56 protein-coding genes and 1 riboswitch (2 of these 57 cut by a window edge) are annotated in these 57671 nt (G+C 41.1%); of the genes, 13 read left to right on the forward strand and 43 right to left on the reverse strand.

Translation table 11 applies throughout. The features are described from left to right. The 3 genes from speB to AABS66_RS11800 all read right to left on the reverse strand — a co-directional run. Positions 1 to 374: the 5' portion of an agmatinase gene (speB, locus tag AABS66_RS11790; protein ID WP_206082723.1), read on the reverse strand. Its footprint begins 547 nt before the window's first position; only the first 374 of its 921 coding nucleotides appear in the window; it begins with the start codon at positions 372 to 374; its stop codon lies beyond the left edge, outside the window. Between the two features lie 272 nt (positions 375 to 646). Beyond that, a complete protein-coding gene (gene speA / locus AABS66_RS11795; RefSeq protein WP_206082724.1) occupies positions 647 to 2551 on the reverse strand; it encodes a biosynthetic arginine decarboxylase in 1905 nt (634 codons plus the stop codon). A 168-nt stretch (positions 2552 to 2719) separates the two neighbouring features. Continuing rightward, positions 2720 to 2863, reverse strand: a complete 144-nt coding sequence (locus AABS66_RS11800; RefSeq protein ID WP_272539105.1) for a hypothetical protein — start codon at positions 2861 to 2863, stop codon at positions 2720 to 2722. A gap of 592 nt (positions 2864 to 3455) precedes the next feature. Between AABS66_RS11800 and metK the strand changes: the two genes are divergently transcribed. Beyond that, a complete protein-coding gene (gene metK / locus AABS66_RS11805) occupies positions 3456 to 4607 on the forward strand; it encodes a methionine adenosyltransferase (RefSeq protein ID WP_206082725.1) in 1152 nt (383 codons plus the stop codon). A gap of 85 nt (positions 4608 to 4692) precedes the next feature. On the opposite strand, the gene AABS66_RS11810 is transcribed toward metK, so the two are convergent. From AABS66_RS11810 to AABS66_RS11820, 3 genes are read right to left on the reverse strand one after another with little or no spacing between them, the layout of a single operon-like run. Next, positions 4693 to 5103 (reverse strand): DUF6691 family protein, encoded by a 411-nt coding sequence (locus AABS66_RS11810; protein WP_206082726.1) that lies wholly within the window; start codon positions 5101 to 5103, stop codon positions 4693 to 4695. A 4-nt stretch (positions 5104 to 5107) separates the two neighbouring features. Further along, the gene (locus AABS66_RS11815) at positions 5108 to 5545 is read right to left on the reverse strand and encodes a YeeE/YedE family protein (RefSeq protein ID WP_206082727.1); all 438 of its coding nucleotides are present in this window, start codon (positions 5543 to 5545) and stop codon (positions 5108 to 5110) included. A gap of 1 nt (position 5546) precedes the next feature. Next, the gene (locus AABS66_RS11820) at positions 5547 to 5873 is read right to left on the reverse strand and encodes an ArsR/SmtB family transcription factor (protein ID WP_206082728.1); all 327 of its coding nucleotides are present in this window, start codon (positions 5871 to 5873) and stop codon (positions 5547 to 5549) included. A 109-nt stretch (positions 5874 to 5982) separates the two neighbouring features. Between AABS66_RS11820 and AABS66_RS11825 the strand changes: the two genes are divergently transcribed. After that, positions 5983 to 6516 (forward strand): SprT family zinc-dependent metalloprotease, encoded by a 534-nt coding sequence (locus tag AABS66_RS11825; protein WP_206082729.1) that lies wholly within the window; start codon positions 5983 to 5985, stop codon positions 6514 to 6516. 31 nt (positions 6517 to 6547) lie between these two features. On the opposite strand, the gene AABS66_RS11830 is transcribed toward AABS66_RS11825, so the two are convergent. Beyond that, entirely contained in the window at positions 6548 to 7618 is a 1071-nt protein-coding gene (locus tag AABS66_RS11830; protein WP_206082730.1) for a magnesium transporter, read from the reverse strand. A 74-nt stretch (positions 7619 to 7692) separates the two neighbouring features. Next, positions 7693 to 7865: riboswitch (M-box (ykoK) riboswitch) on the reverse strand. 576 nt (positions 7866 to 8441) lie between these two features. On the opposite strand from AABS66_RS11830, the gene AABS66_RS11835 reads away from it, so the two are divergent. Further along, a complete protein-coding gene (locus AABS66_RS11835; protein WP_206082731.1) occupies positions 8442 to 8678 on the forward strand; it encodes a HEAT repeat domain-containing protein in 237 nt (78 codons plus the stop codon). Positions 8679 to 8780: 102 nt separating this feature from the next. Here the strand turns inward: AABS66_RS11835 and hcr are convergent, their stop codons facing one another. Both hcr and hcp read right to left on the reverse strand, forming a co-directional pair. Next, complete coding sequence (gene hcr, locus AABS66_RS11840; RefSeq protein WP_272573413.1) at positions 8781 to 9785, reverse strand: NADH oxidoreductase; 1005 nt, start codon at positions 9783 to 9785, stop codon at positions 8781 to 8783. A gap of 77 nt (positions 9786 to 9862) precedes the next feature. Then, entirely contained in the window at positions 9863 to 11515 is a 1653-nt protein-coding gene (gene hcp / locus AABS66_RS11845) for a hydroxylamine reductase (RefSeq protein WP_430224943.1), read from the reverse strand. Between the two features lie 307 nt (positions 11516 to 11822). On the opposite strand from hcp, the gene clcA reads away from it, so the two are divergent. Continuing rightward, the gene (gene clcA / locus AABS66_RS11850) at positions 11823 to 13208 is read left to right on the forward strand and encodes a H(+)/Cl(-) exchange transporter ClcA (RefSeq protein WP_272539102.1); all 1386 of its coding nucleotides are present in this window, start codon (positions 11823 to 11825) and stop codon (positions 13206 to 13208) included. Positions 13209 to 13251: 43 nt separating this feature from the next. Here clcA and tehB read toward each other — a convergent pair whose 3' ends face one another. The 5 genes from tehB to AABS66_RS11875 all read right to left on the reverse strand — a co-directional run bounded on the left by tehB (position 13252) and on the right by AABS66_RS11875 (position 17752). Continuing rightward, complete coding sequence (tehB, locus tag AABS66_RS11855) at positions 13252 to 14139, reverse strand: SAM-dependent methyltransferase TehB (RefSeq protein WP_430224944.1); 888 nt, start codon at positions 14137 to 14139, stop codon at positions 13252 to 13254. A gap of 120 nt (positions 14140 to 14259) precedes the next feature. Beyond that, positions 14260 to 15339: a linear amide C-N hydrolase gene (locus AABS66_RS11860; RefSeq protein ID WP_272539101.1), complete on the reverse strand. Its 1080-nt coding sequence runs from the start codon at positions 15337 to 15339 to the stop codon at positions 14260 to 14262. Positions 15340 to 15518: 179 nt separating this feature from the next. Beyond that, positions 15519 to 16292: a topoisomerase IV gene (locus AABS66_RS11865; protein ID WP_430224945.1), complete on the reverse strand. Its 774-nt coding sequence runs from the start codon at positions 16290 to 16292 to the stop codon at positions 15519 to 15521. A 310-nt stretch (positions 16293 to 16602) separates the two neighbouring features. Continuing rightward, entirely contained in the window at positions 16603 to 17181 is a 579-nt protein-coding gene (locus tag AABS66_RS11870; RefSeq protein ID WP_206082738.1) for a YceI family protein, read from the reverse strand. A 13-nt stretch (positions 17182 to 17194) separates the two neighbouring features. Further along, complete coding sequence (locus AABS66_RS11875; RefSeq protein WP_047756889.1) at positions 17195 to 17752, reverse strand: cytochrome b; 558 nt, start codon at positions 17750 to 17752, stop codon at positions 17195 to 17197. 366 nt (positions 17753 to 18118) lie between these two features. Between AABS66_RS11875 and AABS66_RS11880 the strand changes: the two genes are divergently transcribed. After that, positions 18119 to 18748: a glutathione S-transferase family protein gene (locus AABS66_RS11880; RefSeq protein WP_206082740.1), complete on the forward strand. Its 630-nt coding sequence runs from the start codon at positions 18119 to 18121 to the stop codon at positions 18746 to 18748. A 147-nt stretch (positions 18749 to 18895) separates the two neighbouring features. Here the strand turns inward: AABS66_RS11880 and AABS66_RS11885 are convergent, their stop codons facing one another. After that, complete coding sequence (locus AABS66_RS11885) at positions 18896 to 19516, reverse strand: malonate decarboxylase holo-ACP synthase (RefSeq protein ID WP_206082741.1); 621 nt, start codon at positions 19514 to 19516, stop codon at positions 18896 to 18898. Between the two features lie 208 nt (positions 19517 to 19724). On the opposite strand from AABS66_RS11885, the gene AABS66_RS11890 reads away from it, so the two are divergent. After that, positions 19725 to 20720: an FUSC family protein gene (locus AABS66_RS11890; protein WP_272573410.1), complete on the forward strand. Its 996-nt coding sequence runs from the start codon at positions 19725 to 19727 to the stop codon at positions 20718 to 20720. A gap of 19 nt (positions 20721 to 20739) precedes the next feature. Here AABS66_RS11890 and AABS66_RS11895 read toward each other — a convergent pair whose 3' ends face one another. Further along, a complete protein-coding gene (locus AABS66_RS11895) occupies positions 20740 to 21432 on the reverse strand; it encodes a DAPG hydrolase family protein (protein ID WP_430224946.1) in 693 nt (230 codons plus the stop codon). Positions 21433 to 21523: 91 nt separating this feature from the next. On the opposite strand from AABS66_RS11895, the gene AABS66_RS11900 reads away from it, so the two are divergent. Next, positions 21524 to 22165, forward strand: a complete 642-nt coding sequence (locus AABS66_RS11900) for a TetR/AcrR family transcriptional regulator (RefSeq protein ID WP_206082744.1) — start codon at positions 21524 to 21526, stop codon at positions 22163 to 22165. A 129-nt stretch (positions 22166 to 22294) separates the two neighbouring features. Continuing rightward, a complete protein-coding gene (locus tag AABS66_RS11905) occupies positions 22295 to 22936 on the forward strand; it encodes an NAD(P)-dependent oxidoreductase (protein WP_206082745.1) in 642 nt (213 codons plus the stop codon). A gap of 181 nt (positions 22937 to 23117) precedes the next feature. Here the strand turns inward: AABS66_RS11905 and iolB are convergent, their stop codons facing one another. The 4 genes from iolB to AABS66_RS11925 all read right to left on the reverse strand — a co-directional run bounded on the left by iolB (position 23118) and on the right by AABS66_RS11925 (position 28110). Further along, the gene (iolB, locus tag AABS66_RS11910; protein WP_430224947.1) at positions 23118 to 23948 is read right to left on the reverse strand and encodes a 5-deoxy-glucuronate isomerase; all 831 of its coding nucleotides are present in this window, start codon (positions 23946 to 23948) and stop codon (positions 23118 to 23120) included. A 174-nt stretch (positions 23949 to 24122) separates the two neighbouring features. Continuing rightward, positions 24123 to 25016: a myo-inosose-2 dehydratase gene (gene iolE, locus AABS66_RS11915; RefSeq protein WP_206082747.1), complete on the reverse strand. Its 894-nt coding sequence runs from the start codon at positions 25014 to 25016 to the stop codon at positions 24123 to 24125. A 30-nt stretch (positions 25017 to 25046) separates the two neighbouring features. Next, a complete protein-coding gene (locus tag AABS66_RS11920; RefSeq protein WP_430224948.1) occupies positions 25047 to 26951 on the reverse strand; it encodes a bifunctional 5-dehydro-2-deoxygluconokinase/5-dehydro-2-deoxyphosphogluconate aldolase in 1905 nt (634 codons plus the stop codon). Positions 26952 to 26976: 25 nt separating this feature from the next. After that, complete coding sequence (locus tag AABS66_RS11925) at positions 26977 to 28110, reverse strand: Gfo/Idh/MocA family protein (RefSeq protein WP_430224949.1); 1134 nt, start codon at positions 28108 to 28110, stop codon at positions 26977 to 26979. 390 nt (positions 28111 to 28500) lie between these two features. Between AABS66_RS11925 and AABS66_RS11930 the strand changes: the two genes are divergently transcribed. Both AABS66_RS11930 and AABS66_RS11935 read left to right on the forward strand, forming a co-directional pair. Further along, positions 28501 to 28734 (forward strand): type II toxin-antitoxin system RelE/ParE family toxin, encoded by a 234-nt coding sequence (locus AABS66_RS11930; RefSeq protein ID WP_430224950.1) that lies wholly within the window; start codon positions 28501 to 28503, stop codon positions 28732 to 28734. 101 nt (positions 28735 to 28835) lie between these two features. Continuing rightward, a complete protein-coding gene (locus tag AABS66_RS11935) occupies positions 28836 to 29003 on the forward strand; it encodes a helix-turn-helix domain-containing protein (RefSeq protein WP_241016782.1) in 168 nt (55 codons plus the stop codon). Between the two features lie 67 nt (positions 29004 to 29070). On the opposite strand, the gene AABS66_RS11940 is transcribed toward AABS66_RS11935, so the two are convergent. From AABS66_RS11940 to AABS66_RS11960, 5 genes are all read right to left on the reverse strand, one after another. Further along, complete coding sequence (locus tag AABS66_RS11940) at positions 29071 to 29499, reverse strand: PTS sugar transporter subunit IIA (protein ID WP_206082750.1); 429 nt, start codon at positions 29497 to 29499, stop codon at positions 29071 to 29073. A gap of 54 nt (positions 29500 to 29553) precedes the next feature. Next, a complete protein-coding gene (locus AABS66_RS11945; protein WP_206082751.1) occupies positions 29554 to 30960 on the reverse strand; it encodes a sugar porter family MFS transporter in 1407 nt (468 codons plus the stop codon). A 408-nt stretch (positions 30961 to 31368) separates the two neighbouring features. Further along, a complete protein-coding gene (gene iolG / locus AABS66_RS11950; RefSeq protein ID WP_206082752.1) occupies positions 31369 to 32355 on the reverse strand; it encodes an inositol 2-dehydrogenase in 987 nt (328 codons plus the stop codon). A 509-nt stretch (positions 32356 to 32864) separates the two neighbouring features. Continuing rightward, complete coding sequence (gene iolD, locus AABS66_RS11955; protein WP_430224951.1) at positions 32865 to 34802, reverse strand: 3D-(3,5/4)-trihydroxycyclohexane-1,2-dione acylhydrolase (decyclizing); 1938 nt, start codon at positions 34800 to 34802, stop codon at positions 32865 to 32867. Between the two features lie 12 nt (positions 34803 to 34814). Further along, positions 34815 to 36326, reverse strand: a complete 1512-nt coding sequence (locus AABS66_RS11960) for a CoA-acylating methylmalonate-semialdehyde dehydrogenase (RefSeq protein ID WP_206082754.1) — start codon at positions 36324 to 36326, stop codon at positions 34815 to 34817. A gap of 394 nt (positions 36327 to 36720) precedes the next feature. Here AABS66_RS11960 and AABS66_RS11965 point away from each other — a divergent pair, with 394 nt between their 5' ends. Next, positions 36721 to 37557, forward strand: a complete 837-nt coding sequence (locus AABS66_RS11965; RefSeq protein WP_206082755.1) for a MurR/RpiR family transcriptional regulator — start codon at positions 36721 to 36723, stop codon at positions 37555 to 37557. Positions 37558 to 37813: 256 nt separating this feature from the next. Further along, entirely contained in the window at positions 37814 to 38809 is a 996-nt protein-coding gene (locus tag AABS66_RS11970; RefSeq protein WP_430224952.1) for a hypothetical protein, read from the forward strand. Between the two features lie 150 nt (positions 38810 to 38959). On the opposite strand, the gene AABS66_RS11975 is transcribed toward AABS66_RS11970, so the two are convergent. Further along, positions 38960 to 39214 (reverse strand): helix-turn-helix domain-containing protein, encoded by a 255-nt coding sequence (locus tag AABS66_RS11975; RefSeq protein WP_206082756.1) that lies wholly within the window; start codon positions 39212 to 39214, stop codon positions 38960 to 38962. A gap of 924 nt (positions 39215 to 40138) precedes the next feature. On the opposite strand from AABS66_RS11975, the gene AABS66_RS11980 reads away from it, so the two are divergent. Then, the gene (locus AABS66_RS11980; protein ID WP_206082757.1) at positions 40139 to 41023 is read left to right on the forward strand and encodes a helix-turn-helix domain-containing protein; all 885 of its coding nucleotides are present in this window, start codon (positions 40139 to 40141) and stop codon (positions 41021 to 41023) included. A 52-nt stretch (positions 41024 to 41075) separates the two neighbouring features. Here the strand turns inward: AABS66_RS11980 and AABS66_RS11985 are convergent, their stop codons facing one another. From AABS66_RS11985 to napA, 17 genes are all read right to left on the reverse strand, one after another. Continuing rightward, the gene (locus AABS66_RS11985; protein WP_430224953.1) at positions 41076 to 43112 is read right to left on the reverse strand and encodes a TonB-dependent copper receptor; all 2037 of its coding nucleotides are present in this window, start codon (positions 43110 to 43112) and stop codon (positions 41076 to 41078) included. A 178-nt stretch (positions 43113 to 43290) separates the two neighbouring features. Beyond that, complete coding sequence (locus AABS66_RS11990) at positions 43291 to 43770, reverse strand: DUF2946 domain-containing protein (RefSeq protein ID WP_430224954.1); 480 nt, start codon at positions 43768 to 43770, stop codon at positions 43291 to 43293. Between the two features lie 250 nt (positions 43771 to 44020). Then, positions 44021 to 45052 (reverse strand): phosphotriesterase family protein, encoded by a 1032-nt coding sequence (locus AABS66_RS11995; RefSeq protein ID WP_206082759.1) that lies wholly within the window; start codon positions 45050 to 45052, stop codon positions 44021 to 44023. 2 nt (positions 45053 to 45054) lie between these two features. Continuing rightward, a complete protein-coding gene (locus AABS66_RS12000) occupies positions 45055 to 46020 on the reverse strand; it encodes a DMT family transporter (RefSeq protein WP_430224955.1) in 966 nt (321 codons plus the stop codon). 121 nt (positions 46021 to 46141) lie between these two features. Then, positions 46142 to 46879, reverse strand: coding sequence for a glutamine amidotransferase (locus AABS66_RS12005; protein ID WP_430224956.1), 738 nt, complete (start codon positions 46877 to 46879; stop codon positions 46142 to 46144). 26 nt (positions 46880 to 46905) lie between these two features. After that, positions 46906 to 48126 carry a PfkB family carbohydrate kinase gene (locus tag AABS66_RS12010; protein WP_430224957.1) on the reverse strand — a complete coding sequence of 407 codons (1221 nt, stop codon included), beginning with the start codon at positions 48124 to 48126 and terminating at the stop codon, positions 46906 to 46908. 625 nt (positions 48127 to 48751) lie between these two features. Then, a complete protein-coding gene (locus AABS66_RS12015; protein ID WP_206082763.1) occupies positions 48752 to 49822 on the reverse strand; it encodes a cytochrome c-type biogenesis protein CcmH in 1071 nt (356 codons plus the stop codon). Beyond that, positions 49819 to 50376 carry a DsbE family thiol:disulfide interchange protein gene (locus tag AABS66_RS12020; RefSeq protein WP_206082764.1) on the reverse strand — a complete coding sequence of 186 codons (558 nt, stop codon included), beginning with the start codon at positions 50374 to 50376 and terminating at the stop codon, positions 49819 to 49821. The genes AABS66_RS12015 and AABS66_RS12020 overlap by 4 nt, the downstream gene beginning before the upstream one ends. Continuing rightward, positions 50373 to 52304 carry a heme lyase CcmF/NrfE family subunit gene (locus tag AABS66_RS12025; protein WP_430224959.1) on the reverse strand — a complete coding sequence of 644 codons (1932 nt, stop codon included), beginning with the start codon at positions 52302 to 52304 and terminating at the stop codon, positions 50373 to 50375. Before AABS66_RS12025 ends, AABS66_RS12020 begins: the two co-directional genes overlap by 4 nt. Continuing rightward, positions 52301 to 52786: a cytochrome c maturation protein CcmE gene (gene ccmE / locus AABS66_RS12030; RefSeq protein WP_206082766.1), complete on the reverse strand. Its 486-nt coding sequence runs from the start codon at positions 52784 to 52786 to the stop codon at positions 52301 to 52303. Before ccmE ends, AABS66_RS12025 begins: the two co-directional genes overlap by 4 nt. Further along, a complete protein-coding gene (gene ccmD / locus AABS66_RS12035; protein WP_206082767.1) occupies positions 52783 to 52995 on the reverse strand; it encodes a heme exporter protein CcmD in 213 nt (70 codons plus the stop codon). The genes ccmE and ccmD overlap by 4 nt, the downstream gene beginning before the upstream one ends. Further along, entirely contained in the window at positions 52992 to 53732 is a 741-nt protein-coding gene (locus tag AABS66_RS12040; protein WP_272539087.1) for a heme ABC transporter permease, read from the reverse strand. Before AABS66_RS12040 ends, ccmD begins: the two co-directional genes overlap by 4 nt. Positions 53733 to 53929: 197 nt before the next feature. Beyond that, entirely contained in the window at positions 53930 to 54568 is a 639-nt protein-coding gene (gene napC, locus AABS66_RS12045; protein ID WP_349415689.1) for a cytochrome c-type protein NapC, read from the reverse strand. A 9-nt stretch (positions 54569 to 54577) separates the two neighbouring features. After that, on the reverse strand, positions 54578 to 55027 hold the full coding sequence (napB, locus tag AABS66_RS12050; RefSeq protein ID WP_206082770.1) for a nitrate reductase cytochrome c-type subunit: 450 nt from the start codon (positions 55025 to 55027) through the stop codon (positions 54578 to 54580). Then, positions 55024 to 55887 (reverse strand): quinol dehydrogenase ferredoxin subunit NapH, encoded by an 864-nt coding sequence (gene napH / locus AABS66_RS12055; RefSeq protein ID WP_272539086.1) that lies wholly within the window; start codon positions 55885 to 55887, stop codon positions 55024 to 55026. Before napH ends, napB begins: the two co-directional genes overlap by 4 nt. Beyond that, the gene (napG, locus tag AABS66_RS12060; RefSeq protein ID WP_206082772.1) at positions 55874 to 56584 is read right to left on the reverse strand and encodes a ferredoxin-type protein NapG; all 711 of its coding nucleotides are present in this window, start codon (positions 56582 to 56584) and stop codon (positions 55874 to 55876) included. Before napG ends, napH begins: the two co-directional genes overlap by 14 nt. A gap of 6 nt (positions 56585 to 56590) precedes the next feature. Further along, on the reverse strand, positions 56591 to 57671 hold the final stretch of the coding sequence (gene napA, locus AABS66_RS12065) for a nitrate reductase catalytic subunit NapA (protein WP_206082773.1). Its footprint extends 1406 nt past the window's final position; 1081 of the gene's 2487 nt are visible here — the last part of the coding sequence; its start codon lies off the right edge, out of view — the gene reads right to left on this strand; its stop codon occupies positions 56591 to 56593.

Raw genomic sequence — 57671 nt, forward strand, 5'->3', positions numbered from 1 at the left:
CCAAAGGTTAAGCAACGTTTGCCTGACTCTAACAGTTTTTCAGTATGTGCTTGCAGTTTATCGCACATGTCTTGTGCATCACCAAAAGCAAACACGACATCGCCGCAATCTACCACGTTTAAACGTTCTGTCAGTTTGAAGTTCCACGGCCAACGATGGCTTTCCCATGCTAGGTTAGTAGATACTTGACGGATTGCCGCAGGCCCATGACGGCTACCTGCACGGCCAGAGGTTGCCATATCAAATGGCACACCTGTAATAACCCACTCAGCGTCTGAGCTATATGGTTGAAAATTCAGTGGGAAACGTAAAAAACCAAATGCGTTAGAAACCAGTGAATTATCAACTTGATTACCTAAAGTACTATTAATCATTTTTTATTCCTCAAAATAGACCCGCCTATTAGCAAGCCCCTTTAATATTTGGTTCGAATGGTTTTTACCTAATCAACTTCGCACAGTATAAATAACAAGTCATGTTATGCGCATAAAGTTATTATCTATTCACCTTCTTGATGCGCTAAATAGTTCGCGTTGTGGCTAGGCGGCAAGAGAGGATATCTCGGGGAGCATACAAGAGTATGTGACCCGAGTAGCCGAGTGCAGCCAACACCGCCACAGCACGAAATATGACGAGCATTAAGTATTTATTCGTCTTCGAGATAAGTATAACCATACAACCCATTTTCGAATTCTGCCACAAAGTCTTTTTGCAGCTGCTCGCTCAGCCCCGTACCTTTGACTTGCTCTGTAAAACTGTCTAACAGTACCTCTGGCACCAGTTTGACGTATTGCAGCATATCTGCCACTGAGTCGCCTTCTTCACTTTGTAGGTAACGAATATTACCTTGGCTATCGACCCACACATCAATTGCTGCAGTATCTCCGAATAGGTTATGCATGTTGCCTAAGATTTCTTGATAGGCACCTATCATAAAGAAACCAATCATTGGTGGGTTTTCTGGATCATATGCTGGCATTGGCATGGTGGTTTCGACACCATCACCATCAACGTAATGGTCGATGATCCCATCAGAGTCACACGTGATATCTAAGAGCACCGCACGACGGTCTAACGGTTTATCTAAGCCTTCAATCGGTAACACAGGGAAAACTTGGTCAATCCCCCATGAATCTGGCAGAGATTGGAATAATGAGAAATTTACATAGAACTTATCTGCCATGCGCTCTTGCAGCTCGTCGATGATTGGACGGTGAGCGCGGTTGCTTGGGTCTAAGTCTTGCTGGATGCGACGGCAAATATTGAGGTATAGCTCTTCTGCCCATGCGCGTTGAGTTAAATCAAGTACGCCATGAGCATACTGGGTATGGGCTTCTTGCAAGTCGAACTGGCTATCATGCAACCATTCACGTAGCGAACGACTATTGCCTTGGTGTTGCATGGACTCCCATGTTTCCCACAGTGATACCAAAGAGCGTGGTGCGTCTTCATCTGGCGGTGAGGTTTTGGTAAATTCGTTACGCTCAACACCGATAACATTCGAGACCAACACAGTATGGTGCGCTGTCAATGCACGACCTGATTCCGTAATGACGGTTGGATGTGGAAGGTCAAATTCTTCACACGCATCGCCAATTGCCCAAATCACATTATTCGCGTACTCGTTCAAGCCATAGTTAACTGAACAATCGGACTGCGAACGTGTTCCTTCATAGTCAACGCCTAAACCGCCACCCACATCAAAGCATTGAATATTGACACCTAAACGATGTAACTCCACATAAAAACGTGCAGATTCACGAACCCCTGTCGCGATATCGCGAATATTGGCCATTTGTGAGCCTAAATGGAAATGCAGTAATTGCAGGCTATCTAAGCGATTTGCATTACGTAAAATTTCCACCAATTGCAGAACCTGCGTAGCCGCCAAACCAAATTTTGATTTCTCGCCGCCACTGGCTTGCCATTTGCCTGATCCTTGAGAGGCTAAACGTGCACGCACACCTAAACGAGGCGTCACATTCAAGCTTTCCGCTTCTTTTAACACCATCTCAATTTCAGACATTTTTTCGATCACAAGATAAACCTTATGACCCAATTTTTCCCCGATTAACGCTAAGCGAATATATTCACGGTCTTTATAACCATTACAGACGATGACGGTTTGTGTTTTGCCTGCGTTGGCGAGTACCGCCATAAGTTCCGCTTTCGAACCTGCCTCAAGCCCTAATGGTTCTCCTGAATTAACCAATGACTCAATCACGCGGCGCTGCTGATTTACCTTAATTGGATAAACCAAAAAATAGTCGCCTTTATAGCCATAGGATTCACGAGCACGTCTAAATGCGGCATTAATTGAACGCAAACGGTGCTGTAAGATTTGAGGAAAACAGAACAATGCAGGCAAGCGCAAATGCTCTTGTTCTTCTTTGACTTGGTTAACTAATTCAGCAAGATCAACAAAAGTGTCAGGGTTTTCAGGGTTTGGGCAAACACAGACATTTCCGCGCTCATTCACCTGATAGTAACCACCGCCCCAATACGCAATGTTATAGGTCTGGCGCATTTTGCGTGCGATATTATCATTCATAATAAACTCCTGTATGGAGGGGTGAGTGGCGCGCTCTCATTCCTGATATATGTCAGTAAAGCATAGCACTGGCAAGCAGTTATATCGGAGGAAACGGCAATACTCAGATTTTAATAAAAAGTGCTTAGAATTCTAAACAGTGACAATATACGACCTTAAGCTGACAAATTAATGACTCAGCCTTGAAGGTGTATTAAAGATGTGACGGTAACTTCGTGATGAAGTAAAGAATGACAGGAAAGTAAACGCCAAAGTCACACGGCGATCCGCATATGACGGTTGGATACTGTTATTCAGTAGATTATGGATCATTCCCCATTAACCCCCAATATAACTGTTTAGCCCCTTCAGATTTCAATGTTGTAGCACTATTTTGGCAGGCTGACCTGTTGATTTAAGCTATATCACCTTGTGTTTTATTGAAATTCAAAAGTTTATAAACATTCCTGATAGATAGTAGGCGCTTTATTTTGACCTACTGGTATATAACGGGAAAAAACAACCATCCGTTACGGTCGCAGTTTATACATCTATTGGACGCAAAAAGCAAAAGCAAAATGCCGAAATTGCGATAAAATTTTAACGGCAATAAATCGAGCTATTAATCACGGCGACCTATAAGCAAAAAATAGCTCATCGATATAATGCTATTCACCCTAAATGATTTTTCAGTGAAAAACAGCCAAATAAAATAAACCTCCCTTTCCTTAAGGATTTAAAGCGATTTTGCTTAGTTTATGACGTGTTAGTAGGGATTACGCCTAGGGGATGATAGTTAATTTGTGCCTCTATTCGTTTTTTGTATAAATACAGGTAGAAATTTTTACTTCATAGGACTAAAATAGCCGTCTAGATGTTAAAACATCCAACTATAAATTCTGCGAATTCTTAAGGTATTAAACTCATGGCTACACATCTCTTTACTTCTGAGTCTGTATCAGAAGGGCATCCAGACAAAATTGCGGATCAAATCTCTGACGCAGTACTTGATGCTATTCTTGAACAAGACCCAAAAGCTCGCGTTGCCTGCGAAACCTACGTCAAAACAGGTATGGTAATGGTCGGGGGAGAAATCACCACCAGTGCTTGGGTTGATATTGAAGAAATCACACGCAAAACGGTTCGTGAAATTGGTTACACCAGTTCAGATATGGGCTTTGATGCCAATTCTTGTGCTGTTTTAAGTGCGATTGGTAAGCAGTCTCCTGATATCAACCAAGGTGTTGACCGTACAGACCCATCAGAACAAGGTGCGGGTGACCAAGGCCTGATGTTTGGTTATGCAACCAATGAAACTGATGTGCTAATGCCAGCGCCAATTACTTATGCACACCGCTTAGTTCAACGCCAAGCAGAAGTGCGTAAAAATGGTACATTGCCATGGTTGCGTCCAGACGCGAAAAGCCAAGTCACCTTTAAATACGATAACAACAAAATTGTGGGTATCGACGCCGTTGTTTTATCCACTCAGCATTCTGAAGATATCCAACAAAAAGAACTGCATGAAGCGGTGATGGAAGAAATCATCAAGCCCGTTCTGCCAGCAGAGTGGTTATCAAAAGAAACGAAATACTTTATTAACCCAACAGGCCGTTTTGTTATCGGTGGGCCAATGGGTGACTGTGGCTTAACAGGCCGTAAAATTATCGTTGATACCTACGGCGGTATGGCGCGTCATGGGGGCGGTGCGTTTTCTGGTAAAGACCCATCAAAAGTTGACCGTTCAGCAGCCTATGCAGCACGTTATGTTGCAAAAAATATTGTTGCAGCTGGCCTGGCTGATCGTTGTGAAATCCAAGTGTCTTACGCGATTGGTGTTGCTGAGCCAACCTCTATTATGGTGGAAACCTTTGGTACAGCGAAAGTTGATGAGACTTTACTTATCCAATTAGTGCGTGAGTTCTTTGACTTACGTCCTTATGGTTTGATCAACATGCTTGACCTACTACACCCTATTTATCAGCAAACTGCGTCTTATGGCCACTTTGGCCGCCCACAATTCCCGTGGGAAAAAACAGACAAAGCAGAAGCTTTACGCGAAGCTGCTGGTCTGTAATACATCGAACTAAAACGTATTACACAAAAACCCATCATAGTGATGGGTTTTTTTATTGCTTGTGACTTAAACCCTATAAAATGGCTTAGGATTTTTGGCTAAATTGGTAAACGGACATCCCTGCAATCATTGCCAGCGTAAAAATAATTCCTTGAGTGATCCCCAAGCCAGTTAATAATAATGCAGGTCCTGGGCAAATCCCTGCAAGTCCCCAACCAAGGCCAAATACCGCACTCCCAGCCAACAACTTTTTGTCTATTTTTTGATTAGTTGGAATTTGCAACGGGCAATTTAACACACTCACACGGCGCTTTTTCACCCATGCATAAGAAACTCCGCTAATCGCCATCGCAACAGCCATCGTCACCAGTAATGAAGGATCCCAATTTCCAGTGATATCTAAGAATGCTAAAATTTTGGCTGGATTTCCCATCCCCGCAAGCACTAACCCCAAGCCAAATAAGACCCCTGAAATTAAGGCAATAAGAATTGGCATCAGTTTACCCCCCTAACCCAAAATGATTAGAAATCGCAACGGTCACAAAAGCAACAATCATGAAAATCAACACCGCGACAATTGAGCGACGGGAAAAACGCGCCATACCACAAATGCCGTGTCCACTTGTACAGCCGCTCCCTAAGCGCGTGCCAAAGCCAACGAATAAACCCGCGATGATCAAAATAGGCGTACTTGCCGCGATATTGACTTCAGGTGTATAAGCAAACCACGTAAATAAAATCGGCGAGATAATAATGCCCAAAATAAAGGCAACCTTCCATGCGGTGTCCCCTTTAGTCGGTTTTAAGATCCCTCCCAAAATACCGCTAATCCCAGCAATTCTGCCGTTAAAAACCAACAAAATTGCCACAGCAACACCAATGAATACCCCACCGATTGCTGCTGAGACTGGTGTGAAATTTGCCCAATCAATACTCATCTTATTTCTCCTGCACGGGGCAATAAAGTTGATATAACGTATTGAGTAACGTGAATAATTTTTCATCCGCAATTGCATAATAAATGCGTTTGCCCTCACGGCGAGTTTTCACAAGCCCATCATTACGCAACACCGTAAGTTGCTGGGATAATGTAGGTTGTTGGATACCGAGTTGTTGCTCCAAATCGCTGACGCAAGCCTCCCCTTGAGTCAATTGGCACAATAAAATTAGCCTATCTGGGTTACCCAACGTTTTTAATAAGGAAGCCGTTTGTGATGCCGCCTGTTTCATAGCTGAAAGCTGCTGTTCCGATGTGATATTATTCATACAGTCACTTATACTTAACAATATTATATATAAATACAATATATTATTTAATATAATAACTGTCAATTTTTACTTGTTTGAAAGCAACTGCATCACGTATTCTTAACTAATGAAAACCATTCGAGTCCCCATATTCCTACAGCAGCACGTTATGCGAGTTCTACGCGAAAAGCTGGCCCTTGCTGAACAAAAACTGGAACAAACATTTCCTGAGCCCGCTGTTAACTACAAACAGCGAGGTACCACGGCGGGTAGCGCTTACCTGAAAGAGTGGGAAATTCGCCTCAATGCAACACTACTGATTGAAAACACAGAAAAATTTATCGATGAAGTCATCCCTCACGAACTTGCACACTTGTTGGTATACCATGTGTTTGGGCGTAAAGGTGTTGCCCCCCATGGAAAGGAATGGAAATGGATGATGCAGCATGTATTAGAGGTTGATGCGAAACGCACACACAACTTTGCCGTTGCAACGGTAAAAAGCAAAACATTTGCCTATCACTGTGCTTGCCAAACCGTACATCAATTAACCATTCGTCGCCATAATAAAGTGGTACGAGGAGAAAACCAATATTTGTGCCGTCAATGTGGGGAGATTTTAAAACAAGAAAAATTAATCGAAACTGCGGCAGAAAACTGATTTCCTGCCGCATCAAATTTGAGGCGTGTGCTTAAGCGAACTCCGTCATCACTAATTTAGCAATTTCAAAGTAAATGATTAAGCCAGTTCCATCGATAAAGGTCGCGATAAACGGTGCAGATACCACGGCTGGGTCAACTTTCATTTTCTTTAAAACCATTGGAATAATTGAAGAAACAATCGCACTCCACATTGTAATCGCGACGATAGTTAAGCTCACCACGATAGTCACTTCATGGCCAACACCTAAAATCCAAGCACGGATTAGGGCTGCGCCGCCAATAGTAATTGCGACTAAAAACGAAGTTGAAACCTCTTTCTTCAGGACTGTGCCTAAATTACGCAAACTCACCTCGCCCAATGCCATCGCACGGACTAACGTTGAGGTAATTTGTGTTCCACTGTTACCCCCCGTTCCAATTAATAATGGAATAAAGAAAGCCAGTGAAATTGCGGCTTCAAGTTGTTCTTCAAATGCTTTTAGTACTGTTCCTGTGTATGCTTCCGCCACAAACAACATTAATAACCAAACCACACGCTTACGCCATAATGTGACTGGGCTTGTGGTTAAGTAAGGTTCATCAAGTGGTGTGGTTGCGCCTTGTAACTGCGCATCAAGTGTATTCTCATCTTCAATCAGTTCTGCGATATCTTGCGGACGCAAAACCCCCATTAACTTGCCAAATTGCACCACTGGGATCATATCTAACCCACTATGGTTAATCAGGTCATAAACATCATGACGAGATTGTTCAGGCGCAACTGAAAAATAATTGTGACGCATAATATCTGACACAAATAAGTTTTCAGGTGATGCTAATAATGATTTAACTGAAAGAATACCATTTAAATAATTGTCGTTATCGACAACAAATAAATAGGTGGGGATTTGCTCGCCCTCAAGGTGCTCAATAAGGTTTTGTTTTACACAAGCAATTGAATCTGCGACAGAAACTGGCAAATATGATTGGCTCATATATGCGCTGACTGTGGCGTCATCGATTTTTGGTTGTTGTGTATTGTTGCCTTTGAGGCGTGCGTCTTTCATCGCGGATTGAGCAATGGCAACTGCTCCCGCTTTGTTCTGGGTAGTGAATGTCATTTTTTTAGTCCCTAGTTACTGTTGGTTACTCAAACAGTACTCACATAGGGGCGAAACCAGATGAGAGAATGCGAAAGCTATCTCTTCGTCTCGGTTTTAGCACTATACAACGTATCCTGTCTTTAACAGGAAGTTACATGGGGATATACCTTCGGTCGATATATCCTGTCCTAATCTTGGGCGTCTCTCGACGTCGTCAGATCAGTAACCTATGTTTGTATAGGAGCCTCGCCTAACGAGATACTGCACTTTGGATGCGGCGCGAATTATACCCACTGAGAAATTAATTACCACCCTATCCCTACGGTTTTTTACGCATTGAAAACTTACCGTTTAGGTCTCGTTTAAGTTAATGTTTAAAATAAACTAATAAAGTAACAAAATGTAATTTTAAATAATTTTCATTACTTTTCTATTAACAGTTAGCATAAAAAATAAATAGTCATGTGGAAAATTAAAAATGTATTTAAAATAATCGTTAACGTTTTTTATATTATACAAAGAAAACAATGACCAAACTTCATGACTACAGCCTATTTCAGCTTTTCAAGATAGATTCACCCCATTTAATATAATGTGAACTCATATAGCGAGTAAGATAAATCACTCATTCTATTATATCTTACAATCCTTTCTTTCACCAAAGTGGAAAAAACAGAAATTTAGGTATGGAAATTTACTTATGGCAATATTTAATTCCAAAAAGTAACATAAGGGCACTTTTTTAATTTTATCTAAATGTTTTTTTATTTTAATTCAGAATTAAATATCAACGGATTTATCTTAAAATAAATCAAGATTTATTAACCGTGAAAATTTTATTATGGATAAAGTAATTGTAGGAATGTTAACTAGCTTAACATTTCGTGTAAATGATGAAATAAAAATCGCGGCGATTTCCGCTTTAGGAGATTTTAAAGCAACGATTGAATATAATGATGCCATTATAAGAATCATAGACTTGTGCCAAGATCCGAATAAGGAAGTTGCTGTTTCAGCGATCAATACATTAAGTAAGTTATCGGTGTATTTTATACAAACCCCGCTATTAGAACATTAAATTTTACTCTTATTGTATGTATTGTAAATTTCAAATACCTTTTATATGGAATACTGTCCCATTAAATAACACATGAGACAGTATATTATTATTTAAATAACATTAGGCTATTTCAGTGTCGCCTTGTAATTGACAACTACATGCTAAAACATACCCTTCTGCTATTTCAGCGGCGGTCAATGTCATTGTACTTGTTGTTGTATAATTGCCTGATAATACTTTTGTCTTGCAACTTCCGCAAACACCTGCACGGCATGCAGCAATAACAGGCTGTTTATTTTGTTCTAATGCAGATAATAACGAAATCCCCACAGGCACTTTAAAATCAGCGAGGCGCTGGCGAATTTTAAGCGTCAGCACATCTTCGCTATTAACCACTTCTGGCTCAGTTGAAAAACGTTCCATAAAAAAATGTTCGGCAGGTACACCTAAATTAGCCGCAAATTGCTGAGCATTTTTCATATAAGGAACTGGCCCACAAGTCATCACTACCCGTGAAGCAATATCGGGAACTAATGCTTGTAGTTTTTCTTCATTTAATCGACCTTGGGCTAACTCCCCATTATCTGGCGTTTCAGCCATAATACATAACTGTAAACGTTCTGGGTATGCACGTGTCAGTTGTTGCCATTCCTGCGCAAATATAACTTGCTTGTCGTCTCGCACATTAAATAATACTTTAACATGCGTTTCTGGACGATTGGCCATCAACCAGCGTGTCATTGACATAATTGGCGTCACGCCACAACCCGCAGCAAGCATTAGATATTGTTGGCTTTTCACATTTGCACAGGTAAATTCCCCTTGAGCTTCAGACAACCAGAGGTAATCCCCAGGCTTCACTGCACGAGTTAACCAGTTAGAGCCCATACCATCCTCTAATCGCCTAACGGTAATTGAAATATAACGGCTTTGACCTGGTGATGAAGATAGAGTGTAAGCCCGCATGACATCATCACTATTTTTAATACTAACCAATGCATATTGCCCTGGTGAATACATATAAAAATCATGATTAATTAAGTTGATCGTCCAAACATCCGATGTTTCTTGGATAATCGAATGAATTTGCATTCTATTTGGACATAAACTACTTGGCATTGTCATCGCACGACTCCTTTAAAGGGGCTTTCGCCCCTCTCTTCTCATATCTGTGTTTAGGCTTGTTATATTTTTCTGGCTAATTATGCAGGTAAGATTTCAGCCAAATCTTGCTCAACTGTCGTAATGCTACGCATTCCAAACTTCTCATTTAATACATTGAGTAAGTTTTCAGTTAAGAAACCAGGTGCACTTGGACCGGTATAAATGTTTTTCACGCCAAGGGCCAGAAGGGTTAATAAAATCACGATGGCTTTTTGCTCAAACCACGACAAAATTAAGCTCAGCGGTAAATCATTGATACCACATCCCAGTTTTTCTGATAAATTCACAGCAAGCATAATCGCTGAGTAGGCATCATTGCACTGACCCACATCAAGTAAGCGTGGTAAGCCTTCTAGGGTACCAAAATCTAATTTATTGAAACGATATTTACCGCAAGCCAGTGTTAAAATAAGGCAATCTTCAGGTACTGCACGTGCAAAATCAGTGTAATAACTTCTTTCATCACGGCTGCCATCACACCCTCCAACAAGGAATACATGACGTAATTTTTTCTGTGATACTAAATCAATTACCGCGTCTGCTGCACTTAACAGGGTTTGGCGACCAAAACCAACCGTAATTTTGTGTTCGATTTCGGTATATGGGAAACCCGCTAATGATTGTGCTTGCGCGATCATTTCTGCGAAATCATCACCCTCGAGGTGTTTTGCTCCAGGCCAACCGACAATACTGCGAGTCCAGATCCGGTCTTTATAATCCCCCACATCTGGGTCAATAATACAGTTTGAAGTCATCAATACAGGGCCTGGGAACTTCGCAAACTCCACTTGCTGATTTTGCCAACCGCTACCGTAGTTACCCACTAAGTGTGCGTATTTTTTCAGCTCAGGGTAACCGTGAGCAGGTAACATTTCACCGTGAGTATAGATATTAATCCCTGTTCCTTCCGTTTGTTCTAATAGCATTTTTAAGTCTTTCAGGTCGTGACCTGAGATTAAAATACATTTCCCTGCAACAGGGCGAACATTAACTTCCGTCGGCGTTGGGTGACCAAACTCGCCAGTTTCACCTGCATCTAAGATTTCCATGATTTTGAAGTTCATCAAACCAATTGCCATGGAATTATTGAGCAGTTCATTCATATCAGCAGGTAATGTACCAAGCCAAGCCATAATTTCATGATATTGACCATAAACATCATTATCATATTGGCCTAAAACATGTGCGTGCTCCATATACGCTGCCGCACCTTTTAAACCATACAAGCAGAGCATACGCAGACCATGGATATCCTCACCCACTTGTGCTTTATCGATATCTAATGCAAATTTTGCCGCTTGTGCTTGTAGTATTGGGATGTCAGAGCCATCTAATTGTAAATTAATGAGTGGATGATTAAATGCGACTGCGCTATTCACAGATTGGCAGTGTTTAATTAATTTATCGCGTAAATAAATCGCTTCACGTGCATAACCAATAATACGGTCTGAATCAAAGTTCACGTTGGTTAACGTGGAGAAAAATGCGCGGGGTGCAAAGCTATCGATATCATGATCAATAACGCCTAAAGTCCGTGCAGTAACCGCACTCGCAGATAAACTTTGCAATACAGCAACTAATAAATCTTGTAGATCAGACGTTTCAGCTGTTTTACCGCACATACCCTGCGCGTATGCACAGCCATTTCCAGCTGGAGTTCTAATTGTTTGTTCACATTGCACACAGTACATGTTGTTCGCCTCTTAAAGTTGCATTTCAAATACAACATTAAGATTACGCTCTTTATTAGAATAAAAAAGAGACATTTCAGGTTATCTAACCATTTATTGATCTATATTAATATTCAATGTTAATGAGAACTATTCACGTCAATTAAAGTATGCTAAATAAACAAATTCGCCTTTTTTTGTGTTACTTTTTGTTCCTTTCAGCCTACCCTATGAAAAAAAATCATTTCCTATGATGGTTTTCGAGTAAGCCTTGGTATACTAAATATAAGTGGTTGTTATTTGGTCGTAATTAGAGAATCCAATAAAGATGATACAGGCAAACGCGTCCCAAAAATCTCCCCCTTCTTCAGCCAAAGGGTTATTCACACGAATAAAAAGCTCAGACAAGACGCCATTAAAGATCCTATTACTGTCCGCCATTATTGGCGCATTTGTAGGATTAGTCGGCTCTTTATTTGAAATGGGCACAACATGGGTCAGCAACATTCGAGTTCAATCGGTAGATGAACTTGTTGATAACAAGTGGCTGGTTGTTGTAACCATGTTTTTTGTTTCCGCCATTTTAGCGATGATTGGCTATTACCTCGTAAAACGCTTTTCTCCAGAATCTGGAGGGTCAGGGATCCCTGAAATTGAAGGCGCTTTACAAGATTTACGCCCTGTCAGGTGGTGGCGAGTGATCCCCGTAAAATTTATTGGTGGCCTTGGCACATTGGGTTCAGGAATGGTTTTAGGCCGTGAAGGCCCAACAGTACAATTAGGTGCAAATATTAGCCAAATGTTCTATGACCTTTTTCGCTTAAAGGATAATGAATCCCGCCATACTTTATTAGCTTCAGGGGCAGCAGCAGGTTTGGCCACTGCGTTTAATGCCCCCCTTGCAGGCATATTATTCATTATCGAAGAGATGCGCCCACAATTTAAATACAGTTTAATCTCCATTAAATCGGTGTTTATTGGTGTAGTGACTGCCACAATTGTTTACCGCTTAATCAACGGTGAAGCTGCTGTACTCAATATTGGACAATTTTCTGCTGCTCCGATGAATACCCTGTGGTTGTACCTTATTTTGGGTATGTTATTTGGCATTATCGGCATTTGTTTTAACCACTTCCTGCTGTTCTTACAAAGCCAGTTTCAACGTTTTTACCAAAATAAACTTTCTCGTTTTGTCATGATGGGCGGTTTAATCGGTGGCCTTTGTGGCGCAATTGGTGTTTACATGCCTGAAATTGTGGGTGGCGGTTATGCCGTGATCCACCAGATGGTTGCTGGTAGTTTTACCGTCACCTTATTATTATTGTTTTTTGCACTGCGTTTTCTGACGTCGACCATTAGCTTTAGTTCAGGTGCACCTGGTGGGATTTTTTCACCTTTACTCGCTTTAGGTACATTATTTGGAGGGATTTTTGGTTACAGTGCATTAGCGCTTTTTCCTGAATACCAAATCGAAGTGGGCACATTTGCCATCGCTGGAATGGGTGCTTTATTTGCAGCAACAGTAAGGGCCCCATTAACAGGGATAGTCTTAGTTTTAGAAATGACCAATAATTACCAGTTAATCCTACCGATGATTATTACCTGTATTGGCGCCACTATGATGGCTCAATTCTTAGGCGGTAGACCGCTATACGCTGTCTTATTAGAAAGAACCTTAGCACGTAGCGAGAAAGAAAAAGCAGCAAACGCATAACTCTTGTGTAAAAAGGGGGCTTTAATTAGCCCCCTCATCTTAATTATTTCTTTTTAGCAATTAGCGTCGCAAAATTTAATTTAATGCGGTTACCTTGTGCATCTGTACGATGTAAATGCCCAGGATTTTCATTATATTTTAAGATATCCCAATCTTGGTAATAACCCTCTAATTCACCTGGTTTTAAGAAACACTTGAATGGTACTAAATCCAATGGTGCATCTGGCGTTTGAACTGCGCAGACAATCACATTGACTCCACCAGATAACGTGTGTTCTTGCATGTTTCTCACCACATCAGTAATTTTTTCTCGCTGTAAGAACATCAATACCACAGTAGAAATAATTAAATCGTAATCACCTTGAATTTGGTGACTATTGATGTCATAAACTGCGGTATTAATATTATCAATACCTGCTTGTTTTTTAACAAAATCAATTGCCTGAATATGTTGCGGATTGATATCAACCGACGTGACATCATACCCTTGCAATGCAAGATAAAAACTGTTTCGCCCACGTCCTGAACCAAGATCCAGCGTTTTACATGGCTTAGCAAGATTATTTTCACACAGATAACGCACTTCAGAATGTGGGGTTGTTAAACCGTATTCTTTATAAAACTTAAGTTCAGGCTTACACATAAATGAAAGCTGGCACTGCATATCATCGCTACATTTAGAAATACGGTGCCAAACTTGCGGCTCAATTATTGGTGGCTGGTTATTTATATCAAACGTGAAATGTTGTTCACTACCATCATCATTAAAAATGATGAAATCTAAAGAGCCTTGCAGCACCTTCAATTGCGCATAAGAATCTTCTTTTGTGTTATGACGTTCTTGAAACATTAAAGGAAGAGACGCTTTATCCCAGACAGGCATGGTCTTGTAACACACTAGCTCGTTCATATCATCACCAATAAGTTGCATTTTAAATGCATCTTATACTGTTAGTTTATTATCTGCAAAGTATTCATCAATAAATTACTGAGGCTTTGATACATATCAACCTACAGCAATTACCGTAGGTTGATACCCCAAGATTGGACACTAATAACCTAATTGTTTTGCGCTAAGCCCTAAGAACTCAAATGGTTTTGTCACCACATAATTATTAGTGGCATCCCCTGAATAGATATGACTTTGCTCTTCACCTAGATCCAACTTTTTCACTTTTCCAGTCTCAGCCGAAAAATCGATTTTCGCTAAATCCGTCCAAAAAATATTAGGCGTGAGTGCAGACTCAAAAAAGTATAATTGACGCTTATGATCTACAAGGGTACGCCAACGAGTTGAGGAGATTTCAGGGGAAGATTCAGAACTTAAACCATAAGGTACAGAGACGTTACGGATCACCCCAAACACACTCGCAACCGCTTTATTTGCCGTGGTATTTTGAGGGATGGCATTGACATAAAACTGAGCACGAGCGAACCTGTCTGCTGATCGGTTAGTACCTGGTAACATCACAGTGCCACCAATACCTTGCCAATATTCCTGCATTGCCAGTTGTTTTTCATAGGTTGGTGAGTTGGTCATGACTTGATATTGACGACTGTGATGAATAACTTGCTTACCATCAATATATTCAATGATTGCACTATCACCGCTAGCATCAGAAATCGATAGATGTAAGGTGGCTAAACGGTCTTGGCCAGGAACATTATCAGTGGCCACCAGCAATGGATTTTTTTCAAGCGCCTCAACGGCCTCGGCGACAGTCGCATAGTTGTCTAAAACATATTGCGCCCATAGTGAAATTGATAATGCAGGTTGTTTGTCATTGACTTGTGGATATTTAGATTCTGCTAGCCACAATAGATTGGCAACTAAACCTTCTTCATTAATACCATCAGTGGTCGAAATATCGTACCCTGAAGCAATCACACTGCCGTATTTCGATTTCCATTTCACTGAATTCGGCCCCGCTACACCATCCCGCGCCATACCACGTGGAAAGATCCAAAGGTTAGTGCCGATATCATATTTCCAGTCCATGGTTCGCCCTGTCATGATTTGCTCATTTTCCCCTAAATACACAACACGGGTACAAGCTTGGCTAACCACGGCTGGCAAAGAAATTGCCGCTAGGGTAATGAGGGTCACAATACTTTTTTGAACGAACTTCATGCCACCTCCAAAAGAGATAAAACTAACAGATTGATATAGTAAGCATACTACATGAATGCAGATAATAAGTTTTGCACAGATAAAGTATAAAAAATGGCAGGAGATGTGAATAAAATAAATGTAATAATTAATAATACGTAATAGCACCCCATTAAGAGGTGCGACTATTTAACCTAAAACTAATTATTCACTGATGAAAATAAAGAACGTAATAATGCGGCTTTTTTCCCGTTATCAGGGATAGCAAGAATTTCATCATAAAAACTGATGGATATTTGGCAAGCAAGTGCAGGGGATTTTTTACCTGCCTCTAAATTCCCAAGAATTGCAGCATCTGCACCATATTCAGCACTCAGACCAGCGGCTAATTGGCTGAGTGTTTCCGTATATTCAGTGGGTGGCATTAACGTCTGAGTTTTACCTGCTTCACTGGAAATCAATAATTCATTGGTCGCTTGAATTTGCTTCAATAATACTGCTTGGCTTTTTTTCGGTGGAATGATTTCAGCCGTTTCTCTTAAATGTGGAAATAGTGAATAAAAACAGGTTTTCCCTGTAGGGTCTTCTTCCAATAAAACTTTAAGATAATCATTAACCTTACTGGTAAAATTAATCACTGCATCATCAGATGCGTATTCCATTCGTTCTAAGACCAGTTTCATCACACTACCGACAACTTGGTCGAATAATTGGCGACGAATATCTTCGTTTTCAGGGTAGTATTGTGTAATCAGGTGTTCAAAGCTTTGATAGGTTTCAGGGCTGATTTTTTTCACCGTCGCAATAATTGGCAGCTCTTTCTCAGCTTGCGCTAACGCTTCCGAGTGGATAACGGTATTATTGTCTGTAGATAACACATTGTTATCTTTGCTTAACCAGTAAAAACCGACTGCAAATGCAATAAATATAATGCTAACTATCAATGCGGTTTTACGTGAACTATGTGTATTCAAAGTCGCCCTGCCTTTTCTTAATAAAACGAATAACTACTCTCATTTTCACGTTATTACGTTACCTTTTCGTCACATTCAATCACCCAAAGACATTAAGCCTCTTAGGTAATTATAGTGTGCATTACGATAACATCCTGAATTAACCTGAAAAAAGTGATATTGGCTATTTTAGCCTGTATCAATGCGGGCTAGCTATAGGAATAAGGGAAATTGCGAGGGAAAAAAGAGAGGAATTGCCACAAAAAATCAATTCGTTCTTTTATGAAAAAACACCCTCAAGGTTTATTTCCCCGAGAGTGTTGTCATAGAATTATTTAGTCTGAACGCCTTCAACTGAAATTAACAGTTGAGCTTCTTGGGATTTAGGGCCCAAATCAGACTTAATATTAAACTCTTTCAACTTAATGTTACCTTGCGCTTCGAAACCTGCACGGTATCCACCCCATGGATCTTTACCTTCCCCCATGAGTTTTGCATCTAACGTAATTGGTTTCGTTACACCATTTAAGGTGAAATCACCCGTAATTTTGTAGGCTTCACCGTCTTTTTTCACTTCCGTTGAAACGAATTTCGCTTCTGGGAATTTAGAGGCATTTAAAAAGTCTGCGCTGCGTAAGTGTTTATCACGCTCTGCATGGTTAGTATCGATGCTGCCTGTTTTAATCGTCACTTCAACTTTGTCTTTTGATGGGTCTTTTGCATCATAAGTAAAGTTACCATCAAAATCTTTAAAACTGCCGTATACCCAGCTATAACCTAAGTGCTGAATACGGAATTCGATGAAAGCGTGTTGGCCTTGCTTATCAAATTGATAAGTTTCAGCAAGTGCAGAACCTGCCGTTAAAAATAGAGCACCAGAAGCCAGACCAAGAACCGTTTTCTTCAACATAATTATCTCCACGTTACTTATCGGGATTAAAACCCAACATTCTTTTTAATGTAATATCACGATCAAAGATGTGATGTTTAAATGCAGCAAACGCATGTAAAACTGACAATAAAACTACCGCCCAAGCGAGGTACAAGTGAATTTCACCTGCGGTATCCGCTTGTGTTGCAGCGCCAGTAAATAAAGCGGGAACATCAAACCAACCAAATACGCTGATTGGCTGTCCATCAGCGGTCGAAATTAAATAACCGCTAATCAAAATACTGAATAAAATAATATAAATCAAAATTTGAACAGTAATAGAACTGACTTTAGTTAATTTACTGTAACTTGATAATGGCTTTGGTGGCGGTGAAATAAATCGCCAAATCACACGAAATGCCATAACAATAAATAATAATATTCCTATACTTTTATGAATTTCTGGTGCTTGGTGGTACCAACTATCATAATAGCCCAGCGTCACCATCCATAAACCTAAAGCAAACATTCCATATACGACAATTGCGACTAACCAGTGGATGAGCAGCGAAATGTGCCCATAACGGGTTGTATTATTTTTCCATTGCATGATAAAAAACCAGTTAGAGATGAAGGTGATATTTAATTAACTAAGCCGTAATAATCATAAGGTGAAATTAATTTTATTCCTATCCCAAAGTTAGACAAATATTTTGTTGAAGATATTCAAATACGATCACCATTATAAAAAATAGTTTATTATTCCATTTTGTCTATATTAAATAATAAAATTTGAATAAAGTTTTTTCCAGTTTTGTAAATCACTATGACAGTTTATTTTTTAATAGTGTTATTCATTCTATCTTATTCTGATTCGTTATATTCTGTTTAGCGATAAAAAACATTTGTAGACCCATCATCTTCCTTTTACATTGGTATTCTCTCTTCCCTACTTTTTTGATGAGCAGGTTCGCCTATGTACACACTTTGGATTGCTAACAAAAATTACTCTTCTTGGTCATTACGTCCTTGGGTTTTATTAAAAACGTTGCAAATTCCTTTTGAGGAAAATATCTGTTTTTTTGAAAGCGGCAGAAGCAGTCATGATAAATTTAGCCGTTTTTCTCCGACGGGGTTAGTTCCTTGTTTAGTGGATGGGAAACAAACCGTTTGGGACTCTTTAGCGATTTGCGAGTATGTGGCAGAAGATCACCCCCAAGTGTGGCCAACAGGCCGTGCAGCTAGGGCTTGGGCACGTAGCGCTAGCGCTGAAATGCATTCAGGTTTCACTGCCTTACGCCAACAATGCCCAATGGATGTTTCTCGCAATGCACCATTAACTGAAATATCCCGTGAGTTGCAAGCAGACATCGACCGAATTTCACAGTTGTGGCAAGAAGGGCTGGAAAAATTTAGCGGCCCTTGGCTGGCTGGAAATGAATTTACAGCGGTAGATGCTTTTTATGCCCCTGTCGCATTTCGTATCCACAGTTACCAGTTGCCAGTTAATGCAGCGGCACAACAATGGGTTGCCCGTATGCTGAGTTTGCCTGCGATGCAAGAATGGCGACAAGCTGGCATTCAAGAGCCCCATATCGACCATTAAAAAAATAGCGCAGAGTCTTTTTTCTCTGCGCTATTTTCAACCGATTATTGTTCGGTAAAAAATCACCTGCACGAGCATCAAAATTAATTATTAAACAATGTGTTTAACAAACAAACGAGTTACGTGCATTTTTACGACAAACGCAATTTAAAGTGTTTCATCCCACGGATCTGCTGTCATCACATCACCTTGTGGTGTATGCAATGTCACCTGGTCATTTTTAAACCACTCCGCTAATGAAAACCCCCCTTTCGGCGTTTCCACATGAATATCGATGGGGCAATAAGGTGTATTCGCTTTGATGGCAAATTCAGCAAAATCTTCTTTTTGATGGCGCGTTGGGCAGCGCAGTACTACATCGAGGTCGCAATCGGACAGCATGCTTTGAATATCCGTTGCCAACGTATAGGCACAGCTCCCCGCTACGCCCCATTTCCACGGCCATTTGGTTTGTGAAATTAGCCATAAAACCTGTACAGGTGGCAATGCAATAAACATCGACCGTTGTAATTCAACGGAATCAGCCACCAATGATTCCACATTCATAATGTGAGTGATTGCTGATTTTTTGATTTGTGTCGTAGCACGTTGATGCGGCTTAATACCCCGTATTGCGACTGTCACATAACCGTCTTCTGCCTTATCACGGTACACCGTCAGTGGCAATTTGCTATTCCACTGTGCGCCAACCCATTCAGGGAGTGATTCTATCTCGACATCTTCATTACTGCCGACCCAAACAAAATCATGAGGATTGATTATTTGCATTTTTTTACCTTTATGATTGTTACGACTGCTCTTTGTCTATTATGCCTTTTTTGCTATATAAAAACAGAAGTTACCTCGACTTTGCTTTAGCAATAACATTTATTTCCAATCTGATAAAATACATATTCTCCCTTGTAATCCCATGATGCTTATTATTTAATTACCTTAATAATTAATAAGTTAAATATCGGTTTATGAGCGTCGTATTATGAGAACATTTCCAGCTATTCACGATGGGATAACCTTTACCAGTTGCATACTTTTCAGTGCGGCAACCGCTTTTGCAATTTTAGATGCACAAGCGGCTATGTGGGCGGCCTTCTCAACCTTATATTCCTTTAATTTATTCAATGCTGCGAAAGAATATAAAAATTATGCTTATACCGCGTTTTGTTTATTGATGATCTTAGTGGCAATTTTTATTGGCGATACCCTGCGTCTTGGTACTGCTTTTTATCTTTACCTGGCAGTCTTTTCGTTCATTTATTATCAATTGTACGGCACCGATCCCGCCATGGATTTAACCATGAAATTTATGATTATCATGTCAACCATTGGGACAATTTTACCCGATATTTCTAAAAGCTTAGCGCTGGGATTTATTATTGGCAGTACAGTAACACTGATTACCTATTATGTTCTTAGCCACAAAATGACGCGCCACAGTGTGGTCACCAGCGCCTTAGTTGAACGCAATTTATTTACCTTGCGTAAAAATATTATCCCACGGTCAATGACCTATGCACTGGGATTATTACTTGCACTTGCGATCCCACGGTTTATCGACCTCGGGCACTTTTATTGGACACTACTGACTTTTGTGTTTGTTTTGCACCCCAAATCACAAAGCATTATTAAGATTACCTTGCAGAGAGTCTTAGGCAGCCTGATTTCTGTTTTACTACTCTATTTTTTATTTAATACTCCACTCATGCCGTATATCGGGTTAATTGCGATGGTCGTTTTTGCTTTTTTAATGCCAATGAGTTTCCATCACGGGTATACCTTTATGACTTTTGTTGTAACGAGTTTGATACTCTCCGTGCTTGAACAAGTGGTGTATTGGCGCCATCCAACCTATGAATTACTGTTCGACCGCGTATTAGAAACCGCATTGGGCGGTGCAATTGCCATTGTGACGAGTATTATTTTGAAATTGTTCCGTGAGGGAAGCTCAACTGGGCAAACCGTGGAAAAAGGTTAATTTTCCACGGCGACCGCATTTACCAAGGCAGAGGGGCTTTCTCATTATTTGCGTGTTCTCCGTAATATAATGACGGTAAGAAACGCGATAAATAAGTAAATTCGTTATAACAATGGCGCATTAATTCAAGCCCGATATTGTCAGGTAATTCATTGATAGGGTCAGCTAATGAAGCGCCCAGTAAAAAACGGCTCCGCAAAACGCAGCCAAACTCGGTGTCTCGCGTAATGTGCATCATTTTGCCATCGACTGGGTAACCTTGAGCATCCATCAATACATTGTTCCCAAAACCAATTGAAGCACAAACTGCCCCCGAGATTGATTGGTTTTCAATCGCTTGTTTCAGTGCATTTGAGTCAAAAAAGTCACTGGCTTCGCGAAATTTCAATTTAGCGGCAACAGGGGGGATCTCCCCTAATGATTCAACCGCATGAATTGATGCACCAATATAACTTTCCCCTTTTTTCCACTTGTCATCCCATCCATGGTGGGCAGCATGGTCATGGGGATGCCACCAGCGGATGTGCTGCGTTGTTTCAAAAAAAGTAAACCACCACTCCACCATTCGGCCTTTACAACCGTGTAAGTCCGTTCGAACTGCAACAGTAAGTAACCCATTTTCATCCCTTTCAATTCCCATCTCTAACCGTAATGGTGCAGGTAACAGTATGTCATTTACATTTTCGACGGCCCAAGCGGTATTCATTTTCATCTTTCACCTCAATTAGGAAACTTTATTTGTTTCCTAATTATATTTGAGCTAAAATACGCCTAAGTCAAGCACAAAAAATAGAGCGCCATTTATGCAAAAAGATGAACCGAGCAAATCGACACGCGGTAGACCCAGTGTTCCTGAAGCTGAATTAAAAGAAAAAATTATTCAGGCCACAGCGCAATCTCTCCTTGAGGAAGGTTACTTATCCACCACCATTGATACGGTGGCAAAACGAGCAGGTGTGGCGAAAAAGACTATCTACCGCTTTGTTGATAACCGCGAAACGTTAATTGAGATGGTGATTTTGAGTTGGACAGACAGCTTTGTTCCCCTGTTTGAGCAAGAAGCACAATCAACCGATAACTTTTTTGCCTTGCTTACCCAAAACCTCAATGCAATTGCACAAAAAGTATTGTCTTATGAAGCCGTTGGGCTCTTTCGTTTATTGCAAACCGATTTCAAACAAAAACACATTTTGCTCGATAAATACCAAAAAAGTGGCATCGAACGCAGCCGCCAACTGTTGACGCAGTGGTTAGTTCGCCATAAAGAAAAGCAGCTTATCAAACAAGCGGATTTTGTGGTGCTCAGCGATTTAATCTTATCCATGGCCATCGCCGAACCATTGAGGCAGATTTCCTTAGGGCTCTCCCCTGCGGGGTTAACACCCACAATTGAAGCAAGAACAGAACAAGTCGTTGCCCTTTGTAAACACGTATTGCACCCATAAAAACTGGCGAATAATATCAAGAAAATGCACTAACTACATTCCGCAGAAGATAAATCTGCCCTATACTTTAATAAGATGATATTTACAAAATCAATCAAACAACAGTGTGTCACACACTAGGGGTTCCGTATGAAAATATCGATCATTGGTGCGACCGGTTTTGTGGGAAAAGCATTAGTTGCAGAAGCGCTGCGACGCCATCACCAAGTGACTGCCATTTCTCGCCATAGCAACACCCTGCCGCAACATGCTCATTTGATAACAGAATCTGGGGATATTACCGATGTGGCTTGGCTAACGTCTCGCCTTAAAGGCCAAGATGTGGTGATCAGTGCATTTAACGGTGGCTGGCAAAATCCGAACTTGTACCAAGACACGGTTACAGGGAACAACGCCATTTTGCAGGCGGTACAAAAAGCCGCGGTAAAACGCTTTATTGTGGTAGGCGGTGCAGGCAGTTTAAAAATCGCGCCTAATTTGGATTTAATCGACTCCCCTGATTTCCCAGCTGAAATTAAACCTGGCGCACAAGCCATGCGTGAGTTTAAAAGCCAATTGCAAACCATCGATACCCTTGACTGGACTTATGTGTCCCCCGCAGCCATGTTAGAACCTGGTGAACGTACAGAAACGTTCCGTTTGGGTGGTACTGAATTGTTGATGAACGGTAATGTGCCTGCGAAAATTTCGGTCGAAGACTTTGCCGTTGCTGTCCTTGATGAAGTCAATAATGCCCAATTTGTTCGCCAACAGTTTACAGCGGCTTATTAATCACAGATAAAAAAGCCGGTAAATAATTTACCGGCAAAATAGATAACAGATTTGGTGCTTATACTCTAAATCATTCGAGTTGCATGTAGGCGGCTATCTGAGTGTAGCCAACCCCCATGCAGCACGAAGGATAACGAGCATACAACTTTATTTCACTTTATTCACAACTACTGGTAACAACTTACTGCCCTTTGTACTTGGCGGCATACACACCACTATTGACCCAATTATGGTCTTTTTCCCATGTGAATAACCACTTACGTGTTGGCCCTGCCATCACATTTAAATAGTAGTTATCGTAGCCTGCCATGGTTGCCATTGGGTGATATCCTTTTGGCACCATAACCACATCTTTGTTATACACCGCCATACACTCGTCTAACTCACGGTCGTCAGTGTAAACACGCTGCATACAGAAACCTTGTGATGGGTTCAATCGGTGATAATAGGTTTCTTCTAAATAAGTTTCATTGGGTTCATTATCGGTATCATGTTTATGGCTTGGGTACGAGCTGGTACACCCTTCATCCGTAAATACTTCCACGACTAATAAACTATCTGCCGCTTTATCGTCTGGTAAAATATTGTGGACATAACGTTTGTTATAACCATGGCCACGTTGCTCAGCACCAATATCATCGGGCCCAATTAAACGGGTTGGATAAGTCCCTTTGCCTTTCGCACTACAAACAGCAAGCTCCAATGCTGTTTCGGCTTTAACTTCTGCAAATTCTTGCGCTGTTACATACACTGCATAGGGTTTTTTACGCTCAAATGGATCCATGCGGTCGCCGATATTTTCAAACGCTTGATTTGGCGTTTTGATCGTCGCCTTACCTGCCACTAAGACTAAACACATTTCATTTTCAGAGGCAGGCAAGGAAATGGATTCACCTTGTTTCAGTTCATACACATCAAAGTGTACATATCCCCAGTTGGCAATCTGCGGCGTGATATGCTGAGTACGCTTATGTGCATCTGGAGCATGGTATTTCGACAATAATTTTGACATAACTTTCCTCTAGCTTTTTCAAGTTGCCTGCTAATACTCGCAACCTGTTTAATGAAATTTTTAACGTTCAGCTTTTCAACCCCCATACGTGAAGTCGTTCAGTCTGTGGCACAAGTATATGAACTGTGTGGTCGAGTGCAGACACCAACACCACGGACTGAATATAAAGCTGAGTTAGATTAAACCAGCCTCTTTAGCCAACTTAGATAAATTATTGTACCCAAGTGTTGCATATGTCAGTGGGTGTGCAATTGCTGGGTCTTGCTCCGCTTCTACCACTAACCAACCATTTTCATATTGGCTATTTTTCAATACTTTGAAAACTTCTGGGTAGTTAACACAGCCATCGCCAGGTACTGTAAAGACCCCTGCCAGTACCGCATCTAAGAAGCTTGTTTTACGGTTTTTCACATCGTTAAGTACGTCAGCACGAACGTCTTTACAATGTACATGGTTAATACGTTTAGCCCAACGTTTCGCCACTTCAACAGGGTCTGCCCCTGCAAACGTTAAGTGACCCGTATCAAGCAATAAACCGACTTCATCACCCGTATATTTCATTAGGTTATCCACATCTTCGGCTGATTCAATCACGGTACCCATATGGTGATGATAGGCAATTTTAACGCCTTGAGATAACGTATATTTCGCAAATTCCGTCAGTTTCTTACCGTATTCTTCCCATTTGTCCGCAGGGAACAGTGGGCGCATATGCACAGGCTTATTTTGATCCCCATGAATACAATGGGTAACCTCAGCGAATACCATCACTTTCGCACCAAGATCGCGTAGTAGCGCTAAATGGCCTTGGACGGCTTCAATTTCTTCTTCTACACTGCGGGTTAATAGCTCACCCGAATACCAGCCTGAAACTAATTGTAAATCGTGTTGTTTTAAAATTGGCCCTAAAACGTCGGCTTTACGGGGAAATTTATTTCCCAGTTCAAAGCCTGCAAACCCTGCCTGACGGCCTTCTGTCAAACAAGTTTCCAGTGACGTTTCCGCCCCCAGAGTGGGTAAATCATCATTGGTCCATGTTAAAGGGTTGATACCAAGTTGGATTGCCATGATGAAGCTCCTGTGTAGGTAAGAGGGATATTATTTACGCTGACGCCATAGGGCTATCAGGTTTAAATAGTTTGTTTTAATTTTCTGCACTAGCTCGTCATCATTTAGCTCGCCTTTCATCCATTCTAAGGAGGGTTTACCAAACAATGTGCGACCTACTGCGAATCCTTTAACAATTGGTTTTCCTGCTGCGGCATTAAAACCTGCTTGTAACTCATCTTGCGGTGCATCTAACCCTAATAACACCACGCCGCGGCAATACGGGTCACGCTCTTGAATTAAAGCATCCACCGCATCCCAATTTTCCGCTTTCAGCGGTGGCAGCTTCCACCAATCAGGCTTAATACCTAGGTTATAGAAGCGTTTGATGGCGCGTAAATACAGCTCGTCAGTGCGTTCCATATCTGCAGGTAAAATCACTTCAAGCAATAATTCATGGCCAGATTGGCAACATGCGCTATACACTTCTTGCACCGTTTTTTCTTGTTCTAAACGCAGAGGGTGGTTATCTTCTGGGTGGAAGAACACCAAACATTTCACGATATGCTCTTTCGGCCAGCTAATCAGTTGTGAGCCAATATTGCCATGCTCTAAACATAATGGCCTTGATGCTGGTAATTCGATTGGGCGACCAATCCACCAGCCACGACCAGTCACATCATTGAGTACATCTTGCCCAAAGGTACTGTCACACAGTAAACCAGCTTTACCTTGTAAATTCGCTTCTTGCGACACTTCAAGGCTGGCGCGGAAAATCAGTTTTTTCAGATGAGGGATGCAGGAAATATCTGCTCCAGCAACACGTGCCATATCCACAAACTGAATACGATGGTCAAATGCCATCACACAAAGTTCATTCCACTGTGTGCTGCGTGTGGTGACTCGGTGTAGATGATTTAATATTGGATCAAGATCTGGGCGCGGCACTGCGGCAGCTCGCTGAAGATAGTTATCCAACTCAACCTTTGTTGGCATTGCTGGCGCACAGCCGTGGCGTGAAACCACCAGCGCACCACAAGCATTCGCATAGGCACAGGCTTTTTCCCAACCATCACCATTTAGGTAGCCCCGCAGCAAGCCTGACATAAACGCATCTCCCGCACCTAACACATTAAGTACGTCAACTCGAACACCGTGAACCGTAATGCCTTCGTCCAAAGTCTCTGGGATAGCGCCACTGAATACCGAACAACCTAATGAACCGCGTTTACACACTAATTCAGCATCCGTTAGTCTACGGATATTTTTCAGTGCTTGAATGGTGTCGGTTGTTCCCCCTGCAATGTGAAACTCTTCTTCTGTTCCTACAATTAGGTCAAACATCGATAACACATCTTGCAGTTGCTGCGTCACACTTTCTGAGGCAATAAAGCGGGTTTCGCCATCACCCAAAGAGGTTAACCCCCACAATACTGGCCGATAATCGATATCAATCGCAGTCTTCACATTATTGTGCTTCGCATATTCCAACGCTTTCAAAACTGCTGCGCGAGTTTTTAGGTTCGATAAATGCGTACCTGTAATCGCTAAACAACGGGAAGAGGCGATATATTCCTCAGTAAAATCATCTGGCGTAATAGCCATATCCGCACAATTATCACGATAGAAAATCAGCGGAAACGTATCTTGGTCTTTGATCCCTAAGATCACTAATGCCGTTAGTCTGTCTTTATCCGTGATCAAATGGCTCGTATCGCACCCTACGCGTTGCAGTTCCTCACGTAGAAAGCGCCCCATATGTTCATCCCCCACACGGGCTAACATCGATGATTTCAAACCTTGTATTGCTGTACCAAATGCAACGTTACCTGATGAGCCGCCTAAATATTTGGCAAATGTACTCATGTCTTCTAAACGAGAACCTATCTGTTGTCCGTACAGGTCAACGGCAATACGGCCCATACAGATAACATCTAACTTCTTCTGCTTATCCATTAATCACCCCTTAACTACAACAGAATTAATTGATTTCTTTTACTTTGACCCAGCGCTGCTCTTCATAAGAACGCGCGATGGCATCTAAAATACGCGACACTTTCCAACCTTCTTCAAAGTCTGGCCACAGGGCTTTGCCTGTCGCTACACCATCAATTAAATCGCGCACTTCAACTGTTTTTTGATCGTTAAACCCGATTCCATGACCTGCCCCTCCGCAAAATGGCGCATAGTCTGGGTGCTCAGGCCCAACTAAAATTGTTTTGAACCCTTGACGGTTCGATGGCTCATCGTGGCGATATAGTTTTAATTCTGCCATTCGCTCTTGGGTAAATGACAACGTACCTTTGGAGCCCGTCACCACATAGGTCAGCCCCATTTTGCGGCCAGATGCGATGCGGGAAGTCTCGATCACCCCCATGGCACCGCCTGCAAAACGCACCATTGCATGTGCTTGGTCTTCATTTTCTACCGCAACCATCACTGAAGAACCTGCCTTTTCAGGGCGTTCTTTAATGACAATTTCCATATCGCCACACACCGTTTCAATATCGCCCACTAAATATTGCGCCATGTTGATAATGTGAGCGCTAAGATCCCCCAGCGCACCCAGTCCCGCCTTTTCTTTAAAGCAGTGCCAATGAATCGGCGCCGTTGGATCCGCCATATAATCTTCGTTATGGGTGCCGTAGAAATGGATCACTTCCCCGATTTCACCATTTTCGATGATCTCTTTTGCCAATTGCGCCGTTGGGTTCTTCATATAGTTAAACCCCACCAAGGTTTTTACTCCTGCTTTTTCAGCTGCGGCAACCATCTCTTTTGCATCGTGGGAATTAAGGGCTAGTGGCTTTTCGCAATAAACATGTTTGCCATGTTTAATGGCTTCCATCGCCATCTCTTTGTGTAAAAAGTTAGGGGAACAAATATCCACCACATCAATATTTGGATCCGCTACGAGTTTGCGCCAATCATCCGTTGAACGATTAAAGCCCATTTCCTGTGCACGGGTTTGTGCAAGCTCTGGTGTGACTTCCGCAATCATTTCGCGAACTAACGTTCCTTTTAGAGGGAAGACCGTTGATGCTTGTGCATAAGCAATCGCATGAGCGCGCCCAATGTAGCCTGTTCCAATCATACCAATACGGATTTCTTTCATTTGTTCTCTCCCTCGCACATTCTGTATGGCGCAATGGCTGTCCCAATGCTTTATTGAGTACTTCTGATTTGATAATACTGTTATACGGAATATTTATTTCATTTTCAATAAAATTAGAAATATTAATTTCATTATGTGATCTGGCATAGATTTTTCTGTAATTAGCTAATTTATAAAGAATTAAAAGTTCATAGTTTCTATTTAACCAAATAAGCAGAGAGGGAAAGTCAAATAAAAAGACACTAAATGAAATGAAAAATGAAATAAAAGGGGATGTGATTGGTATTGTATGAATTTAAATTACACTTATAGATTAATTGAATCTATAGCTTCATTTAACTCCTGAGTATCATTATTTCTCTTTTACTGTAATGTTCATGGAGGGTAACAATGTTTAAAATTAAAATTCATGAAGATGCATTATTGCAGGAATTAAAAGCTCTGCCAGCCTCATTACAAGGGAAAATGGTTCGCCAGATAAACAAACTATCTAAATTCGGTACCTTACTGAGAGAACCTGATGCTAAAGCTATCACAAATGGTTTTTTTGAACTTAGAGCAAAAGCTGGCGATATCGGTCGGGCGATTTACGTTTACCGCTATGGAAAAAAATCTACATTTTAAAGATTTTTGCTAAAAGTACGGCTAAATTACCATCAGCTATTTTAACTTCAGTAGCAAAGCGACTAGAGGAGATGCTAAACGATGAGTAAAAAATCAATTGCTTGGGAAGATGCTCTGCTGGGCTAACGAGTTCTCAAGTTGCAGCACAATTAGGCATTTCCCCTTCAGCCGTATCGAGAACCGAAAGGCATGCGGAAAAAGCAACAATCGAAACACTCGCTCGCTATGCCGCCGCATGCGGTATAAAAAAACCTAAAATTATGCTGTAAACTCGGAATATTACACCCACCATGTAAGTCAGTATCACCATGGTGGGCGCATTTATGTGCTAAAACATTAACGATGAAGGATACTCAAAAATTCCTCTTTGCTTGAGGTGAGTGATAGCGCATTCGCAATAAATTCATCACTAAAGATCAACGCAATTTCTCTGAGCACATCAATATGCTCCCTTGATTTTGCGATAACACCAATGGCGATGAACATCACATTTGTTCGGTCCCAAATTACCCCATCGGGAAATTGGAAAATCTCTACACCACTGTGCAAAATAATGTCATTCGCCGATTTGGGTAGATGCGGTAAGGTAATACCATTACCTAAAAAGGTCGAAATTTGCTGCTCTCGCTCTGTTAAAAAGTGGACGCAGTCCCTATCGACATAGCCTTTTCGTTTAAATTCAGCGCCAACCATTTGCAATACTTCGGCTTTATTTCTTGCTTGGCAACCTAAATGTAAGCTTTGTGTGGTTAGTTGTTCAATCATATTCCACCCTATTGTAAATTCATTATGTGCATTCACTAGATGAATGCACTGTAATTACATTGATGACAATTCTTCTTCCAGCTGTTCCAGAGATTTGTTTGATGTTTCAGGCAATAATTTCACCACAAACACAATAGCAAGATAGTTTATCACCGCGAAAATCAAGAATACTGGGCCTAATCCTAGCTCTGCCTGCAATACAGGGAACAGATAACTGACAACCGCGTTCATGATCCACATAAAGAAAACAGAGATCCCCATGGATAGCCCACGAATTTTCAGCGGGAAGAGCTCTGCCAATACCACCCAAGTTAGGAAGCCCATAGTCCCTTGCATTACTCCGACAAACACCGCACCCAACAACCAAATTAAGGTCGCTTTCACATCTCCAGTTAAGAAGTAATCCGTTGCAGCGATTAATAAGTGCAATGAGGCCATCAAGGCAAACCCCCCCACAATCAGGGTTTTACGTTTGAAACGATCAACTAAGAAAAGTACTCCGATAACCATACCACCGACAGAGAATACTCCGTTAAGTACGTTGAAAACTAACGATGTTTGCTCAGAAAAACCTGCTGTTTTTAGGATTTCGGTCCCGTAGTACATAATCACGTTCACACCCGTGGTTTGCTGCAATGCTGCCCACACCATACCGATGAGAACTAACTTTAAAATCCACGGTGTATTGAGGATAAGGGCTAAATTTCGCTTGTTAGCATCTGGATTTTTCTTCGCTTCTGCCGCTTCAACGTCTAACAGCGTCACGATATCTTCGTACTCTTGTATTGCACGTTTTTCAGGGCGAATTTGCTTTAGAATTTTCAATGCTTCTTCACGGCGATTTTTGCTCATTAACCAACGTGGGCTTTCAGGTGCTTTCCACATACCAAATAATAAGCACAATGCAGGAACAGCTTGAACAAGCAACATATAGCGCCAAACGTCGGGTAAATGCCCCCAAATAGAGCCAATAATGGCATTAATCGCAAATGCTGCTAGTTGACCAATAACAATAGCAACTTCGTTGAGCCCTGTGAGTTTTCCCCGCATTTCTGTCGGGGCCACTTCCGAAATAAAGGTTGGTGCTGTAACAGAGGCACCACCAACAGCAAAACCAAGAATAAACCTTGCCACTAATAAAACTTCTATATTTGGTGCAGCCGCGGATAAAAATGCCCCAAATAAGAATAAAAAGGAAAGGTAAAGTAGGTAAGTTCGTCGCCCCACATAGTCAGCGACACGCCCACCACAAACACTACCGAGCGCTGCGCCCACTAACAGAACGCTCATCACTAAGCCTTCAGTCGTTGGCGTGAGCCCCATATTTTCTTTCAGTGATGAAAATGCACCGTTGATAACACCGGTGTCATACCCGAAAAGTAATCCACCAAAAGTGGCAACCAGTGTAATTTGGTGCAACCTTTTTCGCTGTTGTTCATTGAGATTCATTATTAATGACATATTATTACCTTATTATTTGAATCATTATGTCAGTCAAAAAATACCTTTTCAGTATTTAAGTAAATGCTTTAATTTTAGGTTTAAATAATGAAAATATTTTTTAACACGCTGAATTGAATCACTATTTAATTAACTTCATTATGTTTTCAAACTAGCTCCACAGAGGGAATTAAAATCAATAAATACAACAAGTTAATTAAATAGAGCAAAAATAAGATTGTAAAAATCCCTCAATCTATATCGGAATATAAAAAGTCTGAAGAGTTTTTTATTAAGTATAAAATCCATTGTTTTTATATTTGATTGATGCGTGGACATCATTAAATACATTTAGGATTTTACTGCGGACGAAATTATTTTTCGCCCGCAAATTTGTAATCGAATTTAAAACATGTTCAAAGAAACAAATTACAACTTAACTTCTTTACCTGATTTTAATGACTCAAGTGCTTTATCCGCTAAGTACAGCGCTAACTCACCATCTGTTCCTGTCGTTTCTGATTGCGCGCGACCAGCTAAAATGTCCACGAAATGTTCCCATTCCGCCTTATAAGCTTCATGGTAACGTTGCAAAAAGAAATATTCAGGTTTCGCAGATAATGCCCCTGCTTCACTTAACAATGAAACACTGTTTTCCTTAATGTTCCCTGCGGTTAATAAGCCTTTTTCACCATGTAATTCGATGCGCTGGTCATAGCCATAACCTGAACGGCGGCTATTGGAAATGGTTGCCATCGCTCCTGATGGGAATTTCAATATAATAAATGCGGTATCGATATCACCAGCTTGGCCAATGGCAGGGTCAACGACATTGCTACCCTGAGCAAAAACTGAGCATGGTTCTTCGCCTATCATAAAACGCGCCATATCAAAGTCATGGATAGTCATGTCTCTGAACATGCCGCCAGATACTTTGACATATTCTGCTGGTGGAGGTGACGGGTCACGAGAAGTAATAATTAAAGATTCCGCTTTACCAATTGCGCCTTGTTGGAATAAATTTTTCAGGTGGCGAAACTGTGGGTCGTAACGGCGGTTAAAACCGATAAATAAGGGTACATTATGTTCTTTAACGCTTTTGATACACTGTTTAACACGTTCTAGGTCAAGGTGAACGGGCTTTTCACAGAAAATGACTTTTTTATGTTTAGCAGCAAGTTCGATTAAATCAGCGTGGGTATCTGTCGCAGAAGCAATCAAAACACCGTGAACATTCGGGTCTTGCATCGCTTCTTCTGTCGTTTGCACTTTTGCTTGGTATTTCTCAGCCAAGGCAACCGCGTTGGGTTGATAAGGGTCGATAACAGAATAAAGTGCGGTTTCTTTATGGCCGGCAATATTAACAGCATGAACCTGTCCGATACGTCCTGCGCCGAATAGTGCTATATTGAACATTCAAATGCTCCTTGATACTTTAAATCCACTATTTGGATAGTATGAAATATACCAAACAAAACGTTCATTTCAATTTATAATTTTTTGGAAATTATGTTTTTGGGCTCTAGGTAACAAATGTTACATTAAAGTGGATTTTTAGTGTTATTTAGATCACAAAATAATAATGCAAGCTATCAGCATCTGACAATAAAGTCTGCGCGCTATATCCCTTTTTTATTTCATTGTCTCCTTCATCAACTTACCAAAGTGATATTTTAAAACATTCATTCCATTTTATTTATTTTTAAATTATTAAAACCATAAAAAAACCCAGCAAAAGCTGGGCTAAAATGAAAGTAAGCTAACGCGCACGTTAACCTCAGAGAAATATAGAATAAAAAGCAATCCTTGCTAAATTTCCAATAACGACCCTACCTGACGATGTTAACGCTATAGGCATGACACACAGAAGCGCTCCTCGGCGGTTAACAACCGCCGATTCCATTCAATGAGTCACTAGACATTCATTAGTAAAGACGAACGTTGTTCTCAACCATCTGTTTAATATTTTCTGCCGCTGCAACGATTTCTGGTTTCTCAGAGACTTGAGCCGTACCTGTACGCCACCATGCCTCATAGCCATTTGTCATTGTTTTTGGCAATACCTTAATATCAATCAATACACAACCTGAATGTTCTTTAGCACCCTTAAGTGCTTCCAAGAGCTGTGTTTCATCATGTACTCGATAACTTTTACATCCATAACTTTCTGCGTTTTTCGCAAAGTCCACTTTCACTAATGGCCCATCCATTAATCCTGTTTGTGGGTTTCGATAGCGATTTTCTGTGCCAAAACTGCCCATACCTTGGCTCATCTGTAAGTTATTAATGCAACCAAACCCTGCGTTATCAAACAATAAAATCGTGATTTTAATGTTCTCTTGAATGGCGGTTTGTAACTCACTATGCAACATTAGGTAAGAACCATCGCCAACCATCGCATACACAGGTTGCTTCGGTGCGGCAATTTTAGCACCGACTGCTGCCGCAATTTCATATCCCATGCAGGAATAGCCGTATTCTAAATGGTAGGTATCGCGTTGTTTTGGTAACCAAATACGCTGTAAGTCACCAGGTAATGAGCCCGCTGCTCCCACAATAATGGCGTTATCTTCCAGATGTTGCTGCATCAGCCCCAGTACGCGGGTTTGCGTCAATTCGGTACCTAGAACTTTACAATATTCTTCAAGTTTATCATCGAGATGACCTGCAATTTCAGGAACAAAATCTAACGGCTGGTACTGAATACTAAACAAGCGGTCGAGTTCCGCTTTCCACTGTGATTTCGCCTGTTTAATTTCATCACCCCATTGCCCTTGGTAGCCCGTCACTTTCATTTTAGCATCAAGTGCTTGCAGTCCTTCTCTTGCATCTGCCACCACTTTTAATGCATCCAATTTACTTGCATCAAACTCAGCAACATTAATGTTCAAGAATTCAACTTGGGGATGACTAAATAAAGATTTAGAAGCTGTTGTAAAATCGGTAAATCGGGTGCCGACACCAATAATAAGATCAGCTTCTTTCGCTAATAAATTCGCCGCTAATCCCCCTGTCGTGCCGATCCCCCCCATGTTAAGTGGATGACTCGCAACAATAGCACTTTTCCCTGCTTGGGTTTCACCAAATGGAATGTGGTAATCTTCTGCAAACTGGATAAATGCATCATGTGCTTCAGAATAACGCACCCCTCCACCGCAGATTAACAGTGGCTTTTTCTTACTTTGAATCAGGGCAACCGCCTCTTCAATACTCACCGTTGTTGCAGGGCGCCGCTCGATACGATGAACTCGTTTTTCAAAGAAGTAATCAGGGTAATCCCACGCTTCACCTTGCACATCTTGTGGTAAGCAAATGGTTACCGCCCCTGTATCCGCAGGGTCAGTTAATACCCTCATCGCATTAACCATAGCAGCCATCAATTGTTCTGGCCATGAAATTCTATCCCAGTAGCGGGAAACAGGACGAAAGCAATCGTTGGTGCTGATAGTTCCATCACCGTATTGTTCAACTTGCTGTAAAACAGGGTCTGGCTGACGCGTTGCAAACGTGTCACCAGGTAATAACAACAATGGGATACGGTTTGCCGTGGCGGTCGCAGCAGCGGTGATCATATTCGCTGCACCAGGCCCCACTGAAGAGGTAACCGCAAAAATCTGCTTACGTTTTTTTTGCTTAGCAAAACCTGTCGCAATATGCGCCATGCCTTGCTCGTTACACCCTTGATAAACACGCAGGTGACCAGGCGCCTCTTCAAGCGCCTGACCTAAACCTACAACGTTACCATGGCCAAAAATCGTAAATACTCCCTGAATAAACGGATACTGCTCACCATCGACATCAACATATTGTTGGTTAAGAAACTTTACCAATGCTTGAGCTGTGGTCATTTTCTGCTTATTCATCTGGGTCTCCATTTATTCCATGGTTGGCATTGTGAAACTACTTTCGTGATGCTCTAAACGCACACTGGCTGGCCAACGGCTTGTCACCGTTTTCATGCGAGTATAGAAGCGTACACCATCATTTCCATGCACATTTAAGGGGCCAAAAATTGAACGTTTCCATCCACCAAAGCTGTGGAATGCCATTGGAACAGGAATGGGAATATTGATACCAACCATACCCGCTTGAACATTCTCTTGGAATTCACGCGCCGTTTCGCCATCACGGGTAAAAATCGCGGTTCCATTACCATATTCGTGTTGATTAATCAGTTTCAACCCCGTTTCAAAATCTGGTACACGGACAACGGCAAGCACGGGTCCAAAAATCTCTTCTTTATAAATGTCCATTTCAGGAGTGACATTATCAAATAATGTTGGCCCAACGAAATAGCCATTTTCAAACCCCGTCACTTTAAAATCTCGACCGTCAACTAACAGAGTCGCGCCTTGTTTTTCACCACTGGTAATATAGTCACAAATTTTGGCTTTATGTTGCGCAGAGATAACTGGCCCCATATCATTTTCTTTACCTTCTGTGATACCAGGGCCAACTGTCATTTTAGCGATTTGCCCTTTCAGGTTCGCAATCAACGCATCTGCGGTTTCATCACCAACTGCTAACACCACAGATAGAGCCATACAACGCTCACCCGCGGCGCCAAAACCTGCACCCATAATGGCATTTGCAGCCTGACCCATGTCGGCATCAGGCATTAAGATACAATGGTTCTTCGCACCGCCTAATGCTTGGCAACGCTTGCCATGAGCAGATGCTGTTGTGTAAATATATTCTGCAATTGGTGTTGAACCGACAAAACTGACCGCTTGGACTTCTGGCGCGGTTAATAAGACATCAACAGACTCTTTATCCCCTTGTACAACGTTAAACACGCCATCTGGTAATCCCGCTTCTTTCAGCAGTTTTGCTAGTTCCAATGCTAAGGATGGATCTTTTTCAGAAGGTTTTAAAACAAAGGTATTTCCCGTTGCAATCGCTACTGGAAACATCCACATTGGCACCATTGCAGGGAAGTTAAACGGCGTAATCCCAGCACACACGCCTAAAGGTTGCATTAATGAATGGCTGTCTACGCCCGTTGCCACATTGGCTGAGTGCTCACCTTTTTGTAAATGCGGAATCCCACAAGCAAATTCAACAACTTCCAATCCACGGGTCAACTCCCCCACTGCATCGGAAAAAACTTTACCGTGTTCTTTTGAAATTAGGCGAGCCAAATCATCCATGTTGTCTTCGAGTAATGCTTTAAATTTAAAAAGGATGCGAGAACGTTTTAACGGTGATAATTTTGCCCATTTAGGGAATGCGTTATGTGCAACTTCTATGGCTTTTTTCGTTTCATCAGCGCTGCTAAGCCCCACTTGTGCAATTTGCGTTCCTGTTGCAGGGTTAAATACTGGCGCAAATCGCCCACTTTGACTGGATACGATTTCACCACCAATAAAATTATGAATCTGTTCCATGCTGCCTCTCTTTAGCTGATAGAGTTACCTTGTGTTATTTAATGTATATGAAATATTCATTTCATTTTCAACCAAATTTGAAATAACATTCAATTTATGTGATCCAGCCAAAGTTTTTATGAAATTTTCTATTCACTTTAAAGACACTCGTTTCAAAAACTGTATTTAGCCATTAACTCCCCCAAGAACAATCAAACTTATCGGGTTAAATGCGGCGGTTCTAGTGTATTCAATAAAAGAAGAACATGAGATAACCCATTCAATTTGTTGAATGAAAACTACATAGTTTAAGATAGGCGATGAGAAAAGGCTTGGTCGTATGAACTGATTGTTTCAAAAAGATTCGACTAACGGCACAAAACAACTACAATTAGAGCCAAATCATGGAGGTTATATGTCAAGTGCAGCAAATTTAAATGAGTTTCAAGAGCAAGTTCGTGCACGTTATGACGAACTCAGTAAACGCTTACAACAGGTAGCGAGGTATGTGCTCGATAATACTAACAGCGTTGCCTTCGATACCGTTGCCGTTATTGCTAAAGAAGCCGATGTTCCCCCATCAACACTGATCCGCTTCGCCAATGCTTTCGATTTCAGTGGCTTCAATGAAATGAAACAACTATTTCGAATGAATTTGGTTGAGGAAACCGCTAGCTATACAGATAGAGCAAGACTCTTTCGTGAAATGGATAGTGAGCAGGAGCTAAGCGATGATCCAGCTCAAATTTTAAAAGAATTTGCGCATTCAAACGCACAAGCATTGCAGCAAATGGCAGCAAGAACGCCTGCTGAAGATATGGAAAAAGCTGTATCATTATTGGCAGGAGCACAAAATGTCTACATTATTGGCTTACGCCGTTCCTTTAGCGTTGCAACTTATCTCAGTTACGCACTGAGTCATTTAGAATGCCGCCCAATTTTAATTGATGGGCTGGGTGGAATGTTTAAAGAGCAAATCAGCCGAATTAGCGAAAATGATGTTGTTATATCGATCAGTTTCACACCTTATGCCTCAGAAACTGTGATGGTAAGTGAAAAAGCGGCTCAAACAGGGGCAAAACAAATTGTTATCACAGATAGTCAAATCAGCCCATTGGCCAGTTTTAGTGATGTCTGCTTTGTGATTAAAGAAGCCCAAGTTGATGCTTTTCGTTCACAGTCTGCTACATTATGTTTAGCCCAATCACTTACTGTAGCCTTAGCCTATCGCCAAGGCAGCAAGCTCATATAAGCATAATTGCTCTTAACTCACTCCTCCATGGGTTAAGAGCCTTCTATTTAGCTGCTCTATATTAGCCATTCTTCCTCTCCCACACTTTTGTTCGACTCGACAATTTAAATGTGATTTTTCGACATTATTTTCTGTAAATTGTGAGTTACATCAGAAAATACAAATTCCAACAAAACATTAAAATGAAATTATTATTTCACCCTGTTATGTTGAGATTATGTGAATTTCCGATAGGCAGCAAAAATAGGGGTAAAACATGGTAAACACACACTTTCTGTATTTACTAGGTCACCTTCGTTTACTTGAAGAGCAACATTCCGTCACGTCCCTAGAGCGTACTGGCGTTGGTTTAATCGGAACGTACAACCAAAATTTACCGTATATTCAAGCAGTCAAATTGAGCGCACATCATTGTGAGCTCAAAGCAATTTGTGATATTGAACCATCGTTACCATCAATGAGCTATTATATGTGCCAAAAGCGCAAAATCGAGGAACTGATAAATAATGATGATGTGAACTCCATCATCATGACATCAGTGTGCAGTGATGAATTACTCAAATTCACGATAGAACGCACTATCGATGCAGGAAAAGATCTCTTGCTGAATAATATCCCCAACTATAAAGAGCCTGAGCTAACTGAGTTATTTAAACAAGCAAAACGTAACGGCGTTTGCATTTATTACAACCCAGTGCTTTCTTTTGAAGATACATTTAATCAACTCAAAACGTCTTTAGCTGTCAAAAATAAATCCGAAACAGGGTTATTACGACTTTCTTCCCATCGAATGATCGAGCCTGAAAATAGACTCCCTTTCAATATATTACGCAGTGCATTGACGCAAAAAGTTGAATTACTTTTATCGTTATTACCTGACTTATCCCTAACCGAAACTTCAGTTCAATACTCACACCCTTTCGCAAAAATGGAAAATGGTGATGTTCTCATTATTAACCTTCGCCATAAAGGCGGGCTGCTCGTTTCAATTGAGCTATTTTTTAATACTGGAAATATTACCGATAAAATTTCACTTAAACAGTGTAATCACAGCTATGAAGCTGAGAGTAAATTTATTATTAATAAAGAAAATCAAAGCATTAACGAGAAAACATCTATCGTTAAGCAACTTGACCAATTTATCCTAAAATTACATAACGACGAAAAATTATTGCAAAAGAATCACTGGTTACAAGCGAACAAACTTACTGACGAAATAATAAACCATCTAACTAATAATGGTTTTATTTAGTGTAACTCCATTTTTGAATACCTGATGAAGTAAAAAGCAATTCGCTTTCGTATTTCATAACGTATTGAATTTATATAATGTATATTCAAAATGACAATTCACAAAAGACATCTTATAGAAGCTAGTCTGATGACTGACATTACAAATTAACTAATGCAATGTACTGCGCACGCCACTATTCGTGTTAACAACGCCATATAAAAAAGTGGTTGGCTCTAAATTAAATAAATAAGCAAATTGAAATAATGAATCAACATCAATACAGCTATCACCGTTCTCAAAACGACTCATTTCATCCTCCGAAACGCCAATTAAAGTCGCTGTTTGTTTTATTGTCATTTTATGACTCTCTCGTTGCATTCTAATTTTTAAGCCTAACATTTTAGCGATATTATCTTTACTCATAACTCCCCCAAATAGATTTAATAACATTACAATTAATCGAGGCGTAAATTACCATTCCCATTAAGTGTATAAATTGATTCATAATAATAAAACCTCAGTTAAACACATCAAAATAAGACTATTTCTTTATAAATAAAACCAAAAAATAGAAACATCCATTTGAAAACAAACGTTTTTTTAAGATTACATCGTTACACTTTAAAGTTGAATTAGATCACAAATTAATTCCCCAAAAAACAAAATGGATTTTCTTTTTAAGAATAATCCAATAATGTTATTCTAGTTTTGTAATTTACTTTTTAATTAAGTTAAAATTCTAGCTTATTTTCCCTATCTTATAAAATCAATCTGAGCTATTTATTGTTATTTCCTTAGAATTAACGTGACAATTTGTTTTCAACCGTATCAATAAGTTTCCATCACCAAGGATTAGTCAATAAAAACAAACTCAAAACTAATTTTCAACCTTCAAATCATAAAAAATTCAGATATCTATAAAAATATTCAAATAACTTATCCCCCCCATAAAATAAAGACAAGATTATCTGCTGCATACAATTCTTTTTTTAATAATCATTAAAATACCATCTAATATTGACGTATCATAAGTGATAATCTTCTACCTTATTTGACACCTTATTTTTATATATTAATTTAATACTAAAATTAAGTTTATAAAAATTGAGTTTTATCTTTTTATTAGGCAATAATTTAAGTTAACACCGAATAGGCGTATTGCGTTGATTTTTATTTAAATCATACAATTGCAAAACTTACTTAACTTCACATCTTTTTAATTAAATTGTCAGTAGACATGCTATCCTTATTTAGAGGACTCATGAATACTCACCTAACATTGGCTCCTGCTATTGATAGTTTTGCATTCTGTTGATCTTAAGTAAAAAGCGAATTGAAAGGATTATCATGCTACAAGAAAGCGTTATCAGAGAAATCATTCTTTGGATTGAACAAAATTTAGAATCTCGCCTATCCCTTGATACAGTTGCCGATAGGTCTGGATATACTAAATGGCACTTTCAGCGTCTATTTAAAAACCAGACGGGCTTAGCATTAGGCTCTTATATTCGTGCTAGGCGTCTATCTTGTTCCGCTGTTGCGTTGCGATTAACCAATGATAGCATTATGGATATTTCTCTTCGTTATCGCTTTGATTCTCAGCAAACATTTTGCAGGGCCTTCAAAAAGCAGTTTAACCTGACACCATCTGAATACCGAAAACGTGAAGGCTGGAAAGTTGACGGATTCTGCCTCCCAATTCGAGATAGCAAAGAATTACAAGTGCAAGTTAGATTAACCCAATTAACTGCAACCAATTTATTGGGTGTCCAACACCGTTATACACAAGATATCAATGAATGGAACCTTAAGACTGAAGAGCTCAGACGTCATTATTGGAAATTATTCCTTGATAATAACCAATATGTTACCCAACATTTATATGCTATTCATGGTGTTGATTTAAATGCTACCGAAGAAGGCCGTTTCTTATATACCACGGCTTTAGATGAAAAAGATGTAGATATCGTTCCTGCACAAGCAAAAAACTTACAAGTCCCCGCAGGAAATTATTTAGAAATCAAATTCGATGGCAGTCTGCAAGGGATTGATTATAACGATATCATTTACACAGCATATGGCAAAGTACTCGCAGAAATGGACATTATGCGTGGGGATGGCTCCGATGTTGAGCTCTACATATTGAAGTCTAAGCCAACTTATCATGATTTTATTAATGACCCACATAACTATATTCAAGAACTCAATTATTATATACCCGTCATAATTTAAAAAATTTCTTAGTAACCCGCTAATAAATAGCGGGTTATTCTCATATTATAAATTAAAATGTCACGTTTACTTTAGCCCAAAACGTTCTACCAGGTTCATTCACTGGCATATTAGATGAATAACCAAATCCGCTATTACCCGCTAAATTTAAGTGCTCACTGTAAGTTTTATCAAACAGATTATCGACCCCAGCGCTTAATTTCACATTTTCATTCACTTTGTATGCAGTATTTAGTGAGAAAATGGTAAAGCCCGCGCTTTTGCTAAAGTCTTTTCCCACCACATTGCCGTCATTGATAGCCACACGGTTTTGGCGACTCACAACACGAACTAAGCCCGTTGTTGTCCAGTCCCCTTTTTCCCATGACAAACCAAAGCGACTTTCAAGAGGTGGCATCTGAGGAAGCGCTTTACCGTCTGTTCTGTTTTCTCCCCATGCATAAGCAAGGCTAGCATCAGCTTTCCACTCGTCACTAAGTTTTTGTGCTACGCCTAGCTCTCCCCCCATAATCATAGCATTCACATTTTCAACTTGGCTCATCCGTGGATTGCTGGCGCTATAACGGAAAAGAATGAAATCATCAACACGGCCAATATAGGCAGAAACCCACGCATTGGTATTTTCATGGCTATACTTTGCCCCAATATCAAGTTGAGTTGTTTTTTCTGTTTTTAGGCGGTCAAAAACATTGTGGGTACCATCTGGCCCCATTTTCGGTGAAAATAATTCCCAATAATCTGGAAAACGTTCAGTGTAACCGACACCGGCATACAGCATAACAGGGGTATTTTCGAGGGAATGCTCATAACGAGCAAAACCTGCTGGCATAACGGTGTTACGACCTGATGAACCGATTTCTTTATTATTTTCAACAAGTACACGATCCAAACGTGCCCCGCTGACAACCTTTCCTTGTGTGGTAGCTTGCCATGTTAACTCACTAAATAGGCCGTAATCTTGGAATTGTGCATCTTTCATCCAACCACTTGTACTTTTGCTGCGGTGCTTATTGGTTTGCATATCTGCCCCCGCTCGCAGCTCATAGTCCGTCCAGAGCCATGTTCCCATCACACGGCCGCCCATCGTTTCACGGTCAACACGCATTTTCATTGGCATATTCATCATACCGTGACCGCCATGCCCCATCCCCATATGTCCGCCCATTCCGCCACCTGATGGTGAGCGTAGAGAATAGTTATCCATAATATGGTCAGCATAATTGTAATAAGCACTGGCTTCTATTTTGTCGAGAACATCACCGATATTGCTCTTTTCAAAACGAAGTCCATAACTTTCACGTTTAAATTGAGAGCCATCCATGCCACGCCCTGCATAACGTGCTTCACCATCACCTTTCCCAGCAGTAAGTTCTAATAACGTGTATTCATCTGGCGTCCAGCCAATTGCAATATCCGCATTCCATTTGTCCCATTTCGACGGGACTTTATCGCCATTGCCATCTTTATAGTCATTAGAACGGGATTTATTGCCAATAACACGTAAGTAACCTGTTTCGTTGCCCACGCTAACATCCGCATTCGCATCCCAACGGTTATTTGACGCGGTTAGCGCGCTTGCATTTCCTTTAATTCCACCTTCGGTGAATAACGGTTTTTCACGTTCAAAACGAATTGTCCCTGCTGAATTACCGGGTCCCCAGAGCACCGTTTGAGGCCCTTTAATCATATTAAGCACATCAAAGTTTTCAGGGGATGTATAAGATGTTGGCGCATCCATCCGTGATGGGCAAGCCCCTAGCATTTCGCTGTCATTGGTTAAAATACGCAAGCGCGAACCAAACATACCACGAAAAACAGGATCGCCATTGGTTCCACCATTACGAATTTGGGAAAAACCAGGGATAGTTTTGAGGTAATCAGAGCCATCACTAGCAGGAACAGGCTGCCTTGGTGTTTTTGGCGACGTCGTGATCGTTAATGGTGAATCAACGGGAGCAGTGACAATCATGACTGAGCTTTCAGTGATTGGGCTTTGGTTAATCTCATTTTTTGCCATAACCGAGGCGGAACAAATCGCGCTGATAACCAATGTTGCCGCAGGTGCAAATTTAAATTGCAGTGTATTCATTTTTAACCTGTTTCTTATATCAATAAAAATACCACCACCTTTGCTTTAATCACAAAATCAATGCTTCCCTACAGGGATGTTTCTTGAAAATATAATCAAATTCAAGACGTACGCAATCGACCTTGCTGAATAAGGCAAAAATAGAATTAGTTTGTTGAAATATTCATGCTAAAGAAAATCAGATTATTGGTGGTGCTCTGGCTAAACGCAAAGTCCAAGGTCTAAATAACCAAAGCTGGACACTACGTTCAAATGGTAGGAACAGTGTTAGCGTTGCGAGCTGCCGAATAACGGCTGCAATCAATAAGATAAGAAACGGAAAATGAACCAATAACTGACAGTAACCGCAGGCAATATCTTCCATCGGTGACTGCCCAATCCCCGTCATTAACAGGTGATTCATTGCACTGCTATGTTCACAACCTTCAGGCATCAACATCCCTTGATGCAAATGCATCGAATGCTCTGCCATTACAGTGTTCTCTGTAACGTTATTCGTCGCTATACAATGATTCATCTGTTCCATCGATTTAGAGATCAATGGCGCAATGAACAACATAGCAACGGCTAATAACGCCAGATAGGCAGCAAGTTGTCTGATTGAGGGGCGCTGGTGCAACGTTTTTCCGTCATCTGGGTAGATATTTATAGCGCGCAATTGTATCTTATTTAGATTCTCATTGTTATTGATATTTGTGTAATATGTTAATTCAATATGAGTTTTATGAGTATTTTTAGTGATATGCGGTCAATATTCTTCAAGAATAAAATCAATCAGTTGTCTGATTAACAAACTCACTCAAGCTCCTTGAAATACCTTATCAAACTAAAAAACAAAAAATGCGGCACTCCAATAAAGTACCGCACATGTTTTCTCTTCAGATAAAACGCAAAATAGATCAGTGTATTTATGCCAATAAATTTGCTGGGTTATCAATACAAAGACGGTTAATCATTGATTTATCAATACCTTTTTTCGCAAGTAAGGATAAGAAAACATTAGGAACAAACCCCCAACCATTTCCACCATTTTTAGCCCACATCTGCTTAAGGAACACATCATGGCTTAACACAATTTGCTGACCATAGCCCATCTCAATCAACTTACAAACCGCATCTGCAGTTTCTGTCACTGTAGGAGCAACCCCTTCTTTTGGAAATGAAATATCAAGGCCTATCATGTCAAATTCAAGCCAAACTCCTCGGTCTAACATCCGACGCTGGTAATCAAAGTCTTTCCCTGATGGGTCTGAGTGCGCCAATGAAATTTTAGCTGGGTTAACGCCCATTTCCTTAATTAAGATATCAAGGACTTCATCACCACGACGCTGCCAGCCTGGCATGTGGATATTCATAGAAACGTGGTCATTTGCCAACTGTGCAACAGAGGCCGCGCGTAAACTGTTCTTTTCACCTTCAGTAAAAAAAGGTGAAACACCGATTTCACCAATCATACCAGCACAGATATCGGTTCCATCAATACCAATATTCAGCTCATCATCAATCATTTTAGCCATGGCATCGATATCGTTGACGAGGCGAGAGCCTTCAAACTTTTCGATATATAAACCAGAAGAAGCGACAACATTAATGCCCGTTTCAATCGCCACTTCACGTAATTGGTGTACATCGCGACCAATCGCCTTTGAGCCTGTTGCATCGACTAATGTTCTGCCACCTAATTCTTTGAAGTTATTCACTTCATAGATAACATCTTCAATGGGTTTTTTATCCATGTTATCGCAACAGCAATACGGGTCATGTTTAAGGCCCCATTGGATGTCTGCACTCACTTTTTTATCAACCAGAACGTGCGAGAAATCATAGAATGGTTCATCGACAACCGTTGATAAATCGTTAAACAAATGTTCATGTGGTAGTGTCAGTCCCATATCTTCTTTTTTAACAGGCCCAATCACTGTTTGGATATACCCTTTCATCTTTATACTCCTGCGGCTTTTGTCGCTTTTGCTTCTCTAAACTCAGGAATGGTGGTGATAATCGCTCCCACTAAAGCAAATACAGTGCCGATGATAGTGACTAAATAAACGGTATTACCGAGAGATGGTAATAGAAGGTCAATTAATACAGAACCAAGTAACTGGCCAGCCGTTGAAGCCACACCTAACATCAACAAACCTAAACCGCGAACTAAAATAGCCATTAATGCAATCGACATAAGCCCTAATGGACCACCTAAATACATCCACCAAACGCCAGGTAAATCAAGGGTCAAATGGCCTAATGCCATACGGATCACTAACGCAATCGTTAAAACAGTAAAGCCAACAATAAAGTTCCACGTGATAGAAACCATCATAGAGCCAGTGGCTTCGGCCACTTTTGAGTTACCTGCAGGCTGCCAACCTGCTAATAAACCCGCTAAGAAAGGCAGAATAGCTAAATAAATTGCTGAGCTGGAATGCCACTGTGGCGACACCACAAATAAAGTAGCAACGACAGCAAAAACGGCGCCTAATACACGAAAAGTAGTAAACGGTTTTTTCTCATCAATACCAATGCCAAAACGGTCGCATAATAATCCTGAAAGTAATAATGCTGAAATCAGTGCTGTTTGGAAGGTAGCAATCCCTAATGCGCTGGCTGATGCCCCTTCAGAAAATACCACCATTGCGCCACATAACCCTGCAAACCAATTCCACAGTGGGATTTTTTTGTTCTTAATTAAACTCGGAATTGCTGCAAATTGTTGTCGAGTTTGTTTTTTCGCAAGAATGATAAAAAACATCACAACCAAACCACTGGCAAAGGAAATAACCGCACTCGCATTACCATCTTTTAAAACATCACCGAGCTGCCCATTCACTGCAGATTGCATTGGCGATAACATACCGGCCAATACCGTTGCTATCATTAAAAACGGAGTAGAATAACTTTTAACACTCATAAAATATTCCTTTTGGATTTTGACTATGAGTCATTATTTTTTGTAATCGGCTTACAAAGTGCTGAACATAATTCAGCACTTATTTTCTTTATTGTTTGGTTTTTTACTTTTAAAGAATTAATTAACGTGCGATTTCCTTTAGAATATTTACCCACATATCTGAATAATGTTCCCAAGCCATAAACTCACGACTTCCCCAATGCGGTGAACAGTCACTCATAAAACAACCTGTTTTTCCGTTTTCATATTGGCCAAAGACCAATAATGGATCATCACCAATATTTAAAACAACTTCTGTATTTTCTCTTGGCTTAACTTTGTTATAGCCTAAGAACATCGGCCAATTACCAAATCCTTTAATTGCTTCATGCTGCATATTTTGGGGTGTTGCGAAAATACCTTCTGGCGTTTCCACACGGTCATCGCCATCTAACATTTCGACTGGTAATACATCGGCTAATAACGTATTTTTATAATTCGCTTTGGCCTCAATACCCATAAAAGATAAATAACCACCGATCATTAATAAGCCGCCACCTTGACTAACGTATTGCTTAATTAGGCCTAATGCATTTGGTAATACTTTCATATTATAGAAAGTATCATTTTGTAATAGGAACGTATTAGCACCGATATCACTGATTACAACAACATCATATTTTTCTAATTCTTCGACAGTTTTAGGAAATGCCATTTGCACTGTGTGGGCTGGCATATAATCAATTTCTACACCTTTATTTTTTAAGCACTCTAGTAAAAATGTAGCACCTTCTTCATATTTACTTGATGTAAAGCTGTCATAACCTTTTGTGTGGATCATATGGATATGCCATGATTCACCAATAAATAAAATTTTCATTTTTTTCCTCGTTTCAGAATATTAATTTATTCAGGGGATTGAGTCACAACCTGCGAGTAGGTTGTTTGATTAATACGATGCATAACATTAATATCTTCAGGCATTTCTGAAGCGTTGCTTGTTTCAACAGCCAGGGATGAAAACGCTGATGCATAACGTAAGGCATAAGAAAATTGTTTTCCTTTTGCTAATGAAGCGGCTAGAGCCCCATTAAATGCATCACCTGCACCCGCCGTATTTTTAACAACGGCAGTGTAAGCCGGAGAATAAATGAACTTATTACCATCAAATGCAATAGAGCCTTTACTTCCGAGTGTAATGACAACCTTTTTTACGCCTTTGTTATAGATAATTTCAGCTGCTTTTTTGGCAGTTTCAATGTCCACAACATTGATGTCAGAAAGCAAACTTGCTTCTGTTTCATTCGGTGTCAAAATATCGACCTTTCCAATTAGCTCATTTACGATGTTATTGTAAGGCGCAGGGTTTAAAATAATCGGAATTTTATATTCATTGCCAATTTTGATTATTTCCCTTAATGCTTCAATATTCGTTTCTAATTGAAGAAGAATAATATTTGAATTTACAATTTTATCTTTCTGAATTTTAACTTCATCCGCAGAGATATCCATATTTGAACCTGGATAGATAGAAATAATATTTTCCCCACTATTTTCAGAAACAAATATAGATGCCGTTCCTGTTTGGTATTTTTCTGTTTGGTATATTGTTGATGTTTTTATTTTTGATGAAGAAATAAAATTTATTGCATACTCACTAAATTGGTCTGTTCCTATTTTAGTAATAAAATGCACAGGAGAATCAGAATAACTTGCAGCTAATGCTTGATTACACCCCTTTCCACCTGGTGAAAAAATAAATTTATTCGATAATAATGATTCACCCGCTTCAGGAAGTCGAGGTAAATAACTAATCATATCAACGTTAAATGAACCTAATACACATACTTTACCTAACACGGCATCATCCTTATCTGTTCTTTCATTAAAACTTTCATTGCACTCAAGAAATTGAATAATTTCTTTTTTAGCAACTTTGTCTAGGGTTTCAAATTCAATATATGCGCCACCATGGCAACGGCTAATAATCCCTTTTTTTGCTAAAGAATTTAAATCCGCCCTAATGGTTTCTTTCGTGACATTAAGTTCTTTCGATAAAACAGAAACTTTTGCTGCGCCTGTATTTTTTAAAATACTAATTATTTTCTTATGTCGTTCTGCTTTCATGCCATTTTTACCTCATGGCATTTACTCTAATTTATACCTTGTTGCGTTAATGTGACTATACTCATACCTTCCTATTCAAAAGCAAAAAAAAGCAAAAAGCATAAAAATAAAAACAAAAAAAACCAAAAAAGAACAACCAAAGTAAAATACCCTATTATTATCAATATAATATTAGAATTGATTAATTAATTTAATTGAATTTCAACTAATCACTTTAAAGATAAGAAAATATTAACTCTCATTTTATTCGTTATTTAATTTTCAAATAAATAGTTTGTTTATTATTTTAAAGTTAAATTATCAATCTGTTATGCGATACAGGTTTAATTTTATTGTAATAAATATATTTATTCATCGCTATAATCTATCAATAAAGAAGAAGTGTCTATTTGTGATGATATTCACAATTCAATAAATTAAAAAAAATCTAAAATAGGAACACGCTTAATTTGATAAATAGGGCAAAGGTAAGCTAAGTGGAATTGGGATGATCTGATAGAAACGTCCCCCCTTAAAGCAAAAAGTTGTTCGCTGAAGGCGCTAACGTGACCTGAATGAATTTGAAACTATAAAAACAAAACGGGGGCTTACGCCCCCGTTTAGATCATATTGAGCAAAATCGATACTACTTATCAGCTGACGAGCCTTTCTTTTCATGCACCATCATCAGTGCTTGCTCCACGCTGCGCTCAATAATCACTCGGCGCTGGTCATTCTCGGGCAACAGTTTTAGCATCATTTGCCATGCTGAAATTGCCTCTGCATAACGTTCTTGTTCAAATGCATTGAAGGCAAAAATACTTAACGCTTTTACATTCGTGCGGTCTTCTGCAATCAGCTTTTTCAGTAACTCTGCACCTTGACGGTTATCTTCAGGATCAGAAGAACGCGTTAACACTTCTGCATAACCTATCACTACATTTTCATCTTTCGGCGAAAGACGATACGCGCGGCCATAAGCATCAGTTGCCATAGTTGCATTACCAAGCACCATACCAATGCGCCCTAGCATCACCCATGCTTCTAAATTTTGCGGATCTTCTTGTAAGCGAGTACGCAAGCCTAATGCTAAATGCTCCATTTCTGCATTATTCAGCGGTGGCTCAGAAGGGTCTAAGGCTCTATCCAGCAAAGCAGGTGCTTGTTGATAAGCATTGTTCCAATCAGTCACCTTTTCATAACTACCCACTTGGTAATATGCCCCCGCCGCAACACCTAGTGCAATCAATACGCCTGGTAAATAGACCCAATTACTTGCCCGTGAAGCTTCAGGAACTTCATCTTCTTCACCGTTTTCCACCTGCTTGATACGCACACGTTTTTTCGAGCGGGCAAAAATAATCCAGCCACCAATGATGATAGCGACAAATGGCAGCCCCCATAACATCATTGTTAATGGCGTTAAGGGTGGGTTATAAGTAACAAAGTAACCATAACGCGCCACCATATAATCGACGATTTCATCACGGTTTTTGCCTTCTTTCATCAACTCATACACTTTTTGGCGTAAATCCAGCGCAATCATCGAGTTAGAGTCGGCAATACTGTTATTTTGGCACTTAGGACAACGCAGCTCTTCTGTTAATTTACGAAATTGCTGCTCTTGTTGTTCGTTATCAAACGTAAATACTTCCGTAGAGGCATACGTGATTGTTGCACTGAGTGCAAGCATCAATAGACCGAGTAAATACCTCATTGGTTCGCCTCCTGGTTATAGCGCTCCCAAAGGGGTTTAAATTCTTTTTCCCAAATACGTTCATCCATTGCCCCTGCGTGGCGGTAACGAATAATCCCATTGCCATCAATAAGGAAGGTTTCTGGTGCACCATAAACCCCGAGATCGAGCGCTAACATACCTTCACCATCAAATAGGCTTAATGCGTAAGGGTTACCCAGCTGACGCAACCATACAATTGCTTTATCGCGTTTGTCTTTATAATTTAAGCCAACCACACGAACACCTTGCGCTGATAACGAGTTGAGGTACTGGTGCTCCGCACGGCAAGTGACGCACCATGTTGCCCAAACATTCAATAAGATAGGCTGACCTTGCGTTAACACCTCTGACTCGTAATGCTTTCCAGGGTTTTCTAACGATTCCAAGCGAAAAACAGGTACGGGCTTACCAATTAATGCAGACTCTAATAAACGTGGGTCATCGCCTTCTGCATTACGCATTAACTGCCACAGCAACACCGCGGCTATCCCTGCGAAGATAATAAAAGGGATTAAAAAGACTTTGCGGTTCATGCCGTTTCCCCTTGTAATTTACGACGACGATAACGTGGGTCAAACAGGCAGAATAATGCGCCAATTGCCATTAACACACCACCAGACCAGATCCAGCGAACAAATGGCTTATAATACAAACGCATAGTCCACGTATTTTTATCGACTTCCTCACCAAGGGCGGCGTATAAATCGCGGGTAATACCACCATCAATCGCGGCTTCCGTCATGACAGCACGGCTCACGCTATAAAAGCGTTTTTCAGGCATTAAGATACTCACCACTTTGTCGTTTTTGGTGACAGAAATACTGCCGATAACCCCTTGATAGTTCGGGCCATCTGCTTCACGTACACCATTAAAGGTGAAGGTGTAACCGTGAATAGCAATGTTATCCCCTGGTTTCATTTTCACATCACGCTCAATGCTGTAGTTTTGGCTAAAGGCAATCCCTACAATCGTTACCGCTAAGCCTAAATGAGCACATACCATACCCCAGTAGCTTGGCGTCAGTTTGATTTTTTTGCTGATGCGCACTTTCATTTCAGCGAACGCTAAAATGGTAATCCATATCGCCATCATCAAACCAACAACGGTCAATGCCTCAACGCGGTCTTCCATTAACATTGGTAATGCGAATGACAGAATGAGCGTCATCACTGTCGCAATAATTAGCATTTTTTTAATCGCTGCAGGACGGTCTCGTCCCCAACGAACCAATGGTCCAATCCCTAATAACAAAGCAAATGGCACCATCAATGCAATAAACATGGTATTAAAGAACGGCTCACCGATAGAAATGGTGCCTAACCCAATTTGTTTATGAACTAACGGCAGTAATGTGCCAAGCAGCACGACGAGCATCGCCGCAGTTAAAATCACGTTATTACCCAATAACATGGATTCACGCGACCACAGCGCATTGTTAACGCGTGAACGTACTTTATGGCCTCGCAGTGCAAACACGAGCAGCGAACCGCCGATCACCAGCACCATAAATGCTAGGATGAAAAGCCCACGGGATGGGTCAGAGGCGAACGCATGCACAGAAACTAACACGCCCGAACGCACCAAGAATGTGCCGAGTAAACATAATGAGAAGGCAAATATCGATAAGAGCAATGACCACGCTTTAAATGTCGCTCGTTGTTCCGTCACCGATAAAGAGTGAATCAATGCCGTTCCCACTAGCCATGGCATAAAGGAGGCATTTTCTACTGGATCCCAGAACCACCAGCCGCCCCAGCCAAGTTCATAATAGGCCCATGCGGAACCTAACATGATCCCAAGCGTTAAGAAAAACCATGCAGCCATCGTCCAAGGACGGGCAAAACGGGTAAAGGAGCTGTCTAATCGCCCACTGAGCAAGGCCGCAATCGCAAAGGCAAATGCCACTGAGAAACCCACATAGCCCATATACAATAAAGGTGGGTGGAAAATAAGACCGGGGTCTTGTAACAATGGGTTCAGGTCGCGCCCTTCAATTGGGAACGACGGTAATGTGCGTGAAAATGGGTTTGAGGTAAAAATGATAAACAGTAAAAAGCCAACACTCACCATCCCCATCACCGCAAGCACACGAGCTACGATGTCTAATGGCATGCGATAGCTAAACAGCGCGACCGCAAATGTCCAGCCACTCATCAACAAGACCCATAACAACAATGAACCTTCGTGAGCGCCCCACGTTGCGGCAACGCGATACCAAATCGGTAGTTGAGTATTCGAGTTGTTCGCCACATAAGTGACAGAAAAATCATTTACGACAAACGCATTGACGAGAACAAGAAATGCCCCCGTTACACAAAGAAACAGTAACCACGCCAACGGACGCGATGAGGCCATTAAACGCGTATCGTTACGCGCCACTCCCCACAATGGGTAGATAGACAGCAAAACGGCAAGGCCGAGTGCCAAGCACAGTAAAATGCTACCAATTTCTGGGATCATGACGCATTTTCCTTATAGGCTGCGGCTGGTCTCCGATGGTTTTCTTGCATTGCTTTTTCCACTTCTGGCGGCGTGTAATTTTCATCATGTTTGGCTAACACTTCTTTCGCTAGAACATGATTATTTTCTTGTAATTCACCTTGTACGACCACACCTTGCCCTTCTTTAAATAAGTCTGGCAAAATTCCGTCATAACTGACATCAATTTCTGCTTCTGCATCATAAACGGTGAAGGTGATTTTTAATGATTTTGGATCAGCATCACGCACAACGCTGCCTGGCATGACCATACCACCCACACGTAAACGCTGCCCAACTTCAGGCATCTGCTGAGTTTCACGTTTACCGTAAATGATTTCACCAGGTGTATAAAAGAGATCAATACTTGAGCGCAGTGCGTAGAGGATCAGCGCTAGCGTTAAGCCAACACCAATAAGTATGGAACAAATTAACCAAAGTCGGTTACGACGACGAATATTCACATCTCCTCCCTACGCGCTCTTGCGGTTTTTTGTCTTTGTTCGCGAGCTTGCTGTTGAATAATGGCATTAATGATCATTTTTCGTTGGATAACGGTATGCACACAGAGTAGCAATATAGGGATTAAGGTCAGCGCCACCGCCAACCAGACATAAAACCCATAGCCTCCCATCGCAAAGAAATCGCTCCAAGATGCAAATGCGCTGGTCATTTAAGGCGCCCTCCTTTTTTCACAATATCGAGCACCCAAGGGCGGTTACGTTCGAGGATCAATAACTGATTACGTAAGCGAATGAGTGTTAAAGAGATAAATAAGAATAGATACCCAAGGATAGCTAGGCGCAGTGGTGTGCGCATCGCTGGGTTGATACTTTCTTGCATGCGTGTCGACGGCTGATGCAGTGTTTGCCACCATTCAACAGAGTAGTGAATGATAGGTAAGTTAATCACGCCAATTAATACTAAAATCGCCGCAGCTTTGCCCGCTGTACGGCGGTCATCAAAGGCATGCCATAACGCAATAACGCCCACATACAGAAAAAATAGAATTAATTCAGAGGTTAAACGTGCATCCCACACCCACCAAGCGCCCCACATCGGCTTACCCCATGTCGCGCCAGTGACTAATGCAATAAAAGTAAAGACCGCGCCAACGGGTGCCATTGCGGCAATCGCCAGCTCCGACACTTTCATCTGCCACACTAGCCCAATAAAGGCAGTGATCGCCATCGTGGCATAAATCCCCATTGACCACATCGCAGCAGGTACGTGAATATACATAATACGGTAACTCTCGCTTTGCACTTTATCGGTTGGTGCAAAACCAAAACCCCAGACCCAACCTACCGCTAAACAAATCACACTTAATATAATAAACCACGGTACTAGACGCCCACATAACCGGTAAAGGTTAACGGGGATGGCAAGTTGATGAAGCTTTTTCCACATAGTTTAATTACCCTGATTTATTATATTGTTAGTAAATGCTGAGTGACAGCATCATACAATACACATTAAAAAAGCAAAGATATTGATTTAACACAAATATAACTTAGGCTGATTATACTCTTATGCATAATCAGCCTATTTCATGATCATCACTTATAATTCATTGAGATAACCAATCATAAAACGATAACTCCAGATTAAAAGCCTGGTTCAACTTCACGCATATCAGGAAGCTTATGTGCAATCCCTTTATGGCAGTCTATACAGGTTTTACCCTCCGTAACGGCTTGGTCATGCATTTTGGCAGCCACCCCTTTTTGGGCAGTGAAGTCCATATACTCAAAGTTGTGGCAGTTACGGCACTCCTGCGAGTCATTGTTTTTCATTCGCCGCCACTCACTTTGCGCCATCGCTAAACGGTGATCTTCAAATTTTTGCGGCGTATCGATAATGCCAAAAATTTTCCCGTATAATTCTTTACTGGCTTGGATTTTACGCACCATTTTAGGACCAAATTCGTGAGGTACGTGACAATCTGGACAGGTTGCACGAACACCACTACGGTTAGTATAGTGAATCGTATCCATATATTCTTCATAGACATTTTCACGCATTTCGTGACAGCTAATACAAAACTCTTCTGTATTCGCCATCTCCATACCTGTGTTAAAGCCACCCCAGAAGATCACGCCACTGACAAAACCAATCAGCAATAACGTGCCTAATGCTAAGCGGCTAGGTCTACGCCACCATTGCCATATACGTCCAATCAGCCCAAACAAGCCTTTTTTCTTCGGCTTGTCACCTGTTGTTGGTTTTTCGTTATTATTTGCCATAATTCCCCCTTATTTCCCAAAACCTTTGGATGGGGTAAATGTGTTATCAATGATTGCCGGAGTATCCGATTGTGGTACATGGCACTGTAAACAAAAATAACGGTTTGGTGCGACTTCCCCCAATACTTTCCCAGTTGCATCCATAAAGTGTGTTGGACTAACACGTGGAGCACCTGTGGTACGGTAGTTTTCAACGCCGTGGCATTGTAAACAACGGTTCGTGTTGGTGGTAATTTGGTAACCCTCAACGCTATGTGGGATCATCGGCGGCTGGTTCACATAGTTTAGTGCCATTCTTTCTTGCTCTTTAGGAATATGAATACTTCCCTCAGTCGTACCAGACACTTCTGGCGATTGCGTCAAATCGACACCATTAGCAGCCCAAACTAGACCACTGACAACAAAGACCATACCTGCGATTGCGCGGCTTAGCGTCTTTTTCAGGACTGAATTTTTCATGATTTAGCTCCCGAGCTCCATCGTAGTGTTATTTTAAAAACATCCTCAGAACAGACATCGATACAACGACCGCAAGTAATACAGTCTTTATCAGAAATCAGTGCTGGGGCTTGTTTATCGAGGACCGGCGCACGCAACACTTGCGGCTCCGGGCAAACGTGGAAACAATCCATACAGCGGCTACAGTCTTTTTTATTCACCGCAGTGACGACCAGTGCGCCCTTACAACCCGCGACACCATACAGTGCGCCTAATGGGCAAAGGTGACCGCACCAGCCATGTTCCACTACCAATAAATCGAATAAAAACAGCGCAACTAAAACCAATGCACCACTTCCAAAACCGAAAATTAAACTACGCCCCATTAATGAAACTGGATTTAGCCATTCCCACAGTAAAGTACCTGTCACCGCTGACCCCACTAAAATCACCACCAGCAACACATAACGAATGTAGCGTGGAATGGTGGCGGATTGGTTCAAATCAAACTTACGGCGCAGCCATGCTGCAGCATCAGTTATCGGATTAACAGGGCAAACCCAACTGCAAAAAATACGTTTACCTAATAGCGCATATACACCGAACACAATAGCGGCACCGATCAGCGCAGAGATCCCTGGTAAGTAACCACTTGCTAAGCTCTCTAATGTAATCAGTGGGTCGGTCAATGGAACTGTGTCTAACAATAAGCTACTGCTATAGTTTCCGTGTAAGATCCACACACCAAGCCATGGACCACTCAAAAACATCGCTAGCACCAATAATTGGCTGACACGCCTTAACACCAACCATTTGTGGCTTTGCCACCACCCTTTTTTTGCCTGAGCTTCACGTCCGGCGTCGCGTTTACGATTTGCCATTGTTTCCCTCCAGCCAACCAAAACGGTAATGATGGCCTAATTCACCTTTCGCCAAGTCTCTTGGCAACACTTTGATAGCCGCTTCTTCCAGCACACAAGCTTGCTCGCACTTACCGCAACCCGTGCAGTAATTGCTGTTTACCGTTGGTAAGAAACGCGCGTGTTTACCTGTTCGATGATTCTGCTCAAGCTCCAATGTGATCGCTTCGTCAATAAGCGGACAAACGCGGTAACACACATCACAACGCAACCCTTGGAAGTTCAGACAGTTTTCTTGGTCAAGTAACACAGCCAAGCCCATACGCGCATCATTGATAGACTCAATGTCTTTATCCAGCGCACCACTTGGGCACACTTTTGCACATGGAATGTCTTCACACATTTCACACGGGTTTTCACGGGCGATAAAATACGGTGTTCCCGCTGCCAGACCCGATGCCAATGTCGCTAATTTCAACATGTCATAAGGGCAGGCTTGAACGCATTGACCGCAGCGCACACAGGCACTCGCAAATGCAGCTTCATTTAGCGCACCCGGCGGGCGAAGTCTCACACCGCTCGCTCGGGAGGTTTGTTGCTGAAGCCCCAGTACCACACCAACAGCCACTAACCCACCCGCAGCACGCCCTACATCACGCAAAAAGCGGCGGCGACTGTTCTGAGACTTAACCTTGTTAGGATGCGTTTTCTGGGGCATTAGCAATTACACCTTTTCCAGTTTAACGGCACATTTTTTGTAGTCCGTTTCTTTCGAAAGTGGATCAGTCGCATCCAGTGTTAAATTGTTCACTAATTGCGCAGCATCAAAGAATGCCATGTACACCAAACCTTTTGGTGGTCTATTACGGCCGCGAGTTTCAACAATCGTTGTCACATCACCACGGCGAGAAACCACTTTGACTTTGTCGCCACGACGTAATCCACGATCTTTCGCATCAAGTGGGTGCATAAACACTAATGATTCAGGGAAAGCGCGGTGAAGCTCAGGCACACGACGCGTCATACTGCCAGTATGCCAATGTTCAAGAACACGCCCTGTTGATAACCACAAATCGTATTCTTTATCTGGCGCTTCTGCAGCGGGTTCAAACGGCAGTGCAAAAATAACCGCTTTGCCATCAGGTTTACCGTAGAATTGATAACCTTCACCCGCTTTAACGTAAGGGTCATTTCCTTCGCTATAACGCCACTGGGTTTCTTTGCCATCCACTACTGGCCAACGAATACCGCGAGCTTTGTGGTAAGCATCAAAGTCTGCTAAGTCATGACCATGTCCACGACCAAAACCTGCATATTCTTCAAATAAGCCTTTTTGTAAATAAAAGCCTAACTCACGGGATTCATCGTTTAATTGGTCTTCTGCTAACTCTGTCACTGGGAATTTAGTGACAGCTTCGTTGGCAAATAACACGTCATACAAGGTTTTACCGCGTAGTTCTGGTTTTTTCGCCAGTAACTCTTCAGGCCACACTTCATCCGTTTTAAAGCGTTTAGAAAATAACACCATCTGCATTAAATCAGATTTTGCTTCACCTGGCGCTTGAACTTGTTGACGCCAAAACTGGGTACGACGCTCTGCGTTGCCGTAAGCCCCTTCTTTCTCTACCCACATCGCGGTAGGTAAGATTAAATCAGCGGACAATGCACTGACAGTTGGGTATGGGTCAGATACCACGATAAAGTTACGCGGATCGCGCCATCCCGGCATACGCTCTTGATTGATATTTGGGCCCGCTTGCATGTTGTTATTACACATGACCCAGTAGAAATTTAGCTTCCCGTCT

This window comes from Providencia sp. SP181 (assembly GCF_050446505.1).
GTDB classification, from domain to species: Bacteria; Pseudomonadota; Gammaproteobacteria; order Enterobacterales; family Enterobacteriaceae; genus Providencia; species Providencia vermicola.

Bases quoted from the DNA above. Each gene is read 5' to 3' on its own strand.
- AABS66_RS11810 (WP_206082726.1), bottom strand. From the start codon at position 5,103: ATGCCAATTCTTATTGCCTTAATTTCAGGGGTCTTATTTGGCTTGGGG.
- AABS66_RS11900 (WP_206082744.1), top strand. From the start codon at position 21,524: ATGCAAAAAGATGAACCGAGCAAATCGACACGCGGTAGACCCAGTGTT.
- AABS66_RS11965 (WP_206082755.1), top strand. From the start codon at position 36,721: ATGTCAAGTGCAGCAAATTTAAATGAGTTTCAAGAGCAAGTTCGTGCA.
- AABS66_RS11820 (WP_206082728.1), bottom strand. From the start codon at position 5,873: ATGAATAATATCACATCGGAACAGCAGCTTTCAGCTATGAAACAGGCG.
- AABS66_RS12040 (WP_272539087.1), bottom strand. From the start codon at position 53,732: ATGTGGAAAAAGCTTCATCAACTTGCCATCCCCGTTAACCTTTACCGG.
- AABS66_RS11945 (WP_206082751.1), bottom strand. From the start codon at position 30,960: ATGTCATTAATAATGAATCTCAATGAACAACAGCGAAAAAGGTTGCAC.
- AABS66_RS11980 (WP_206082757.1), top strand. From the start codon at position 40,139: ATGCTACAAGAAAGCGTTATCAGAGAAATCATTCTTTGGATTGAACAA.
- AABS66_RS11920 (WP_430224948.1), bottom strand. From the start codon at position 26,951: ATGGATAAGCAGAAGAAGTTAGATGTTATCTGTATGGGCCGTATTGCC.
- AABS66_RS11905 (WP_206082745.1), top strand. From the start codon at position 22,295: ATGAAAATATCGATCATTGGTGCGACCGGTTTTGTGGGAAAAGCATTA.
- AABS66_RS11970 (WP_430224952.1), top strand. From the start codon at position 37,814: ATGGTAAACACACACTTTCTGTATTTACTAGGTCACCTTCGTTTACTT.
- iolE (WP_206082747.1), bottom strand. From the start codon at position 25,016: ATGGCAATCCAACTTGGTATCAACCCTTTAACATGGACCAATGATGAT.
- AABS66_RS11825 (WP_206082729.1), top strand. From the start codon at position 5,983: ATGAAAACCATTCGAGTCCCCATATTCCTACAGCAGCACGTTATGCGA.
- AABS66_RS11890 (WP_272573410.1), top strand. From the start codon at position 19,725: ATGAGAACATTTCCAGCTATTCACGATGGGATAACCTTTACCAGTTGC.
- iolD (WP_430224951.1), bottom strand. From the start codon at position 34,802: ATGAATAAGCAGAAAATGACCACAGCTCAAGCATTGGTAAAGTTTCTT.
- AABS66_RS11815 (WP_206082727.1), bottom strand. From the start codon at position 5,545: ATGAGTATTGATTGGGCAAATTTCACACCAGTCTCAGCAGCAATCGGT.
- AABS66_RS11895 (WP_430224946.1), bottom strand. From the start codon at position 21,432: ATGAAAATGAATACCGCTTGGGCCGTCGAAAATGTAAATGACATACTG.
- napG (WP_206082772.1), bottom strand. From the start codon at position 56,584: ATGCCCCAGAAAACGCATCCTAACAAGGTTAAGTCTCAGAACAGTCGC.
- napB (WP_206082770.1), bottom strand. From the start codon at position 55,027: ATGAAAAATTCAGTCCTGAAAAAGACGCTAAGCCGCGCAATCGCAGGT.
- metK (WP_206082725.1), top strand. From the start codon at position 3,456: ATGGCTACACATCTCTTTACTTCTGAGTCTGTATCAGAAGGGCATCCA.
- iolG (WP_206082752.1), bottom strand. From the start codon at position 32,355: ATGTTCAATATAGCACTATTCGGCGCAGGACGTATCGGACAGGTTCAT.
- AABS66_RS11875 (WP_047756889.1), bottom strand. From the start codon at position 17,752: ATGCAATGGAAAAATAATACAACCCGTTATGGGCACATTTCGCTGCTC.
- napC (WP_349415689.1), bottom strand. From the start codon at position 54,568: ATGGCAAATAATAACGAAAAACCAACAACAGGTGACAAGCCGAAGAAA.
- AABS66_RS11870 (WP_206082738.1), bottom strand. From the start codon at position 17,181: ATGTTGAAGAAAACGGTTCTTGGTCTGGCTTCTGGTGCTCTATTTTTA.
- AABS66_RS11975 (WP_206082756.1), bottom strand. From the start codon at position 39,214: ATGAGTAAAGATAATATCGCTAAAATGTTAGGCTTAAAAATTAGAATG.
- AABS66_RS12010 (WP_430224957.1), bottom strand. From the start codon at position 48,126: ATGAAAGCAGAACGACATAAGAAAATAATTAGTATTTTAAAAAATACA.
- AABS66_RS11960 (WP_206082754.1), bottom strand. From the start codon at position 36,326: ATGGAACAGATTCATAATTTTATTGGTGGTGAAATCGTATCCAGTCAA.
- AABS66_RS11835 (WP_206082731.1), top strand. From the start codon at position 8,442: ATGGATAAAGTAATTGTAGGAATGTTAACTAGCTTAACATTTCGTGTA.
- AABS66_RS12005 (WP_430224956.1), bottom strand. From the start codon at position 46,879: ATGAAAATTTTATTTATTGGTGAATCATGGCATATCCATATGATCCAC.
- AABS66_RS12015 (WP_206082763.1), bottom strand. From the start codon at position 49,822: ATGAGGTATTTACTCGGTCTATTGATGCTTGCACTCAGTGCAACAATC.
- hcr (WP_272573413.1), bottom strand. From the start codon at position 9,785: ATGACAATGCCAAGTAGTTTATGTCCAAATAGAATGCAAATTCATTCG.
- AABS66_RS11925 (WP_430224949.1), bottom strand. From the start codon at position 28,110: ATGAAAGAAATCCGTATTGGTATGATTGGAACAGGCTACATTGGGCGC.
- speA (WP_206082724.1), bottom strand. From the start codon at position 2,551: ATGAATGATAATATCGCACGCAAAATGCGCCAGACCTATAACATTGCG.
- AABS66_RS11860 (WP_272539101.1), bottom strand. From the start codon at position 15,339: ATGAAGTTCGTTCAAAAAAGTATTGTGACCCTCATTACCCTAGCGGCA.
- AABS66_RS11880 (WP_206082740.1), top strand. From the start codon at position 18,119: ATGTACACACTTTGGATTGCTAACAAAAATTACTCTTCTTGGTCATTA.
- AABS66_RS12020 (WP_206082764.1), bottom strand. From the start codon at position 50,376: ATGAACCGCAAAGTCTTTTTAATCCCTTTTATTATCTTCGCAGGGATA.
- AABS66_RS11930 (WP_430224950.1), top strand. From the start codon at position 28,501: ATGTTTAAAATTAAAATTCATGAAGATGCATTATTGCAGGAATTAAAA.
- AABS66_RS12025 (WP_430224959.1), bottom strand. From the start codon at position 52,304: ATGATCCCAGAAATTGGTAGCATTTTACTGTGCTTGGCACTCGGCCTT.
- AABS66_RS11830 (WP_206082730.1), bottom strand. From the start codon at position 7,618: ATGACATTCACTACCCAGAACAAAGCGGGAGCAGTTGCCATTGCTCAA.
- AABS66_RS11885 (WP_206082741.1), bottom strand. From the start codon at position 19,516: ATGCAAATAATCAATCCTCATGATTTTGTTTGGGTCGGCAGTAATGAA.
- AABS66_RS11940 (WP_206082750.1), bottom strand. From the start codon at position 29,499: ATGATTGAACAACTAACCACACAAAGCTTACATTTAGGTTGCCAAGCA.
- AABS66_RS11995 (WP_206082759.1), bottom strand. From the start codon at position 45,052: ATGAAAGGGTATATCCAAACAGTGATTGGGCCTGTTAAAAAAGAAGAT.
- iolB (WP_430224947.1), bottom strand. From the start codon at position 23,948: ATGTCAAAATTATTGTCGAAATACCATGCTCCAGATGCACATAAGCGT.
- napH (WP_272539086.1), bottom strand. From the start codon at position 55,887: ATGGCAAATCGTAAACGCGACGCCGGACGTGAAGCTCAGGCAAAAAAA.
- AABS66_RS11985 (WP_430224953.1), bottom strand. From the start codon at position 43,112: ATGAATACACTGCAATTTAAATTTGCACCTGCGGCAACATTGGTTATC.
- ccmD (WP_206082767.1), bottom strand. From the start codon at position 52,995: ATGACCAGCGCATTTGCATCTTGGAGCGATTTCTTTGCGATGGGAGGC.
- AABS66_RS12000 (WP_430224955.1), bottom strand. From the start codon at position 46,020: ATGAGTGTTAAAAGTTATTCTACTCCGTTTTTAATGATAGCAACGGTA.
- AABS66_RS11800 (WP_272539105.1), bottom strand. From the start codon at position 2,863: ATGATCCATAATCTACTGAATAACAGTATCCAACCGTCATATGCGGAT.
- clcA (WP_272539102.1), top strand. From the start codon at position 11,823: ATGATACAGGCAAACGCGTCCCAAAAATCTCCCCCTTCTTCAGCCAAA.
- hcp (WP_430224943.1), bottom strand. From the start codon at position 11,515: ATGTACTGTGTGCAATGTGAACAAACAATTAGAACTCCAGCTGGAAAT.
- tehB (WP_430224944.1), bottom strand. From the start codon at position 14,139: ATGCAACTTATTGGTGATGATATGAACGAGCTAGTGTGTTACAAGACC.